Consider the following 56,386-nt stretch of genomic DNA (forward strand, 5'->3'; position numbering starts at 1 on the left):
GGGCGGTTGTCACGGCCGCGGAGACCGGAGAACCTGACCGCGTCCGCCCGGACAGCTGAACGAGGGCATCGTCGCGGCTGTCGAAGATCGGGAACGCTGCCTCCAGGCGCATGGTGTGCAGGACCGTACGGATGAACCGCGACGGCGCGGCCAGACACAGCGTGACCCCCCGATCGCGGGCATCACAGTGGGCGCGGACGAGGAGCCCGAGACCTGTGGAGTCGATGACGTGCGCCCGGGTGAGGTCGATCACCACGTGTCCGCCCATGTCGGCCGCGTGGCGCAGGGCCGCGCGCAGGGTGTCACCGGTGTCGAGGTCGATGTCGCCGGTGACGACGACGACTGTCACGTCGTCGAGATGGTCGATGCCGAGGATGCCGCCTGGACCGTGGTTGTCGCACTGTGCGCTACCGCCGCCAGAGGTAGGCAGCAGGCTGCAGTGCGGGCAACGGTGCGGACCGGTGGCGAAGGGGGAGCCGCTCCAGCCCTGTTCGGACACCAGGGTCCAGACGACCTCGGCGTCGGGGAGCACACAGGCGCTGGCCCGGACGGAATCGCCGCAGGTGTCGCAGATCAGTGTCATCAGGTGGTCGTCCGGGACGACTGTCATTCTGGTGTCCTTCCGGGGGGTGGACCGATGCTCCGGAAGCCTGCGCTTCAGGATTCCGGCATAGCCCACGCTGTCTGTCGTCGATCGCGGGGAGGGGGACCGCGCCGACGTCGATCTGCCTAACGGGCTTGTCGGTGTGGGCCTCGCACGGACGTTCGGCCATGACCGGTCAGCGCCGGCTGCGCCGAATCAGGCTGCTGCTCCTGTGCCGGTGGGACGGGCGGGCCCGACGGGGGACTGGCGACGATCCGCAGCACCCGGTCGAGGCGGGCACTGTGCAGGATGCGTTCGATACGGGGATTCGGGTCACGGACGGTGAGGACACCGTCGGTACGCGCCAGCCGCCGGTGCACATCGAGCAGCAGGCCGATCGCGGCGGCGTCAATGTGCTGGCACTTCGACAGGTCGACGATGATCTGCCGGGGGCGCAGGGTCAGCAGTTTGTCGAATACGGCTCCGGCCGCCGGCAGGCAGTCCAGGTCGAGTTCGGTGACGCCTACCTCGACCAGCGGTAACGTGCACGGCGTCGGTGCCGGTGGCGCTGTCACAGGCGTGCCCCTCCCAGTCACGGACCCGGTCGCCTACGACCGTGCCGTGCCCACTTGGCGGTCACCGCGCGGATGTATGACAGTTGCGTGACAAATCCGTGGGCCGGTCGTCAGGGTTGGTCGCCAGGCCCGTGGTCTGGGGATGATGCCGGGTATGACGGCCGTACTGGTGATCGAGGACGACGACCGGATCCGCCTGGCGCTGCTGCTCGCCCTTGAGGACGAGGGCTACGAGGCCGTCGGTGCGGCCACCGCCGAGGAGGGGCTGCGCGACCAACGCCGCGCTCCGGCCGACTACGTGCTTGTCGACCTGATGCTGCCCGGCCTGGACGGCTTCGAGTGCATCCGGCAGATCCGCCGGGACGACGACGTGCCGATCGTCGTGGTCAGCGCCCGCGACGACACCCACGACATCGTGGCCGCACTGGAGGCCGGCGCCGACGACTACGTCGTCAAGCCGGTGGCGATCAAGGAACTGACCGCCCGGCTGCGCGCCCTGCGCCGCCGGGCCCGTAGCACGGTCGCGGTGCCGGAGCCGGTGCCCGTGCTGGCCTTCGGTGCACTGGAGATCAGCCCCGACGCGGGGGAGGTACGCTGCGCGGGCCGACCCGTACCGGTCACCCGCACCGAGTTCCGGCTGCTCTGCGAGCTGGCCGAGCACGCCGGCCGGGTGTTGTCCCGCCAGCAGTTGCTCAGCCGCGTCTGGGGGTATGACAACGGTGATGAGCGGGTGGTCGATGTGCATGTCGGCCGGCTGCGGCAGAAGATCGAGTCGGATCCGGCGAACCCGAAGCACCTGGTGACCCTGCGGGGTCTGGGTTACAAGTTGCAGCGATGAGACGGCTCGGTCTGCGTACCCGGGTCACTGCCGCGTTCGCCGTCGGCGCGCTGCTGCTCTCGGCGTCGATGGCGCTCGTCTCCTACGGGTTGACCCGCCGGTCCCTGATCGACGAGCGGGAACGCACGGCACTGCGGGCCGCCTACTTCGACGCCGCTGTCGTCCGCGCCGGCCTGGACACCGACACCCCCGACGTGGTGGAGGTGCTCCGGTCGCTGGATACCGGCGGCAGCCGGCGGCCCGTGCTGCACCTGGACGGCGAGTGGTACGCCCGCACCGCCGACCCGGGCACCACCACCGCCATCCCGGACGACCTGCGGCGGGTCGTCGCGGCTGGCAGGCCGGCGGTGCAGCGGGTCCGCGTCAACGGCCAGACCGCCCTGGTGGTCGGGGTGCCCCTGTCCGCGACGGCAACGTACTTCGAGGTCAACTCGTTGATCGAGTTGGAGCAGACGTTCCAGGTGCTGGCTCTCGCGCTGACCACCGTTGCGATCATGGTGGCCGGGTCCGGCGCCGCCCTCGGGTGGTACGCCACCCGGCACGGCCTGCGGCCGTTGACGGCGGTCGCCGACGCCGCCGAGAAGATCGCCGCCGGGGACTTCACCGCCCGCCTCGACCCGGCCGTGGACCCCGACCTGACCCGGTTGTCGTCCTCGTTCAACCAGATGGTCGACCGGCTCGCCCAGCGCATCGAACGCGACCGCCGCTTCGCCGCCGACGTGAGCCACGAACTGCGCTCCCCGTTGCAGACCCTGGCCGCGGCGGCGAGCGTCCTGGCCCGCCGCCGCGAACACCAGGACGAGCGAACCGCCCTCGCGGCCGGGCTCGTCGCCGACGAGATCGATCGTTTCCAGCGGCTCGTCAACGACCTGATCGACCTGGCCCGCAGCGACCAGCCCGCCGATCGCACCCTGGTGGACGTGACGGCGCTGGCCCGCGACGCCTGCGACGCTCTCGACCTGCCGGGCTCGATCGTCCACCTCGCGCCGGCCACGCCCGCGACCTGGCGGATCGACAGGCGACGCGTCGCGCAGGTCCTGGCGAATCTGCTCGACAACGCCGTGACCTACGGCGGCGGCCCGACGTCCATCCGGCTCGGTAGCGACGGCAGCGCTGGTGTGATCGAGGTCGACGACGACGGCCCGGGTGTGCCCGTCGAGGACCGCGAGGTGATCTTTGAACGCTTCGTTCGCGGTCGAGCCGCCCACACCCGCGGTGCCGGTGACGGCACCGGGCTCGGCCTTGCCCTGGTCGGCCAGCACACTGCCGCGCACGGCGGTCACATCACCGTCTCCGACCGCCCCGGCGGCGGCGCCCGCTTCCGCGTCACCCTGATGGACTGTCTGACATGAACCCTCGGTATCTCGTCGCAGTGGCGTTCGTCGCGGCGCTGACTGGTTGTGGGATTCCCACCGACGACGCACCCCGTGCCGTGCAGCCCCCGCCGGGCCCGTTCCAGCGGTCGGCACCAGCCGATGCGATCGCGCCGGCCGGCCCCGCCACCGAGACGCTCTGCCTGGTCCGCGACAATCGGATCATCCCGGTGGCCCGACGCGTCGACCGCCCAGCCAGGATCGAAGGCCAGCTACGGGACCTGCTCGGCGGACCCACGGCGGCGGAACGCGACAACGACCTCACCAGCGCGCTGCCGGGAGCGGTGAACGCCGCAGGTGTGACAGTGACTGGCGCGCAGGCCCAGGTCGCTGTCGACGAACCCGGCGACGACGCCGGCCGCAGCGACGAGGTCCTCGCCTTCGGGCAGATCGTGTGCACCCTCACCAGCCGCGACGACATCACCTCCGTGATGTTCCTGCGCGACGGCAGGCCATTGGCCGTACCCCGCGCCGACGGCTCGCTGTCCGACCGACCCCTGGTACGCGCCGACTACCTCCCACTGATCGCCTCTGGTTGATCCCAACTCAACCCAGCGGCCTCAGCTGGTGGAGGTCGGGGGGCCCTCCGCCACACCGGCCGCCCGCTCGGGTTGCGCCTTTCCGCCGAGGGCCTGCACGCCCGTTGCCGACCGCCCAGGCTGATAGGTTGATCTCAGGTGTGCCGGGAAGCCTGGTCGGCGTTGCGATGGCGGCTGACCAGAACAGGAGAATCGCCGAATGAGCACCCTGGCCTGGGTCGCGGTGGCCGTGTTCGCCGCCGCCTACGTCCTGATCGCCACCGAGAAGATCAACCGGGTGGCGGTGGCCCTGGGTGGTGCATCGATCATGCTGGCGATCGGGGCGACCGACGCCGAGCACGCGTTCTTCTCCGAAGAGGCGGGCATCGACTGGAACGTCATCTTCCTGCTGCTGGGGATGATGCTGATCGTCGGCGTGCTGAAACGCACCGGCCTGTTCGAGTACCTGGCGATCTGGAGCGCCAAGAAGGCCCGGGGCCGCCCGTTCCCGATCATGGTCATCCTGGTCGTGGTGACCGCCGTGGTGTCGGCGGCGCTGGACAACGTCACCACGGTGCTGCTGGTGGCGCCGGTGACGCTACTGGTCTGCGAGCGGCTCGACGTGCCGCCGATTCCGTTTTTGATCGCCGAGGTCATGGCGTCCAACATCGGTGGTGCGGCCACCCTGGTCGGCGACCCACCGAACATCATCATCGCCAGCCGGTCGGGGCTGAGTTTCACCGACTTCCTGAACGTCATGGCCCCGTTGGTGCTGATCGTGCTCGTCGTGTTCATCGGCCTTTGCCGGATCATGTTCCGCAAGGCATTCCGCTACGACGCCGAGCGTGCCGCGCGGGTGATGGCGCTGCGGGAGGCGGACGTGATCCGCGACCGCCGCCTCGTCGTGATCAGCCTGGTGGTCCTCGGCGCGGTGCTGCTCGCGTTCAGCCTGCACACCGTGCTGCACCTGGAGCCATCGGTGGTGGCCATACTCGGCGGCCTGCTGCTGCTGGCATTGTCGCGGCTGAACGCCGAAGACGTGGCCAAGGACGTCGAGTGGCCGACGTTGGTGTTCTTCGCCGGCCTGTTCATCATGGTCGGGGCCCTGGTCGCGACCGGGGTGATCGACAGCATCGCCCGGTCGGCGACCGAGGCCGTCGAGGGCAAGCTGTGGCCGGCCACCATGCTCCTGCTGTGGGCGTCGGCCGGGTTGTCGGCGATCGTGGACAACATCCCCTACGTGGCGACGATGAGCCCGATCGTGAGCGAGTTGGTGAACGCCGAAGGTGGGCTCGGCAAGGCTCAGGTGCTGTGGTGGGCGCTCGCCATCGGGGCCGACTTCGGCGGCAACGCCACCGCCGTCGGCGCCTCGGCGAACGTGGTGGTCCTCGGTATCGCCGAGCGGGCCGGGCACAAGATCACGTTCTGGGGGTTCACGAAGTACGGTCTCATCGTCACCGTGATCTCGGTGGCGATGGCCGTGCCGTACCTGTGGCTGCGGTTCTTCTGACGCTCAGGTGCCGAGCATCCGGTCGAGCAGTCCGTCCAGGGTGATCGCACCGGTCATTACCCGGTCGCTGTCGACGACAGCGACAAGTGGCACGTTCGACCGAGCCATCACCGAGGCGACCTCGAGCAGGGTGGCGTCGGCGCTGACCGCCGGCAGGTCCGGACGGTTGCGGGGCAGCAGGTCCGCGACGGTGCGGCTACCGATGCCGTCCAGGATCACGTCGGCAGCGGCCTCGTCGAGCACCCGGGCCAGCGCCGGATCGTCCTGGCAGTAGGACGGCAGCGCCATCCGCAGCACCTGCGTGCCGGCCAGCACCGTCGATGGATGGCCCATGGTGTCCACCACGATCAGACCGGGTAGGTCCTGCGCCGCCAGGATCCGTGCGGCCTCCCGGGCCGGCATGTCCTCGGTAACGGTTTCCATCGAGATTGCCACATCGCTCGCGCGCATGCACCGACGATACGCCCGGGACACCGCGTTGACCGCGCGGATGCCGCCGGGCGCCCCCACCCGCGGTGGACCTATCTCTGGTAGACGTCGGGAACGTCGTCGCGGTCACTGTCGACCTGCTCGGCCTCGTAGATCTGCCGGTACACGCGATTGCGAACCCGCAAGATGATCATGGCGAGCGCGGCCGCGATCAGGGAGCCTGCCAGCACCGCGATCTTGACCCGGCCGTCCGCGTCGCTGCCGATACCGAAGGCGAGTTCGCCGATCAGCAGCGAGACGGTGAAACCGATGCCGGCCAACACGGCCAGCCCGGCCACGTCGATCCATGCCAACCCTGCGTCCAGCCGGGCCCGGGTGAACCGGGCGACGAGCCAGGTCGCGAGCAGGATACCGATCGGCTTGCCCACGACCAGACCGAGCATGATGCCTACTGCGACAGGGTCGGTGAGCGCCTCCGCCAAGCCGTCGAGCCCGCCGACTGCCACTCCGGCGGACATCAGCGCGAACACCGGCACCGCGACGCCGGCGGAGATCGGCCGGAAGCGGTGCTCGAAGTGCTCGGCCAGGCCCGGCCCCGGGCCGGCGCCAGTGGAGCGCAGCACCGGGACGGCGAAGGCGAGCAGCACCCCGGCGACGGTGGCGTGCACGCCGGAGGCGTGCACGAGCGCCCAGGTGGCGAACGCCAGCGGCAGGAGCAGCCACCACGAGCGCACCCGACGCTGCACCAGCACCGCGAACAAGCCCAGCGGCACCGCCGCGGCCAGCAGCGGCAGCACCGACAGGTGCGCGGTGTAGAAGACCGCGATGATGACGATCGCCAGCAGGTCGTCCACCACTGCCAGGGTCAGCAGGAAGGTCCGCAGCGCAGTCGGCAGATGCCGGCCGATCACCGCCAGTACGGCGAGGGCGAACGCTATGTCGGTGGCGGTCGGAATCGCCCATCCCCTTCTCGCGCCATCCCAGTTCACCACCAGGTACAGCAGGGCCGGCACGAGTACGCCGCCGACCGCGGCGGCTACCGGGACCGCGGCCCGGCGGGGATCACGCAGATCACCGGCGACGAACTCGCGCTTGAGTTCGAGACCAGCGACGAAGAAGAAGATCGCCAGCAACCCGTCGGCCGCCCACGTCGCCAGCGAAAGGTCGAGGTGCAGCGCGTGCGGCCCGACGGTGAGCGCCGTCATCGCCTGGTAGCTGTGCGCCCATGGCGAGTTGGCCCAGATCAGCGCCAGGACCGCACCGATCAGCAGCAGCGCGCCACCGATCGTCTCCTTGCGCAGCACAGCGGCGATGCGCCGTGCCTCAGCCCAGGAACCACGACCGAGGACACGAGGGGGCGACTGGGGGTTCGACGTCACAAGCGGGCCAACTTTCGGAAGACAGGTCGGATCCATCTGCCGACCAGACTTCCCGGCGCACCGGAACCCATCGTACCGGGCGCCGGGCGCCGTACCGCCTCGACCACCTGCTGCCGGCGGTGTCCCTCGACCTGTGTCGCGCGCCACTCGCTGACCGATGCGGCCAGCGGGCCGCAGGCGACCGCCATCACCATCACGCGCCCACCGGCTCCTCGGCGGGAGCGGAAACGGGAAGAACGATAAGCGAACCGCATCCAGCGGAATGGATGCAGGACCCCTAGCCCGGGTCGCCGAGGTATGCCCGTTCCTGGAGCCCGTACAACTCGGCGTAGACACCGCCGGTGGCCATCAGTTCGGCGTGGCTGCCCGTCTCGGCGATGCGGCCGTCGCGCAGCACCACGATCCGGTCCGCCATCCGTACGGTGGTGAACCGGTGTGACACCAGCACGACGACGGCGCCGCGCAGTGTGGCGGAGCGCACCTGCTCGAGATAGCGCAGGAACAGATTGTGCTCGGACAGCGGATCCAGCGCCGCGGACGGCTCGTCGAGGATCACGCAGAGCGTTGTCCCGTCGTTCTTCAGCAGCGAGCGGCTGAGTGCCACCTTCTGCCACTGGCCGGCGGACAGTTCGCTGCCGCCGAAGCCGAGTGGGGTTTCCAGGCCGTGGGGCAGCCCGGCCACGACGGGTGCCGCGTCGGCGCGCTCCGCGGCCTCGGCGACAGCCGCCCTGTCCCGGATCCGGCGAATGTTCCCCACACCGATGGACTCTCGGACGAGCAGATAGAACCGGGAGAAGTCCTGGAAGACCCCGGAGGTGCGGTTCTGCCAGCCGGTCCGGTCGATCCGACTCATCGGTATGCCGTCCACGCTGATCTGCCCCGCGGTCGGATCGTAGATGCCGGCGAGGAGCTTCACCAGCGTCGACTTACCGGCGCCGTTCTCACCCACCAGCGCCACGGTCTGGCCCGCCGGCAGGTCCAGGTCGATGTCGTGTAGGACGTCGGCTGGCGCACCCGGGTATCGGAAACTGACGCCGGTCAGCGTGATTCCGGAGGTGAGCGTGGCTGGCGCGGCGACTCCGGGCCGCGCGTACCGCTGCGCATAGTCGCGCAGCCACCAGTAGTGGCGGACGACCTGGCTCGCCTCGGCCACCGTGCTGAAGCCGTCGAGTGCGGCCCGGAGCTGCATCAGTAGTTGGGTCGCGAGGGCGACCACGAGAACCACGTCACCCGCGCTGGCCCGGCCCTCACGCGCCAGGTTTCCGACGACCAGGAGTGTGATCAGCAGACCCGCGGCATATCCGAGCCACGCGAGCGACTGCACGGCCACCCCACGAAGTTGTTCGGACGCCTCCCGGTCCGTCGCCGCGTCCCAGAACGCTCCGGCCCGCCGGCCCAACTCGCCGGCGCTCCCGGCGATGATCAGTTCCTTGACCGGCTCGGGAGTGACACACATCTGGTGAAGTCGCTGTTCGTGTCGGACGAGTTGTGCAGTGGCGTCCCGGACCTCGCGCAGCCGCCGGTCGGCCCGGCGGGCGGCCAGGATGAGCGGCACGCCCAGCAGGCCGAGCAGGCACAGCCCCGGACTCACCGAGGCGAGCAGGGCGAGGCTGAGCAGGAGGCTGGCTGTGGTGGCTGTGGCGCCGAGCACCGACCAGGGCAGCGCCGCCAGCGACCCGGTGCTCATCCGTAACCGGTTCAGCCGGTCGAGATGCGCGCTCTGCTCGACGTGGGCCACCGTGGGGATGCCGGACACCGTCCGTTGGATCTCCTCGCTGAGCGCCAGCTGCACGCGACCGTTGAGGTACAGCAGGACGTTGCCCTGCACGCGGCCCAGCGCACCGCCGATGCCCTGCGCCGCGGCACCCAGCAGCACGGCACCGGCGATCCCGAGGGCCAGCCGGGCGGTGGCTGCGTCGACGAGCAGGCGCTGGCTGAGCGCGGTCGCGGCGACGACGCCACCCTGGCTGAGGATGAGGAACGGCATCAGGATCGAGTTGCGGCGGTCGACGCGCAGAGCCAACCGGACGATGCGCCGCAGGAGACGCAGCCAGTTTCTCATCGCGACTCCGCTCGGTAGTGGAATGCTCCGGCCTGCAAGGCGAAGAACCGGGCGTAGTCACCGCCGGCGGCGAGCAGCTCACTGTGACTTCCGCTCTCCGCCACCCGCCCGTCGCGCAAGAGCACGATGCGGTCCGCGGGACGTACGGTGGACAGACGGTGGGAGATCAACACGGTCGTCACGTCGGGCACCCGGCTGACGACCTGCTCGTGGAACTCCGCTTCGGCCCGCGCGTCGAGGTGTGCCGTCGGCTCGTCGAGCACGATCAGTCGGCGGCCGGCGTGCACGGCGTAGAGGGCACGGGCGAGAGCGATGCGTTGCCACTGGCCACCGGAGACGTCGGTGCCGTCGTCGCCCTCGCGCCACATCGAGGTGTCCAGCCCGTCGGGCAGGGCGTCCACCAGCGCACCCGCGCCGGCCAGGTCGAGTGCCTTCCGTACGGCGTCGTCGTTCACGGGCAGTTCAGGCGCGCCGAGCGCCACGTTGTCGCGCAGGCTGGCGGGGTAGCGAACGAAGTCCTGGAAGAGCACCGTCGTCCGGCGGCGCCACTCCGGGAGGGAAGGCTCTCGTCCGTCGACGGTGATCCGGCCGCTGTCGGGGCGGTACAACCCGCAGAGCAGCTTCACGAAGGTGGTCTTGCCGACGCCGTTCGCACCGACCACGGCGAGTTTCTCACCGGGATGAAGCGTCAACGACAGCCCGTCCAGCGTTGGTCGCTGTCGGCCGGGGTAGGTGAACACGACGTCCTCGAGGCAGACCGTCGGTGGCCCGCCCGTCGCCGTTGGCCCTTCGACGCCTGGGGCGGTGCCCGCGTACCGGGCGGTCAGTTCCTCAGTTGCCTGCATGCCGCGCAGGCCGTACTCGATGTCGTAAGCCTCGAAGCCCATGCCGGAGATGGCGAAGATCCCCCAGGCCGCCAGCACGTAGGTGATCAGCTCGTCGGGTCGCAGCCTGCCGTCGGCGGTCGCCATCGCGGGCACGGCGAGTGCTGCGGCGGCCATCGCGGTGATCAGGACGAAGGTCAACCACTGCCGGCGCAGCACGCTCCACAGGCCACGCCATACCTTCCCGTACGCGATCATGCCCATCGCCCGGAAGCGCATGCCGAGCCAGTCCGTCAAGCCGTACATTCGGACGTCGTGTGACGCCGCGGTGACCGCCAGTTCGGAGAGGTAGAGCAGCTTGCGTTGACTGACCGGGTCGGCGTCGAGCACGTCGATCAGCCCGATCCACTGCCGGCGCAGCATCGTCCGTACACCCAGCGAGACCACGAGCAACGACACCGCCAGGACTGGTGAGAACCGGGCGAGCAGGAGGGTCGCGGCGGCCGCGCCGACCATCCGGAACCACAGGGTCAGCTGGCCGACCGCCGCGGCGCCGGCCGAGCGGCGGCGGCTCATGCTGACGCCTCCGTCGATCACCCGCTCGGCGCGGTCCTGGAACTCGGCGCTCTCCAACTCGCCGAGACCGGGCGCCGAGGCCGCGAGGGAACGGACGGTCGCGCGTAGGCTGCCATCGATCCGCCGGGCGACAAGCGTGCCGAGCGCCGTGCGGAGCAACCAGCCGGTCTGGTCGAGAAAGAGCAGGCCGGCGACGATGCAGGCCCTGGCCGGGCTCGGCCGCGCCACGAGGTATCCGACCGCCAGAGCGTGCAGGGCCGGCAGAACCGCCCCGAGTGCCTGAAGCGCGAACAGGGCTCCCGCCGGCCGGGCGCCGCCGCGTACCAGTAGCCGGAGCAACCGGTTCCGTGCCGCGATCCGGTCCCATGCGGCTCTCATGAACTCTCCGATCCGTTCAGGGACGGTCCGTCCGGCGGTGACCTGCCACTCTGCGGTCGGGGAGATCTGACCCGGTCTCGTGTGGGCCTACCTGCGACCGGGCCCAGCGCGGCCAACGCGGGACGACGATGGCGACAGCTTCATCAATCTCCGCGGACCAGCCATCATCGTTCACCCGAAGGGTCTCTCGCCATCCCGAAAACCGCGACGGCCGCGGTAGGGCGGACAGCGTGCCGGCAGGCTGCCGCTCGTTCGCGCTGGCGCTCGCGGTGCACCCGGTCGCCGGGTGCCGCCGCCGCACGGCACCCGGTGTCGCCGGTGTGGCCCTTCCGTCGCGGTCGTGGCGATCCGCCCGGTCGGATCGCGCGCGGTGGGCAGGGCAGCAGAGGTGCAACCTTCGTCGGGCACCGGTCACTGGTTTGCGCGACATGTTTGCGCGACATGTGCCGGCGTCTCTGGCTGACCAGAATCGAGAGCTGACCATCCCCGACCGAACGAGGTGTCTCATGCGCAGGATCACGACCATCGGCCTGACCGCCGGCCTGACCGCCGGCATGGTGGCGGCGGTCGCCGTCGCCGGCCCCGCCCAGGCCGCGTACAGGTACCCGTACACCACGATCTGCAGCCCGACCACGACCGTGTACGCCGACTCGGCCCTGACCCAGCCGGTGCGTACGGTGCCGGTCGGTACCTGGGCCGACGTGTTGGCCTTCGCCGCCGGCAGCGACCAGGTCCAACTGTGGGACGACCCGACTGGCGCGTCCTACTGGGTCGCTTCCTCGTGTCTGCGCGTCGTCAAGCACTGAGGCACCCTGTTCCATCGGCGCGGTTCTGAGGAGGCGGTCTTGCCGAGCGAGCATCTGATCGAGTCGGACGGTGGTGGGGCGCTGCCTCGCCCGGCCCGTTCCGCTCGGCAGGGCTGCCCTTCGAACGGTTGGCGCTGTGCACCGAGCCGGCGGACGGCAATGACCGGGCCGATCCCACGGCCGCCCTGAGCGTCGCCAGCACACTGACCGGTGCGGAGGGGGCCATCGGGTGTCTGCGCGCCGTGCGCCCCCGTCATCCGACAGCCGACGCAGGATGGTCGACATCGTCGTCGTCTTTCGCACGGCACTGGTACCGAGGCCCCTCCGCAGCGGTCCCAAGGAGGATCATCGAGAGCACTTTCCGTATCCTTCCCGTATTCTTCCCAACGCTGGGACACGTCACATTCGACAGCGCTGGGCACTGGGAAGGACGTGGTGGAATTCCGGGTGCTGGGTCCGGTCGAGGTGTGGAGTGGTGGGAGCCAGCTGCACTTCGCTCGACGTCAGCAGCGGGTGCTCCTGGGGATCCTCGCGCTGGAGGCAAACCAGCTGGTTACCGGCGATCGGCTGATCGACCTGCTGTGGGGAGAACGTCCGCCCGCGCGAGCACGGGCAGTCGTCCAGACCCGGTTGTCCGAGGTCCGTGCGATCCTCGACCTCGCTGAGCGTCCCGATCCGCCCGCGTCATTGGAGACGGTCAGCGGTGGTTATGTCCTGCGGACTGCACCCGAGCAGGTCGACGCACGGCGCTTCCGGGACATGTTCAGCGGCTGGCGGGACTGCGGCTCCGAGGTGGAGTCACGGATGTTGCTTCGGTCGGCGTTGGCGCTCTGGCGCGGGCCGGTACTTGGTGGCTGGTTACCGCCGGACACCCAGGCCATCCTGAGTCAGGGCCTCGAAGCGATGCGCCTGACCGCTACAGAAGACCTGTTCGACATCGAGCTACGGCTCGGTAACCATCGGCAGGTCGTCGACGAGGTTGTCGAGCTGGTCAGCCAGCACCCGACCCGGGAGCGGTTGATTGGTCAGATGATGCGTGCCCTCGCCGCGGCCGGGCGAGGTCCCGAGGCACTGCAGTCCTTCGACCGCTGGCGGCGATGGCTGCGGGATGAACTGGGCACCGACCCCTCCAGCGAGATCCAGGCCATCCACCTGGCGGTTCTGCGGGGCGCTGACAACCAGGTCGCGGAGGGCGACAGCCGTGCGGCGGTCGCCACCGCGCAGCCGCCACCTCACGCTGGCGGTGATCCGCCGAGTTCGTCGGCCGGGTTCCAACTCAGCACGCCGCGGAACCTTCCCGCGGACATCGCCGACTTCTCCGGGCGAGAGTCGGAGGTGGCCGCTGTCGAGCAGGTCGTGCTGGGTCCCGGCGACGGAGCGCGCATCGCCGTGATCTCCGGGCCCGCCGGGGTCGGCAAGACCGCGCTCTCCATCCACGTCGCCCACCGACTTGTCGGCTCCTTTCCGGACGGACAGCTCTACGTCAACCTCCACGGGATGGACAGCAGCAGGCCACTGGATTCATTCGAGGTCCTCGGCCGGTTCCTTCGCACACTCGGCGTCGACGGGCTGCACCTACCCGCCGACCTCGACGAGCGGGTGGACCTCTACCGGGGGCTGCTCGCCGACCGGCGGATACTGCTCCTGCTCGACAACGCCGCCGACGACGACCAGCTGCTGCCCCTCATTCCCGGCGGCGCTTCGTGCGGGGTGATCGTCACCAGCCGGGCCCGGCTGGGCCCCACCCTCGGTGCCCGCGGCCTGGCTCTCGAGGTGATGGAAGCCCAGGACGCTGTAGCGCTGCTGTCCCGGCTCGCCGGCCCACGTGCCGTGCTCGACGAGATGTCCACCGCCTCCCTGATCCGCCGCTGCGCGTACCTGCCGTTGGCGATCCGGATCGTTGGTGCCAAACTCGCAGCGAAGCCCCACTGGACCGTCGACAAGCTTGTCCGGATGCTCGACGACGAACGCATCCGACTGGATCAGCTCTCCCACGGGCACCTCGACGTCCGCGCGAGCATCGCCCTGAGCTACCAGGGGCTGAGCCCGGCGGCGCGGACGCTGCTGTGCCGACTGGGTGACATCGACCTTCCCGAGGTCAGTGTCTGGCTCGCCACCGCGCTGCTCGCCACCACTGCCGAGCGGACCGACGAGTTGCTTGAGCAGCTGATAGATGCCCAACTGATGGACTTCGCCGGTCGCTCGGCGTCTGGTCAACCGCGTTACCGGCTGCACGACCTGGTACGTCTCTTCGCCAGGGAGCGGGCCTCGCTGGAGGCCCGCCCCGAGGAGTTGTCGGCGGCGCGCGCCCGCGCCTACGGCGCCACCCTGGACGTCATCGAGCGACTCATCCACGCGCTGTACGGCGGGCTCAGCCTCACGGTGCGGGGTGCTACCCAACGGTGGAAGGTCGACGAGACCCTCGTCGGAACGTCAACGACCGAGCTGCTCGAGTGGTTCGACGTCGAGCGGTCGACGATCGTGTCGGTTGTCGATCGAGTGGCGCGAGAGGGATTGAGCGAGACCGCCTGGGATCTCGCCTGCGCCGCCTCGCCGCTCTTCCCGCTCCGCGGCCAGTACGACGACTGGCAACGCGTACTGGACATGGCCGGGGAGAGCGCGCAAAAGGGAAATGACGCTCGAGGCCAGGCAGCTGTTTCCTATCGAATGGGGATGCTGGCTCTCGACCGCCAGGAGTTCGACAGGGCCGATGAATACCTCCACCGAGCGAGAGGGCTCTTCGAGGCTGTGGAGGACACCCACGGCGCTGCGTCGGTGGACGCCTACCTCGCCATGGTGATGCGTTTTCAGAGCCGTCCCGACGCGGCCCTGGACCGCTACTCGTTGGCGCTGGCGGGTCTGCGCGAGGCCGATGACCCGGGCGGCGTCGCCTTCGTTCTGCGCGGCATGAGCCAAGCCTGCATGGATCTCGGCGACGAGGAGCAGGCCACGGCGTACCTGACCGAGTCCCTTGAGATCTACGAGACGCTCGGCTGCCCGCCGATGGGCCGTGGGCAGGCCCTGTTCTGGCAGGGCATGCTCCTGCTGAGGTCAGGCCGGCACGAGCAGGGAGCCCCGCTGTTCGACCAGGTTCTGACGATCACCACGCTGCTCAAGGATCGGAACGGGCAGGCTCAGGCACTACGCGGACTGGGCATCTGTCACCACCGGACGGGCGACATGGCGCAGGCGCGAGCTGCGCTCGATGAGGCGCTTCGGCTGGTGCAGCAGCCAAGGCCGTCGATCGTGGAAGCGTTCATCCGGCGGACCATTGCCGAACTCTTCGGCGACTCGGGGTGACCGCGCCGAAGGCTGCTGCCCCACAGTGAATGGGAAAGGGGCTAGCATCCCTGTTCGTGGGAATACCAGCCTAGGAGGTTGACCGTTGAGAAAGCGCATCACCATCGTGGTAGCTACTCTGGCCGTGGCACTCGCTGCCGGCGTTCCCCAGTTGGCCGCACCGTCGTCGGCGGGCTCGCAGCCCGCGCCGGTCGTCGCCAAGGCCTGTGACTGGTGCGCGCCGGGGCACTGAGCGGCAGCACCAAGAACCCCTTCCGGATCGCCTGACAGGGAGTTCGGGGCGGGTGGGCGAGAAACTCCCATCCGGCCAGCGGCCGCGTCCCGCTCGCGTGGCGCGGCCGCTCCTGCTCGGTCGGCCTCAGCCGCCGAGGTGCTTGATGAGAAACTCACCGGCATCCGCGAAGGCCTTGGCCTGGTTGTCACGGCGGAGCAGGCCGTGGCCTTCGTCCGGGAAGACCTCGTAGCGCACCTCCACGCCACGCGACCGCAGTCGGTCGACGATCTGGTCGCTCTCGTGCCGTGGAACGCGAGGATCGTTGGCACCCTGGATGACCATCAGGGGTGCCTCGATCCGGTCGGCGTGGGTCACCGGTGAGCGTGCCAGCAACCGATCCGCGTCGGTCTCCGGGTCACCGATCACCGCGGCCACCAACGAACGCCACGTCGGAGGCGACGCCTTCGCCAGCGTGACCAGGTTGCTCGGTCCATAGAGGTCGACCCCGGCAGCCCAGTTGAGCTCCGGCAGGCGGCTGAGACACGACAACACCGCGAAGCCGCCGTAGGACGCACCCATGACGCCGATGCGGTCGGGGTCGACCCATTCCTGGGTACGCAGGTAGGCGACGGCGTCGGCGAGGTCGGTCAGATCGCCCCCGCCCCAGTCACGGTTGACCAGGTCCGAGTAGGTGCGACCGTAGCCGAGGGAGCCCCGGACGTTGGGCGCGAAGACACCGAGGCCGTGGGCCAGGAGATACTGGTAGAAGCCGTCGTGCATGTAGACCGGCAACTCCTGCCAGGCAGGCCCGCCGTGAATCGAGATCAGGACTCCGGCCTTCCCGGGGCGTTCGGGGCGGTAGAGGTATCCCGGGATCTGGCGGCCGTCCTGCGCCGGATAGCGGACCAACGTCGGCTGGCGGAAGGTGGCGGGGTCGGCGGCGACCGGCCGAGCGTCGCTCAGCCACCTGAACTCTTCGTCCTTGAGATCAATCAGGAGGATGTTCCACGGACGGGTTGCCGTGGAGAGCCGCAGCACGACGAAACGCCCGTCTTCGGACACGGTCAGCCCGGTAGCCGCGCCGGCGGGCAGCTCCGGCATCCGGATGTCGGCCCCGGTGATGAGATCGCGTCCGCGCAGTTGGGAGAAACCGTCGACATTGACGTTCCACACCAGCACCCGGCCGTCGCCGGAGAGAGCGACCTCCTCCACGTCCCACTCAGGAGTGTCCAGCCAGGTGAGGGCTCCGGTCGTCGCGTCCATCACCGCGAGCCCGGTGAACTCCCTGTCGACATTCGACATGACCAGGAAGCCGTCGCCGTCCTTCAACCACGGGCCCAACCAGTAGGTCGCGACCCCGCTGTGCGGTGTCAACGAGCGCGGCTCGGAGCCATCGAGGGAGACGACATGTACGAGGTGGTCACCATTTGTGGTCCGCCATTCGGCGACGGTGAGTCGGGATCCGTCGGGAGACCAGTACCCGGGGTAGGCCCTCCCGCCGCCGGTGTAGATCCGGCGCACCTCGTCGGTCGACACGTCGAGCACCAGCACGTCCTGGTCGGCGGGGTTCCGGTCGTTGCCGCAGTAGGCGACGAACCGGCCGTCGGGCGAGAACGGCTCGCCGAGGGCGGCCGAATACTGCACCTCCGGCGTGTCGGTCAGCTGCACCGGGGTTCCGCCGGCGGAGTCGATCCGGTGCAACTGCGTGTTCTCGTCCCCGTTGTCGTCGGCGAGGAACAACAGCCACTCACCGCCGGGATGCCAGGCCACCCGCCGGACCGTCGAGTCGGTGCCGGCGGTCAGGCGACGCGTGGCGCCTGTCGACAGTGCCTGTGTGACGAGGTTGAACTGACCGTTGGCGTCATCGACGTAGGCGATCGAGTCCCCATCGGGAGCGATGACCAGCGTCGGCAGAAACCTCAGGTCTGACTGGAAGTCGCGGTATCCGGGCATGTAGGGATCTTATGCACTGCATGCCCTGCGGTCGCCATGCCGATTTTTGCGGGACCAGCCGTCGCGCGAGGCGCCGGCCCACAGGTCTGACCATCGATGCGGATCACGCCGTGGCGCGCCCTGCCGGGGGTGGTGGTCCGTTTCGCCGTGCTGGTCCGGCCGACGCCGCTGGTCCGGCGAGCCGGCGAGGCGGGTCAGAGGAGCCGGCCGTCGTGGGCGAGCAGGGCGATCTGGGTACGGTTGTCGAGGTCCAGCTTGGTCAGGATGTGCGAGACGTGGGCCTTCACCGTCGTCACGCTCATCAGCAGGTCGCTGGCGATCTCGGCATTGGCGCGCCCCTGTGCGATGGCCAGCACGACGTCGCGTTCCCGGGGTGTGAGCAGGGCCAACCGTTCGTGCGCCTGCTCGTAGGACTCGGCCCCGGAGGCGACCCGCTGCATGAGGCGGCGCGTCACGCCCGGAGACAGCATCGGGTTCCCGGCGGCTACCGCGCGGACCGCCTGACTGATCTGCTCGGGCGGGGTGTCCTTGAGCAGGAAGCCGCTCGCTCCGGCGCGGAGGGCTCGCAGCACGTGCTCGTCCGTGTCGAACGTGGTGAGCACGATGATCTCGGGTGGCCGGTGGCGGCGCCGCAGGCGCTCGGTGGCGGTGATGCCGTTGACGCCGGGCATCCTGATGTCCATCAGCACCACGTCGGGCTGGTGCCGGTCCACCGCCGTGATCGCCGTGGCGCCGTCGGCGGCCTCGCCCACGACGGCGATCCCGTCGGCGCCGTCGAGCATCAGCGTGAGCATTCCCCGTACGAGAGGATCGTCGTCGACGATGACGACCCGGATCGGCGCGGTCACCTCGGCCACGGCAGCCACGCGGTGAGGTGGAACCGACCCGTGGCGTCGACCTGGTGGGCGACCCGACCGCCGGCGAGCGCGGCCCGTTCGGCGAGGCCGATCAGGCCGGTGCCGGTGCCGGCGGTGGCGCCGCCGTCGGGTGTGGTCGGGTTGCTCACCGCGATGCTCAGGCCGGAGCCGGGCCCGCCGCCGAGCACCAGCCGGACCGGCTGGCCGGCGGCGTGCTTGCGGGCGTTGGTAAGTGCCTCCTGCACGATCCGGTACCCGGTGCGGCCGACCGTCGGGGGGACCTCGACCGGCTGGCCGAACGGGTCGTCGACCTCGATCTGTTGCCCGGCCGCCCGCGCCTCGTCGACCAGGCGCGGCAGGTCGGCGAGGGTCTGTCCGGGTGGTGCGTCGGTCGGTGACTCGGCGTCGTCGTTGCGCAGCAGGGTGATGACCTCGCGCAACTCGTCGAGGGCGTGATGTGCGCTGGCCCGGATCACCCCGGCGGCGGCGCTGAGCCGCTCGGGCGGCGCGTCCGGTCGGTACTCCATCGCGCCGGCCGCCGCCGCCAGCAGCGACAACCGGTGGGCCAGCACGTCGTGCATCTCCCGCGCGATCCGGTTGCGCTCCGCCGCCCGCGCCTCGCCGACGCGTCGTTCCTGCTCCTGCTCGGCCCGCCGCGCTCGGTCCCGCAGCGCCGCCAGCAGGGCGTTGCGGGCCCGCGCCCAGGTGCCCCAACCGAGCAGGGCCGCGTACGCGATCGTCATCAGCAGCAGCCGCCACCCGTACGGCAGGCTGGGCACCGGTCGCCAGATCGCCTGCGCCGCCTCGCCCGCCACGCCGACCGCGGCCACCGCCGCCGCCCGCCGAAACGGCAGGTTGCGGGCGACGATCAGCACCGCGAAGCTGGCCACCGGCGTGGCCACCGGGGAGAGCGCGACGAGCAGGCCGGCCAGCACGCCGCCGATCTGCGGGCGGCGCAGGACGACCGGAACGAGGGCCAGGGCGACCACCGCCAGCGCGACGTCGACGCCGACCAGGTCGACGGAGCTGGACCGGCTGGCGGACCACAGCATTGTCGCGACGAGGGCGCCGATCGCCACGGTCGTCACTGCCACCGGGACGTGACGCCACGTCCGCGGCGGCTCGACCTCGCACGTCGCCGCATCCATATCGCGCAGGCTACTGGGCTCGCGGCGGGCCGGACCACCTTCTTTGGGAGTACGCCCCGCCGCCGGGAGACGTAGCCGCGACGGCGTCCGGGCCGACGCGTCGGGCCCGACCCGGTCCACACACTCGGACCATGACCAACAAACTTCTCCTGGGCCGAGCCGCGGTGGCGGCCGGCGCGATCGTGGTGGCGGTGGCCGAGTTCGCGCTCCTGCACTCGGCGGCCGGCGTCGATGTGGCGGTCAGCTCAGCGAACTCGACCCGGCAGATCACGGTGGCGGCGGTCATCGTGGCCGCGGCGGTGGCGGCGCTGGGCGGCTGGGCGCTGCTCGCGGCGCTGGAACGCGGCACCGACCGCTCCCGCGTCTGGTGGACCTCGATCGCGGTAGCGGTCCTGGCGTTGTCGCTCGTGGTCGGGCCACCCAGTGGTGTGGGCGGGGGAGCGAAGGCGACCCTCGCGCTGCTGCACCTGAGCGTCGGCGTCATCCTCATCCTCGGCCTGCCCCGATCGCGTCCGGCGGGGGCGAACCGATGACCGCACTGACCGTACGCAAACAGGACGGGGCCTTCGTCCTCGACACCGTGGCGCGTGCTGCGCTGCGTACCGGCTGGACCTGGCGGTGCGGTGAGATCCACACCGGCACCGGCCGCTGGACCGTCGAACCGACCGGCCGCCGACGGATCGGGTTCACCGCCCGGGGCGAGTACGGCGTGCCGGTCCGGCTCGACCCGGGCCGGTCGCACGTGCCGGGGCCCGGCGGGGTGGCCCGCTGGATGCCCGGCCGTAGCGGTGGTGAGCTGGTACGCGACGGGCACCGCCTCGCGGTGCGCCTTCCCCGCCGACTCGGCGGGCCGATCCGCGTCGAGGTCACCGGTGACTGGGCGGAGTTGGAGTTGGTGGTGCTCACCGCCTGTTTCGCGCTCATGAGTCGGCGGCGGCGACGCACCCTGATCATGATGGCGGCCGTCAGCGGGGGGAGTGGGTGACCACCTCGCCGCCGGCGCGGGCGCGGGCCTGTCTCACATGAAGTTGCGGGTGTGCAGGGCGGAGAGTTCGGCCGCCTCGTCGTCGGGGAAACCCAGGCGGGTCAGGTGCCGGCGGCGGGTTTCGTCCATGTCGGCCTGCAGCTTCAGCACGGCCCGGTGCCCGCGGGTCAGCGCCTCCGGGGACCAGTCGCCGGCGGCCAGCAGCAGCAGAGCATCGAAGACGTCCTGGTTCAGTCCGGCGGTGTCGAGGAGTACGTCGTGGCGCCGTTCGATGGCATCGCGCAGCCGGCCCAGCATCGTGCGGTCCGTCGCCGACTGGTGTTCCAGGTGCGCCACGCCGAACGCGACGTGCCGCGCCTCGTCCACCCGGGCCAGCCTGGTCACCGAGCGGGTAAGTGGGTCGGGGGCGTGACGGTCGAGAAAGGCGAGCAGGCTCAGGAAGCTGCCCTCACCAAGGACGGAGAGCAGGAACGAGGCCAGTGTGAAGTCGGGCTCGGCCAGCAGCGACGCCAGGGAGGCCCGGCCGCCGGCCGACGAGGTGCCCATCTGGCCGCCGCTGTGCAGCGCCCGGCGGGTGAAGACCTCCACGTGGCGGGCCTCGTCCGCAGCCTGCACGGCGAGCAGGCCGACCACCTCGCGGAAGTGCGGATGGATCCGGGTCAGCAGGCGGGCCGGGATGACCAGGGCGGCCTGCTCGTTCTCGACCAGGTAGGTCATCACCTGGACGACGGCCGCCTCGACGTCCGCGGGCAGTGTGAACGCGGTGTCCCAGGGGACCGCCGTCGCCGGGTCCCATTGCGCGGCGGCGGCGTGCGCGTAGAGGCGCGGGGCCAGGTCGGCCCAGACGATGTCGCGGTCGGCCAGGTCGTACACCGGCTCGGGACCGCCGGCTTCGAGCCGCGCGCCGCGTGCGGCAAGCCCCCAATGGGCCGGGGGCCGGCGGACCACAGCGCCCGGCTCACCGGCCCGCTCGGCCCGCGCCCAGCGGTCCGCGTCCTGCCGCCCCTTCGTGACCTCGACGGCACCGGCGGCGGCCGGGGTGGTGCCGTGCCCGGCCGAACGGCACCAGGCACGCAGGTGCAGTGCCAGGAACGGGTCACGGCCGGTGACTGTCACCCGACTTCCCGGGGGGAGACCGGCCAGGGCCTTCTGCAGCAGCAGGCGCCCACCGGTGTCGAACGGTAGGCCGGCCAGGTCGAGTCTCACGGCCGGTATTCCGCTGCGGTCACCCGTCCCTCGGCGTCGTAGAAACCGGACTCGGTCACGGCGGACTCCAGCAGCGCGTACCCGCTGGTGCGGCCGTCTTCCCAGGAGGTGAGGCCCTCCATGTCGAGCAGCGGCCGAACGGCCGGGTCGTCGTACGACATCGCCCGCAGCAGCGTCGCGAACCGCTCCGCGTCACCGGTCACCGTCATGTTGCAGTGGTCGAACAGGTCGGTGGTGGTGAGCAGCCGGGTGCTGCCGGGCGGCAGCACGCCCTCTTTGGTGAACAGCAGGTGGTTGGCGTCGAGCACGCAGGCGGCGTCGACCTCGCCGGCCATCAGGGCGCGGGCGGCGTCGCGTTCGCCACCCACGTGGTCGCCGTGCAGGCCGACGCCGATGTCGAAGCGGCGGACCGTGAAGTCGGTGCCGGCCGACAGGCCCTGACGGCGCAGGTGTTCCAACGGCAGCAGGGTGGCCTGCGGCGAGTCGACGGCACCGGTGGCGACAGTGCGGCCGCGCAGGTCGGCGACCGAGGTGATGCCGGCGTCGGCCCGGACGACCACGGCGCTGGCCAGGTCGCGGTCGGTGTCGCGCATGACGAGCGCCGTCACCGACCGGCCCTGGGACCGGGCCAGCCGGCTGGCCCTGACCCAGGCGAGCGGAGAGTTCCATGCGGCGTCGATCCGACCGGCGATCAGGTCCTCGACCTGGCGCTCGTAGTTCGAGTAGAGCACGTAGTCGAACGACAGGCCGGCGGACACGAACCAGGCGCGGAACCCGTTCCAGATCGAGACGACCTTGGGGTCGTACGCGACGGCGCCCATCAGGACGGTCGTCATGACGCGGCCTCGGCGAACAGGGGCAGGCCGAGGGAGGCGCGGCCGACGAAGTCGTACAGGGCGTCGGTGGTGGGCGCCATCACCCGGGCCGCCAGCGCGTCTCGGAAGTGGCGTTCGATGCCGAGCTCCTTGCGGAAGGCCGAACCGCCGGCGAGCCGCATCACCTCGCCCGCGACCGACACCGCCGTCTCGCCGGCGACCGCCTTGACCTGCAGCGCGCGCAGCGGGGCGGCGGGGCCGCCGGACGCGAGCTCGGCGAGGGTGGCGGTCAGGAACGCCCGGGTCACGTCGACCTGGGTGCGCACCTGGGCGAGGGACGCCCTCGGCACCGGTTGCTCGGCAAGCGTCTGCCCGAGGTGTTCGAGTCGGGCGTGGGTGAGGTGGTCGGTGGCCAGCCCTGTCAGGGTTTCCATGATCCCCAGCGAGAACGCGGCGCTCAGCACTGTGAACACCGGCAGCACTTCACTCAGGGCCAGGTCGAGCCCGGCGCCGTCCGCGCCGAGCCCGGCGTCGACCGGGATGAGGGCGTCCGTCGCGGTGATCGGGCGGGAGGCGTTGCCGCGCAGGCCGACGCCGTCGAACGGGCCGGCCACCACGAGGCCGGCGGTCCGTGCCGGCACCAGCCACAGCGTCATGCCGTCGCCGGTCAACGGCAGGCTGGACCAGACGTAGCTGTCGGCCTCGCCGGCCGAGGTGACCCAGCTCTTGCGGGCGTTGAGGGTGACCTTGTCGCCGGTGGCGGTGGCTGTGGAAAGGGGCGCCCAGAAGTGGCTCCGCGAGCCGTGCTCCGAGAACGCCAGCGTGGTGAGGTGCCGTCCGGCGGCGATCTCCCGGCGGACGTCCGGCGGCCCGTGCCGTTCGATGGTGGCGGTCGCGGCGTAGTGCATCAGGACGACCATCGCTGTCGATCCGCACACCCCGGCGATGGTCTCCACCACCTCGGCCGCCGCGTCCAGGCCGAGGCCGGCGCCGCCGACCTCCGGCGCGCTGGTCAACCCGAGCAGGCCCGCCTCGCCGAGCGCGGTGATGCCGGCGCGAGGATAGGCCCCATCCCTGTCCACAGTGGCCGCCTGCGGCCGAATGACGTTATCCAGAACGGTCTGCAGTGCGTCATGGAATCCCGTCATGCGTCCCCCCGGTGTGCCGCAAGTCGGACGCGACCGAGCATAACTCAAGCGGACTCGATCGAACCATGTCGTTTGGTCGATTGGCGGAGGTGGACGGGAATCGAACCCGCCGGACGGGCACTACCCGTCCCACCCGCTTTGAAGGCGGGGAGGCCCACCAGGTACCTGAACACCTCCGCCGGGCAGCGTACTAGCTCGCGGCACCCGCGTGGTGACCCGCGGTGTGCAGGAGATCCCCCAGGCCGCATCGGCAGTCGGTCACGCTGCTGCAGCCCGCCCGCACCACCTCGAGCAGTTGCGAGCGGATCTCCTGCAGGTGGTGGATTCGTTGATCAATTTCGGCCAGCTTGCCTTCGAACTGCTCGGTCAGGCCGCGCGGCAGCGTACGGCGCGGTACGTCGATCAGCATCGGGATCTCGTCAAGCTTGAAGCCGAGTCGCTGGGCCAGTTTGATCTTGCGGACCCGGTCGACAGCGTCGCGTGGATAGAGCCGGTGGCCGCCATGACTGCGCGCCGGCGGGGTCAGCAGCCCGCGCCGCTCGTAGTAGCGCAGCGTCTGGATGTTGACGCCGGCCAGCCTCGCCAGTTCCCCGGTCCGAAGTGACTCTTGCATCTGTCCGTCCCCCGTTCGGTCGTCGACCGGGCCTGCACGGTCGTACGCGCCGCTATGGAGGCGAAGTGTAACGGCGTCGTCGCACAATGGGGTGTGTCGATGGATCGCGGGTTGCAAGCGGTACCTGGGTACGGGGTTACGGTCGACACGGCTTGGCGAACTGCCAGAAGAGATTGGAGGGATGCCATGACCGTCGACCGCACGATGGACGGCGAGTTACTGGTCAGCCCGGACGACATCGCGGATCGACGCGCTCTGCCCGAACCGGACCGGCAGGTGATGTTCCGCCTGGCCGGGTTGTGGGGCGTCTCAGACGTCGACGGCATGCAGATGCCGCTCAACAGTGCCGAGTCCATCAAATCCGGTCAGGTCTGCATCATGCTGGACCCGGACAGCGGCCCGGAGGCCAACCTCGGCGTCATGGACTACGAGCGCCACTACCTGCGCGTGCGCTACGGCGTGCAGATGGTGTTCCCGGAGCTCTACAACCTGATCACCGAGGGGCGGCACGACCCCGGCCTGCTCTCGCCGGTACGCGCCGTCGCCACTGACGACTGCGAGGTGCTGCCGGACTACTCCGGCTGGCGCGCGCTCGGCAAGCTCGACTTCCTGCCCGGCTCCTTATGGGCCGGCGCCAGCGGCGGTTGAGACGGCCGCATCGCCTCCAGTCTGGGGGACCAGCTCACCGGCCTTCGTGAGGGCCGTCCTGTCAACAGCCTCTACGAGAGCACCTTCCTGATCAATTGGCCGGCCCATCTGGGTGGCGGCCACAGTCACATCACGCTGCGCGGATCCATGGTTCTCATCCCCATGATGGGCACTAAATGATCTTGCGTGTCCTGCGATGGATGCCGGGCCGTTCGGGCCCGGCATTCTTCTCACCGCGCGCCGAACGAAGGACGCCCGCATGTACCTGAGCACCGCGCGGCCATGGTTCAGCTTCCTGGTGCACCCCCGCGACATCCGCGATCTCGACACGATCCGGGCGGCATCCCTACTGCGGCGCTACAGCGACACCGAGCAGGAGTACGTGGCCAAGGCCTGCACCCTGCCGCCGCTCGTCCTTGGCGACGTGCGGGTCCGGGGGGAGCAGGTGCTCGGCGAGGTGGTCTGTGCGGTGCGGATGCCCGAGCAGATGATGCTCGCCGAGGGCATGACAGCGGTAGTGGAATCGGCACTGCTCGCCGTGCAGCGGGGCACCGCCCTGATCGGGCTGGGTGCGCTCACCGCTCCGGCGATGGGCGGCGGCACCCGGCTGCTGCGCCACCTCCCGGCACAGGTCAAGGTGACAAACGGCAACGGCTACACGGCGGCGGTCACGCGGGACAACGTCCGCGAAGCGATCGACTATCTGGGGCTCGGCGGCCGGCCGCGGGTGGCGGTGGTGGGCAGCACCGGTTCGGTCGGCGGCGCGGCCTCCCGGCTGCTCGCCGAGGAGGACATCGACCTGGTCCTGCTGGGCCGCACCGAGCAGCGGGTCCGGCACCTGCTGGGTGACCTGGAGGGTCGGGCCACCCTCACCGCCGACCTGGACGTGGTGAAGACCGCGGACGTCGTGGTGACACTGACGCACGACCGCACCGCCGAACTCACCCCGGAACGACTCACGCCGGACACCGTGGTGATCGACGTGGCGGCACCGTACAACATCGCGCCGAGCCGCCGTCCCGAGTTCGCGCAGGCGGGCATCGCGGTCGTCAAGGGCGGCCTCGCCCACATTCCCGGCTTCCGTTGCGTCCACGACTTCGACCTGCCCGCGGCGGAGGACACGTTCGCCTGCCTGGCGGAGACCTACCTGATGGCGCGCGAAGGACTGTTCGAAAACTCGGTGGGCCGGCCCACCGCCGACTACGCCCGCCGGATGTCCGAGCTGGCCACCCGCTACGGCGTTCGCTCGCGGTCCATCGCCGGTGACATCGATCGCGCCATCGGCGCGGCTTCCAAGGAGATCTGATCGACATGCTTGACATCGCAGTGCTCGACTGCTGCGGGCCCGACGACAGCGCCGCCAGTCGCCAGTTCGTCGAGTTCCTCCGGCGCAAGGTCGGCGACCGCGCGCAGGTGCACTTCTACGACCCCGACCAGCCGTTCGGCCCCGAGCAGGTGCCGCTGCCACTGGCGGGCCGGCTGCGGGAGCAGGGCGCCAACACCGTGCCGATCCTGGCCATCGACGGCGACATGGTGGCTCAGGGTTCGCTGCCGGACTGGCTGGAATCGCTGGACATCATCAACAGCCGGCTTGCCGTACTGGAACGGGGAAACTGATGACGACGCTGCCCGTCGAGAAGATCCGGCAGGATTTCCCCACCCTCGCCGACGACGAGATCTACCTGGACAGCGTGGCCTCGTCGCTGACCCCGATACCTGTCGTCGAGGCGATGAACGACTACTACTTCCGGTATCGCGCGAACGTGCACCGTGGCAACTACGACGCCTCGCTGCGGGCCTCCGAGCAGTACGAAGCCGCGCTGCGTACGGTGGCAGCCTTCATCAACGCCTCGTACGAGGAGATCATCTTCACCACCAACACCACCATGTCGCTGAACATGGTCGCGTTGGCGCTGCAGTTGAACCCCGGCGACGAGATAGTGCTCTCCACCCTGGAGCACACCTCGAACATGGGACCGTGGTACCGGCTCGCCCAGCTCAACGGCGTCCGCCTGCGCTGGTACAACCCCGGGGCCGAGGGCGTCTTCGACCTCGACGAGTTCGCCACGCTGCTCAACGAACGCACCCGGGTGGTGGCCCTGACCTGGGTCTCCAACGTCCTGGGCACTGTCGTCCCGGTGCACGAGGTGTCCCGGCTGTGCCGCGAGCGGGGCATCCTCTACGTCGTCGACGCCGCCCAGGCCGTACCCCACCTGGCAGTGGACGTCCGCGCCGTGGACTGCGACTTCCTCGCGTTCTCCGGGCACAAGATGCTCGGGCCCACCGGGGTGGGCGTGCTGTACATGAAGAAGGAGCACGCCGAGCGGCTGATGCCACCGATCCTCGGCGGCGGCACCGTGGACACCTCCGCCGAGTGCACCTGCGAGACGCTCGAAAGCTGCGTGATCGACGACTCCCGGTTCAGCCCGCTACCGGACAAGTGGCAGGCGGGCACACCGCCGATCGCCGAGGCCATCGGGCTGGCCGCTGCCATGGACTACCTGGGGAAGATCGGCTTCCCCGCCGTCGAGGCGCACGACCGGGCGCTTGTCGGGCGGGCGCTGGCGGGCCTGACCTCTATCAAGGGCGTCAAGGTCTTCGGCTCGCACCGCGTCGAGGACACGTCAAGCATCCTCTCCTTCAACATCCAGGGGGTGCCGCCGGAGGAGGTCGGGCGGCTGTTGAACGGCCGCTACAAGGTCGCCGTCCGGGCCGGGAGCCACTGTGCCCTCTCGTACTTCCGCGGTGTCTCGCTGAGCGAGGGCACCAAGGGCAACGTGCGCGCCGGCTTCTACCTCTACAACACCCTGGACGAGGTGGACCGCTTCGTCGCGGCCGTCGACGAACTGGCCACGGTGCTGCGATGATCCGTGCGGAGAAGCTGGCCCGCGCCTACGGCGACACGCAGGCCGTGGCCGGGGTCGACCTCAGTGTGGACGGCGGGGAGATCTTCGCCTTCCTCGGGCCGAACGGGGCCGGCAAGACCACCACCGTCCGGATGCTCGTCACCCTGTTGCGGCCCACCGGCGGCAGCGCCTCGGTGGCCGGCTTCGACGTGGTCAAGCAGGCCGACCAGGTACGCCGGCGGATCGGTGTCACGCTGCAGGAGCTGTCGCTCGACCCGACCATGACCGCTGCCGACCTGCTCCGCCTGCACCTGGCCCTGCACGGCCTGACCAGGGACCGGGCCGCCGCGGCACGGGGCGCGGAACTGCTCGACGAGTTCGGCCTCGGCACTGTCGTCAAGAAGCCGGTGCTCGCCTATTCGATCGGCATGCGCCGCCGCCTCGACCTGGCCCTCGCGCTCGTGCACCGACCCCAGGTGCTGTTCCTCGACGAACCCACCACGGGTCTGGACCCGGCGAGCCGGCAGGCGATCTGGCAGCGGGTACGGCAGTTGCGGGCCGAAGGCGCGGCGGTCTTCCTCACCACCCAGTACATCGAGGAGGCCGACCAACTCGCTGACCGGGTGAGCATCATCGACAGTGGCGAGATCGTGGTGGAGGGGTCGCCCGAGCGGCTCAAGGCCACCGCCGGCAACAGCCGGCTGGAACTGGTCACCGAGGGCCCGCTGCCGGCGACCCTGGGCCAGTCGCTGGAGTCGCTCGCCCTGCTGCGGTCCACCGGCGACGGCACTGCCACAGTGGAGCTCGACAAGGACGAGGCCGACATCGCGGCGATCATCCGGGTCTTCGAACAGGCCGGCGTCACCGTACGCGGCATGCAGGTGCACCGGCCCAGCCTGGAGGACGTCTTCCTGGCGCACACCGGCCGGCAGTTGGAGGGCACGCACCAGCCGGCCGCCATGAAGGCGGTGACGCGTGGCTGACCTGGACGCGCTGCCCGCCCTGGCCCGCCGCTCGGCGCGGCAGACGCTCAGCCGGCCGCAGTTCCTGGCCCCGGTGCTGCTGCTGCCGACGATCTTCCTGGTGGCCTACTCCGGCGGCGCGGCCAGCCTGCGGCACCTGCCCGGTTTCCCGGCCGGCTACGGCATGTTCGACTACCAGATCGGCGGCGACATGCTGTTGTCCGCGGTGATGGCGGGCGTGATCGGGGGCATCGCGCAGATCGTCGACATCCAGGTCAGGTTCATCGACCGGCTGCTGCTCAGCCCGGTGCCACGCGGTCAGTTGCTGCTCGGCCGGCTGGCCGGCATCGGCCTGCTCGGCCTGCTCGGTGGCGTGGTGTTCAGCGTGATCGCGTTCGTCTTCGGCGCCCGGCCGGCGCGCGTCACCGACCTGCTGATCCTGTTCCTGTTGCAGGCGCTGACCGCCGTGGCGTGGGGCTCGATCACCACCGGGGTGGCGTTGCGGACCGGGAAACCGAGCACAGTGCAGACGCTGCTGCCGCTCAGCATCGTGCTCGTGATGTTCTCGTCGGCGTTCGTGCCGCGCCGCCTGCTCGACGACCCGCTCGACACGATCGCCCGGTTCAACCCGCTCACCTACGTGAGTGACGCCCTGCACGAACCGTGGATCGGCGGCGTGACAACCGCCACCACGGTGAAGGCGCTCGTCGCGCTGGCCGTCCTCGGCCTGATCGGTGCGGGGCTCTGTGCCGGTTCCCTGCGGCACCGGGTCGAGGGGTGACGGCCATGTCGGTGCTCGCCCTCACCCGCCGCGGCATGGCGGACCTGCGTACCTCGCCGGCCGGCGTCATTCCCGACCTGATCGCGCCGACCTTCCTGTTCCTGGCCGCGCTCGGCATCTTCGGCCGGCTCGCCGATCTCAACAACTTCAGCACCAACGACTTCACCTCGTTCGTCGTGCCGTTCGGCATGGTGCAGGCGGCCGGGTTGGTCGGCTCCGGTGCCGGAGTGAACTTCGGCCAGGACATCCGCACCGGGCTGTTCGACAGGTTGCTGCTCATGCCGGTACGCCGCGCGGCCCTGCTGATCTCGGCCGGCATCGCCGCCACTGTGCGCGCGGCCATCGCTGTGGTGTTCCTGCTGCTGCTCGGCCTCGCGCTCGGCGCCCGGCCGACCGGCCCGGGCAACCTGCTGCTGTCGGTCGGGCTGGCTGTCGCGTTCGGCGCGGTGGCCGCCGGGTGGGGCCTCTTCGTGGCGTTGCGGACCGGGACGTCCGCGGCGGCTCCCATCATGCAGGCGCCGATCATCCTCCTGCTGGTGCTGGGGCCGGCGTACGCGCCGCGCGAGCTTCTGGCTGGCTGGTTGCAGCCGATCGCGGCGGTCAACCCGGTCAGCCGCCTGTTGGAGGCGGCACGCGCGCCGTTCCTGCACGGCGCCACCTGGTCGAGCACCTGGCCCGGGCTGGTGTCGGTGGCCGCCATGTTGCTCGTCCTGTACGCGGCGGCGGCGTGGCTGTTGAGCCGTCACAACCGATGAAACGGGGGATTCGGTGTCCGCTCTTCTCGACAGCACCCGAACGGAGGAAAGCGGCGCAGGACTGAGGCGGACGGTGACGTGGCGGTCGGCGGCCCTGCTCGCGGTCGGCACCGCACTGCTGGTCACCGTCTCGCTCGGCCCGATGGCCGTGCAACTGGGAAACATGTCGGTGCTGGTCTGGGCCGGTACAGCGGTCATCGGCGCACTCCAGTGCGTGCTGATCACCAGGCTGGCGCACTGCTACCACGACCGGGCGGGCGGCACCGCGACGTACGCACACCTGGCGCTGGGCCGCGTCTCGCCGCTGCTGGGCGGGCTGTCCAGTTGGGCGTACTGGTTCGCCTGGACGCCGGGGATCGCTGTCAACCTGGTGCTGGCGGCCGGTTATCTGGGCGACGCCTTCCAGCTGGAAAGGTTCGAGGTGCCCCTGGCGTTCGGCTTCATCGCGGCGATCTACGTGGCCAACTACTTCTCGCTGTCGGTCACCACCCGGGTGTACGCGGTCGTCGGCGTGGTGGCCACGCTGCCGCTACTGGTGATCGTGGTGGGCGCGCTGCTGCAGCCCGAACTGCTCAGCGCCGACGGCCTGGTGCCGCTCTCGGTGCCCGGCGGCGAGGCGTTCTCCGGCGCCACGCTGTTGCTGATCGTGAAGTGGGCGTTCGTCGCGGCGTGGTCGTCCTACGGCGCGGAGATCGCCTCGACCATCGTGGCCGAGATGCGCGACGCCGCCTCGCGTACCGGCCGGGCGATGGCAACCGCCGCGATCACCGGCGTTGTCGCGTTCACCGGTGTGCCGATTCTGCTGTTGGCGCTGGGTGGCACGGAAAGCCTGACCGCGGACCCGGCGGTGGTCCTGCTGCAACCCGCCCGCAGCCTCTTCGGCGAGCCCGGCGCCCGGGTGGTGGCGGTGATGCTGGTGGCCGCGCTGCTGCTGGGCGCGCAGGCGTTCGTCGTCGGCTCGTCGCGGACCATCTACCAGATGTCCCGGGACGGCTATCTGCCGCCGGTGTTCGGCAAGGTCAACCGGTATGGCGTCCCGATCGGCTCGATGACCTGGGATTTCTTGGTGATCAGTGGGTTGCTGCTGGTCTTCCGGGGTGACGTGGTCGACGTCGTGGCCTCGGCGAACGTCGGCTACGTGCTGGTGTTCGTGCTGCTGCCGGTCTCGTTTCTGATCCTGAGCCGCCGCGACCGCCGGTTGCTGCGCGGGTCCAGATCCGCCTGGCCGATGACGGCGTTGGCCGGCGGCCTGACCGTGGTGAACGTGATCCTGCTCCTGCTGGGCGCGCCGCAGTGGGGTTTCCGCGTGATCGCGACCGCGGTGGTGGCACTGGCCCTGATCGTGCCGCTGATCTATTTCACCCGATGGCGGGATCGGCGTCCCACAGGAAGCGGAAGAACTCGTCAGCTTCTGGACCGGTGATGAGCAGCGTTGCCCGGTCGGCGTCGGCGGTGATGGCGAACGTGGCGAACGAGCAGCACCGGCGCTCACCCTCGATCAGTTCACGGAACTGTTCGAGACGCGTGCCACCGATCGCGTACGTCAATTCCAGTCGACCCGGTCCCGTTTCGTGGGAGACGAGATCACCGGCGAATGACCGCAACATTCGGAACCGTTCCGCTTTGCCCTCGGCCTCGAGCGAGCACGACGCGCCGCTGCTGGTGATGGGGACGAAGTGGAGGTTTTCGGCTGCCATGCGACGAACGGTACCACGATTGAAATCGACGAACAGAGGACGTTGACATGGTGATGCCGCCCGGCCCCCGTATTCCCGCGATGGTGCAGACGCTGCGTATGCAGTCGGATCCCCTGGGCTTTCTCGGTAGTGCGATGAAGCAATTCGGTGAGATTTTCTCGATAAAGGTGATGGCCGTCGGCGACGTCGTGGTGATCACCACGCCGGAGATGATGGAACAGGTTTTCACCGGTCCGGAGGATGTCGTTCAGGGCGGTGCCGGCCAGGAGATGATCGAACCGGCCGTCGGCCCACACTCGATCTTCCTGTCCGACGAGGAGGAGCACACCCGCAAGCGGCGGATCATGCTGCCGCCGTTCCACCGCCAGGCCGTGCGGCGGTACGCGCAGGAGATCGACCGGGTCGCCGAGCGGCACATCGCGAGCTGGCCGAAGAACGAGCCGCTCGACATGCGCTCGCGCGCCCAGGACATTGCCATGGAAGTGATCATTCGGATCATCTTCGGGATCAGGGACGACGTGCGTGTCGCCGCCATCCGCGACCGGCTCGTCGCGCTCCGCAAGCCCATGCACGCGGTGATCATGATGCCGGCGCTGCGGCGCGAGCTCGGCCCACTCAGCCCGTGGTCGGTCTACCGGCGTCGACGCGCCGCGGTCGACGAGATCATCTACTCCGAGATCGCGGCCTTCCGCGCGGAGCCCGACCCCGAGCGCGACGACTTCCTGGCCACCATGGTGCGGGCCCGGCACTCCGACGGTGCGGCGCTCACCGACGACGAGATCCGCGACCAGTTGATGAGCATGCTGTTCGCCGGGCAGGAGACCACCGCGCTGGGCATGGCCTGGGCGATCGACCTGATGGCCCACCACCCCGACGCCATGGCCAGGGCACGCGACGATCGCGACTACCTGTCCGCGGTGATCGACGAGACGCTGCGCCTGCGGCCGCCGCTGTTCCACGTGGCCCGGCGGATCAGCCGCCCGATGACAGTCGGCGGATACGAACTGAGCGCAGGCACCACAGTCATGGTGGCCATCCTGCTGGTGCACCGCCAGCCGGGCCTCTACCCGGCACCCGACGAGTTCCGGCCGGAGCGATTCCTCGGCGAGCGTCCGCCGCGCTTCGGGTACGTTCCGTTCGCCGCGGGCGCGCGTCGTTGCCTCGGGATGCACCTGGCGACGATGGAGCTGACCATCGTCCTGGAACGGCTGCTGCGCACCATGGAGGTCACCGCGGTGCGCGCGAAGCCCGACGACCCGCGGCTGTTCCACATCACCCTCGTGCCGCGTCACGGTGCCCAGGTACGGGTACGCCCCCGCATGCCGGCCGATCAGACCGTCTGAAAGACCAGGCTCACGTTGTGCCCGCCGTAGCCGAAGGCGTTCGACATGGCCGACGCCGACGCCGGCAACTCCCGCGCCGCGCCGCGTACCAGGTCGAGGTCGACCGCCTCGTCCGGATGTGCGAGGTTGACGATCGGCGGGGCGCTGCGCTGCCGCAGGGCGAGCACCGTGAAGACGGCCTCGACGGCTCCGGCCGCCCCGAGCAGGTGACCGGTCTGGCTCTTGGTGGCCGAGACCGCCACCCGGTCGGCGCCCGGGCCGAGGGCCGCCCGGACCGCCCGTGCCTCGGCGAGGTCACCGCCGGACGTGCCGGTGGCGTGCGCGTTCAGGTGAGCCAGGTCGGCCGGGCCCAGACCGGCGTCGCGCAACGCCGCCAGCATCGCGCGGGCGGCACCCCTACCGACCGGGTCGCCCTCGGTGATGTCGTACCCGTCGGAGGTGGTCGCCGCACCCGCCAGGACGGCGAGCGGCGTCGTCGCGTCCGCGGCGCGCTGCAACACGAGCATTCCGGCGCCCTCGGCCAGGACGAAACCGTCCCGGTCGGTGTCGTACGGTCGGCAGGCGCGCCGCGGTTCGTCGTTGCGCAGTGACAGCACGCCCAGCTGGGCGAACCCGGCCAACGTGACCGGGTGGACGGCGGCCTCGGTGCCGCCGCAGATCACCACGTCGGCGCGCCCGGCCCGGAGCAGGTCACGTCCGAGCGCCAGCGCCTCGGCGCCGGAGGCCCCGGCGCTCATCGGTGCCATGGCGCCACCGCTCGCCCCCAACTCCAGGGACACCCGGGCGGCGGCGCTGTTCGGCATGAGCATCGGGATGGTGTGCGGCGACACCCGCCGGGCACCCCGCTCCTTCTGCACGTGGTGCTGCTCGACGGTGGCCCGCAGCCCGCCCATCCCGGTGCCGATGACCACGACCAGCCGTTCCGGGTCGACGTCGGGCGACCCGGCCGACCGCCAGGCCTCGCGGGCGGCCACCACCGCAAGCTCGACGACCCGGCTCAGCCGGCGCCGGGCCACCGGATCGAAATGCTCCGCCAGGTCCACGTCGGCCGGTGCGGCGAGCCGGCTGGGTAACTCCCGGGCCCAGTCGTCCGCAAGCGCCACGACACCTGAGTGCCCGGCGCCGAGTCGCTGCCAGCAGGTGGCGGCGTCGGGGCCGAGCGGGGTGACCGCGCCCACGCCGGTCACCACGACTGTCGGGTCGGTCATGTGCTCTCCCTGCCCGGGCGGACCCGATGTTCGGTGGCGGTGACGCGCTCGGTCAAGCCGCGGTGTTCCAGCAGCTCCAGCAGCGGCACGAGGACCCGGCGAGTGGTGCCGAGGGCGACGCGGGCGGCGCTTGCGGTGAACGGCTGCGGCAGACTCGCCAGGCGGCGTACGGCCTCCCGGTCGGCCCCGGGCAGCAGGAAGATCCCCTCACAGACGCGCAGTAGTTGCCCCGCGCCGGCCGCCACGTCGAGCTGCCCCCGGTCGACGCCGAGCGCACTGATCCGGTCGGCGTCCGGTGCGTGGAACGGATCCCGGCCGAGGTCCTCGTGAATGTGCCGAACCGCGTCGCGCAACGGTTCCGGCAGGGTGGGCGCCACCCGGCTGCCGTACAGCTTGCCGGCGTGCTGCCGGAGCGGCGGCGCGACCAGCGCCCGTACCAGCTCGCGGGCGGGCAGGCCGATCGCCTGGCGGGCCGTCTCCAGCGGCATCCCGGGGTCGGCCGGATGCTCGTCGGCGTGGCGTTCCACGGCGGCCCGCAGCCGCTGCCCCGCCTGCGCCCACCACTGCGGGTCGGCCACCCAGTCGGCCACTGTGGGCTCCGGCAGCGCGGTGACCCCCATGGCGCGAAGCGTGGTACGGCGCACCAGGTGCCGGCGCCCCACCTCCTCGGCCGCGTCCGGCACACCACGGTAGTGGACCAGTTCGGCGGCTCGGTCCGCAGCGCCCCGCCGTCGCCCGAGCTGCGGCGGGAGCACGTCCAGCACGAGGAACCGGGCCACCAGCAGCTTCTGGCCGGGGTCGCGTAGCAGCGCGACGTCGCCGATCCGCAGCGGCAGTGGAAGGGCCAGTTGCAGGCGTACGTGGTCGTCGTCGAACGGGCGGACCCGCACCGGCACGGCCGCCGTGCCGACGTGCAGGATCAGTTCCCGTGGAAACTCGTTGGCGGCGAACCCGCCGCTGACCCGGCCGTCGATCACCCGGGCCGCCGGCCACCGGTCCGGGGTGACCAGGGCGTGACCGCGACGGACGGCGTCCCGGCCGATCCGCCGCAGATTCACCGCGACGCGGGCCACCCCGCCGATCTCGTCGCACCCCCGCTTCATCACCTCGATCCCACGGATCTGCACCCGGCCACCGGTCGGCACGAGCCGCATGTCGTCGCCGACGCGCAGCGTGCCGGCGGGCAGTGTCCCGGTCACCACGGTGCCGGCCCCGGCGATCGTGAACACCCTGTCGATCCAGAGCCGTACGTCGGCGGCCCGGTCCGGCGCCGGTAGCCGCGCGGTGAGCCGGTCCAGCGCGGCGCGCAGTTCGGGCAGGCCGGTGCCGTGGACGCTGTCCACGGCAACCGCCTCGACCTCCCCGACGCGGGAAGCGGCCAGGCGTTCCCGGGCCTGTGCCATCGCCGGGCCGGGGTCGGCCAGATCGGCCCGGGTCACCGCGAGCACCCCGTGCCGGACGCCGAGCAGGTCGAGCGCGGCCAGGTGCTCACTGGACTGGGTGCGCCAGCCTTCGTCGGCGGCGACCACGAACAGGACGGCGGGGACCGGACCGACGCCGGCGAGCATGTTGGTGGCGAACCGCTCGTGCCCCGGTACGTCGACGAACGCCAGGTGCGCGCCGGACGGCAGGGTGGTCCACGCGTACCCGAGGTCGATTGTCATGCCGCGCCGACGTTCCTCGGCCAGGCGGTCGGGCTCGGTGCCGGTCAGCGCGCGAACGAGCGTCGACTTGCCGTGGTCGACGTGCCCTGCCGTGGCAACCACGAACATCACTGCCGGCCTCCCTGCGGGCACGTCCGTCGATCTGACGGTAAGCCTGTAGGTCGGTACCGAATGCAAGGGTGATCCGCGATTTGCGCGAACGTCTCGATGTCCGCCGCGAGCGGTTCCCCGCCGGCCGGCCACCGAACTAGGCTTCATCGATTCCTGTCCACCTGTGCAGAGATCAACGGGGGATCGTCGATGGACCTGATCATTGAATCGATACGGCTGACCGGCGAGCCGGTTCGAGTCGACGGCGAGCACACAGTGGGGGTCAGGTGACCGGCGACCCGCGCCGGCGTATCCCTCGTACCGACACTCTGCTCGCCGACTCCCGGTTGTCCGAGGCGTCCCGATTGTTCGGCGCCGACATGGTGAAGCGGGCGGTTCGGGACGCGCAGCAGCTGGCCAGGGCCGGCCGGATCGAACCGGTCGACGTCCTGCCGGCGGCGCTCGCCGCGCTGCCGCAGGCACCCACCCGGCTGCGCCGGGTGATCAACGCGACAGGCGTGGTGCTGCATACCAACCTCGGCCGAGCGCCGCTGTCCGAGGCGGCCGTCGAGGCGATCACCGAGGCCGCCGGATACGTCGACATCGAGTACGACGTGACCACAGGCGCCCGGGCCCGCCGTGGCCGCAGCACCATGGAGGCCCTGCGGGCGGCCGTCCCCGGGGCTGGCGACGTGCACGTCGTCAACAACGGCGCGGCCGCCCTCGTGCTGGTCGCCACGGCGCTCGCGGCCGGCCGGGAGATCATCGTGGCTCGGTCGGAGATGGTGGAGATCGGCGACGGCTTCCGGCTGCACGAGCTGCTGGCCGCCACCGGTGCGGTGGTGCGCGAAGTCGGCGCCACCAACCGCGTGCACCTGCGCGACTACGCCGATGCGGTCACGCCGGACACCGGGTTCATCCTCAAGGTCCACCCGTCCAACTTCCGGATCGAGGGCTTCACCTCAAGCGTGGGCGTCGCCGCCCTGGCCGGCCTGCCCACCCCGGTGGTCGCCGACATCGGGTCCGGGCTGCTGCGTCCGGAACCCCTGATCCCCGGCGAGCCGGACGCGGCCACCTGGCTGCGCGAGGGTGCCACTGTCGTCACCGCCAGCGGTGACAAGCTGCTCGGCGGGCCGCAGGCCGGGCTTCTGCTCGGCGCCCATGACGTGATCGAGCGGCTGCGCCACCACCCGATCGCGCGGGCCCTGCGGGTCGACAAGCTGACGCTTGCCGCGTTGGAGGCCACTCTGCGCCGGCCGACCAACCCCACCGTCGCCGCGCTGCACGCCGACGGGTGGGAACTGCGCGAACGCGCCACCAAGCTGGCCGCCCGGCTCGCTCGACAGGGCATCGCCGCGACCGTCGTCCCCAGCGACGGAGTCGTCGGCGGTGGATCGGCGCCGGGTCTGCGACTGCCGGGCTGGGCCGTCCGGCTGCCGGCGGGGCTCGCCGGGGTGCTGCGCCAGTCACACCCCTGCGTGGTGGGCCGGGTCCGCGACGGATACCTCCTGCTCGACCTGCGCTGTGTCGGGTCCGCCGACGACGAGGCCCTCGCCGACGCGGTGGAGCGCGCATGTTCCTGACCCCGTGCGACCGAGTGACCCCCAGAGCCTCCCGATGAGGATCTCGCCGCTTGCGTTCAGACTGCTCTACCGCATCCGTAAGGCGTACTGGCGGATCGCGAAGCCGACCACCCACGGCGTGAAAGCGCTGATCATTCACCCGGCCGACTCCGACCGAGTGCTCCTCGTCCGGCACAGCTACGGCGACCGGTCCCTGTGGAGCCTGCCTGGGGGCGGATACCAGCCAACCCGGGAGACCCCGGAGCAAGCGGCTCGGCGTGAGTGCATCGAGGAACTGGGCCTTGAGGTGGAACCTGTCGCGCTCGTCCTGGAGGAGCACCTGACCACCAGCGGGGGCAAACAGGGCCACCTGAAGATCGTCCGCCTACACGCGATCTCGGGCGAGGTCTCTCCGAATGGGGAGATCGCCGAGGCCCGGTGGGCGGCCGTCGACCTCAGGGACCTACCTGGTGACCCGCCGATCTCCGCGTGGGTGCACTCGGCCCTGAAAGCGCACGCGCGGGCCCGGTAGCGCGGCGGGCGTGCAGCGGCTCGTCCGCCGGCTCCCCACCAGCGGTGCACGTGGTGGCGATGATCGCCATCGCCACCGGGTTCACCGTTTGTCGCGCCGACGCCCCGCGCGGCAACGGGCCGTGCTCGGCAAGCCGATGGTCGGTGCCCGGCCGCACGGGTGCGATGGCCCCGGGTGTCTCGTCGTCAGCCGGTGGGCCGGTCACCATCTCTGCTCGGTGTCAGGACGTGTCGGGCCCGGTCCCCGGTCCAGGCCGCTTCGAGGATCGCGGTCAGGCTCGCGGTGTCGGTCGGCCCTGGATGGTTCTGGATCAAGCGGGTGACGCCACTTGCCATCTCCGCGAAGCGCGGGAGGTCGGCGCGTGCCACGCCGATGTCCGCCAGGGTGGGAGGGATGCCGATGTCGGCAAGGAGTTCGTCGAGCCAGCTGAGGAACGTATCAGCGGCCTCGGTCTCCGAGGCGTCTGTCACGTCGAGCCCGCACACCCCGGCGAGGATGGCCAACCGGTCACCGATGGCATCCCTTGCCGCGTCCAGCGCGTAGGGCAGGAGCAGCCCGACGCCCAGGCCGTGCGGCGTGTGCGTGGCCGCGCCGATGGGGTACTGGAGAGCGTGCGGTGCGGCGTTGCCCGCGTGGGAGAACGCGAGCCCGGCAAGCATGGACCCGTAGGACATGTCCGCGCGCGCTTCCGTGTCGCCGCCGTCCCGGACCGCACGACGCAGGCTGCGGGCGATCCGCTCCGCGGCCAGCAGCGCGTAGTGGTCGGTGACCGGGTTGCGGCCGAGGAAGACCTGCTCCACCGGGTCGCGCGGTCCGTGGGCCCGAGGTCGCGCGGTGTAGCTCTCCACCGCGTGGCAGAACGCGTCGATGCCGGAGTGGGCGGTGACTGTCGCCGGGCAGGTGTAGGTGAGTTCGGGGTCGACGATGGCGAAGTCGGGCACGATGTGGACGCTGGAGACCCCCACCTTCAGTGCCCGGTCCGGGTCGGTCAACACCGAGACGGGGGTCAGTTCGGAGCCGGTGCCTGACGTCGTCGGGACCGCGACGAGCGGAATCGTCGGCCCCGGCACCTTCGACTCGCCGTAGAAGTCGCGCGGCGTCCCACCGTGGCGCCGGATGACGCCGACGATTTTGGCGAGGTCGATCACCGTGCCACCGCCGATGGCGAGGATCACGTCGGCGTCCACCTTGGCGGCGACCGCGACGGCCAGGGCGACATCGGTGAGTGGCACGTCGGGAGTCGCGTCGGCGAACACCTCGACGGCCGCGACCTTCTCCCGCACGGCGGCCACGATCTCGGCCACGCCCGGCTGCCCCAGAAGCACCCGGTCGGTCACGATGAGCACTCGCGAGCCACTTTCGGCCACCACTCGTGGGATGTTCTGCGCGACCCCTTCACCCACTATCAGCTGGCGTGGTCCACGGACGGTCTCAAGCATGTCAGTGCCTCTCCGGAAGGTCGGCGGCGATGTGCTGGGCGGGCGTCCAGGTCACCTGCGCGACCGGGGCGCCGTCGGCAGGGTTGGCCGCCCGGGTGGCGCGGGCGGGCTGCGCCGGGCGCCCGGCGCAGCCGGTCGGTCACGGCAGGTCGATCGCCGCGTAGGTGAGGTCGAGGTACTCGAGGATGCCCTCGTGCGACCCCTCCTTGCCGATCCCGGACTGCTTCACGCCGCCGAACGGCGCTGACGGATCCGATATCAGGCCACGGTTGATGCCGAGCATTCCCGTGTCCAACCCTTCGGCGAACCGGAGCGCCCGCTGGAGGTCACTGGTGAAGACGTATCCGACCAGGCCGTACTCGGTGTCGTTCGCCTTCGTCAGCACCTCGTCGTCGGAGGTGAACGAGATGATCGGGGCCACCGGGCCGAAGATCTCCGTCGCCAGCATCCGCGCATCGTCGGGCACGTCGACGAGGACCGTGGGCGGGTAGAAGTGGCCGGGCCCATCCGGACGTTCACCGCCCACCAGGACCCGGGCGCCGCGTTCGACCGCGTCGGCGACGAGTTCGTCGATCTTGGCGACCGAGGGCTCGTCGATCAGCGCCCCGACGTCCACCCCGTCGTCGAGACCATGGCCCACCGACAGCGCGCCCATCCGTTCGGCGAAGCGGGCGGTGAACTCCTCGCGCACCGACTCCTCGACGTAGATCCGGTTGGCCGCGATGCAGGATTCCCCGATGTTGCGCATCTTGGCCACCATGGCACCGTCGATCGCGACGTCCAGGTCAGCGTCGGCACACACGATCAAGGCGGCGTTGCCACCCAGCTCCATGGAGGTGCGCAGCACGTTGTCCGCAGCCTGCCGGAGCAGCACGCGCCCGACCTCGGTCGAGCCGGTGAACGAGAGCTTGCGGGTCCGACCGTCGGCCAGCAGCGCGGAGACCACGTCGCCGGAACGCTTGGTGGTCACCACGTTGACGACGCCCGGCGGAACGCCGACCTGCTCCATGATGCGGGCCAGGAACAGCATGGTGAGTGGCGTCTGACCGGCCGGCTTGGTGATCGTTGTGCAGCCCGCAGCCAGCGCGGGAGCTATCTTGCGGGCCCCCATGGCCAACGGGAAGTTCCAGGGCGTCACGAAGACGCATGGTCCGACCGGCTTCGGCACGGTGAGGATGCGATAGCCACCTAGCGGAGCGGTGCTGTAGCGGCCCTCGACGCGCACCGCCTCCTCGGCGAACCAGCGGAAGAACTCGGCGCCGTAGGCCACCTCGGCCCGAGCCTCGGCGAGCGGCTTGCCCATCTCGAGCGTTATCAGCCGGGCGACCTCCTCGGATCGCTCGGTCAGTGCCCGGTACGTCGCGGTCAACAACTCCGACCGCTTCCGCGGCGGGGTCGCCGCCCACCCCGCCATCGCCTTGCTCGCCGCGTCCAGAGCGGCGAGCCCGTCGACGACGTCGGCGTCCGCCACCTCGGCGATGGTCTTGCCGGTGGCCGGGTCCTCGACGGCAAAGGTGGCTCCGCTCGCGGCGTCGCGCCAGGCGTCGCCGATCCGGAGCCGCCGGTGCTCGGGGGCCAGGACGTCCGTCGGGTCACTCATAGCGTCACCTCCTGTGATCTTGTTGGTGCTGTCCGGCGGGCCACGGCCCTCGGCAGGCAGTGCTGACCGGTGACGGTCCGCCGAGGCTCGGTTGCCACCCGCCGGCGCATGGTGCCGTCGCCGCCCGGCTCGGTTACCGCCCCGCCTCGGACAGCGACAGCCCCGTGCTCGCATCGAACAGGTGCGCACGGTCCAGGTCGACAGTGACGTGCAGCCGCTCGCCCGGCGTACCGGTGACAGTGGGTCGTGCCTTGACCTTGAGCATCTCGGTCCCCACGCGGACGTCGACCACCGTCCGGTCACCGAGGGGCTCGAGCCCGTAGAGCTCGCCCGACAACGACGCGTCCCCACGTTGCTCGACCGACAGGTCCTCCGAGCGCAGACCCAGCAGCAGCGCACGACCGTCCTCAGCCGTGGTCCAGTGCGGCCGGGGCAGCGTCCAGCCTGCCGCACCGACCAGACGATCTCCCTCGGCACGGCAGGCGAGCAGGCTGATCGGTGGGCTCCCGACGAATCCGGCGACCCACTGGTTGGCGGGACGCTCGTACACCTCGGTCGGCGTGCCGACCTGTTGCACCTTCCCCTCCTTGAGGACCGCGACCTGGTCGGCCATGGACAGGGCCTCGACCTGGTCGTTCGTCACGTAGATGAAGGTCGCTCCGAGGCTGCGGTGGATGCGGGTGAGCTCGGTGCGCATCTCGACGCGGAGCTTGAGGTCGAGGTTGGTGAGCGGCTCGTCCATGAGAAACGCGCGCGGACGACGGACCAGCGCCCGGGCCAGGGCGACCCGCTGCATCTCACCGCCCGACAACTGCGCGGGACGACGCTGCAGCAGCCGTTCGATGTGCAGCAGGCTCGACATCTGCTCGATGGCAGTGGCGATCTCGCTCGAAGAACGACGGCGGGCCCGCAGCGGCGAGGCGATGTTCTCGTACACCGTGTGCCGCGGGTAGAGGGCGTAGCTCTGGAAGACCATGGCCAGGTCGCGATCGGCCGGGGCGTCGCGGGTCGCGTCCCGGCCGTCCAGGTGCACCGACCCGGCGTCGAGCTTGTCCAGGCCGGCGATTGCTCGCAGGGTCGTCGTCTTGCCTGCCCCGGAGGGCCCGAGCACGACGAAGAACGAGCCGTCCGGCACGTCAAGCGTCACCCCGTCCAGCGCCTGGACCTTGCCGAAGGATTTGCGTAGCCCGTCTGCTGCAACGGTTCCCATCAGGCCACCAGTTCTTCCGTGCGCACGTCGTAGACCGCCGGGGTTCCGCCGGTGTGCCGCAGGCCGACCTTTGCTTCAGCGGCGAAACGAACAGTCGGTGGCATCCGGACCCGGACGTCACGTTGGCCGCCGTGGTCGACCACGTAGATGATCTCGTCGCCCAACCACTCCACCGAGACCACCCGGGCCGGGATGGAGCCGTCCGCCTCGGGTGCTGTGACTTCCAGCGCCTCCGGCCGGACGCCGGCGACCAGGGCGCTGTCGCGTGGCAGGCCGGACGGCGGCGGAAGAACCAGTCCGCCCTGGCCGCGCAGCTCCCCGTCGGCCACCTCCACCTCGATCAGGTTCATCGGTGGAGAGCCGATGAACGCGGCGCAGAAGAGGCTCGCCGGGCGGTCGTAGACCTCCAGCGGTGTGCCGATCTGCTCCACCCGGCCCTTGTTGAGGATGGCGATCCGGTGACCGAGCGACATCGCCTCGACCTGGTCGTGGGTGACGTAGACCATCGTCGCGCCCAGTTCCCCCTGCAGGTGCTTGATCTCCGTGCGCATGTCCGCCCGCAGCTCCGCGTCCAGGTTGGTGAGCGGTTCGTCCATGAGGAAGGCGCGCGGTCGGCGCACCAGGGCGCGAGCGAGCGCGACACGCTGCTGCTCCCCGCCGGACAGTTGGCGCGGTCGCCGGTCCAGGAGCGGACCGAGCCGCATCAGCCGGGCGGCCTCGTCGACCCGCGCGTGCACCTCAGGTTTGGGCAGCCCCTCGGCGCGCAGTGGGAACGCCAGGTTGTCGCGGATTCTCAGATGCGGGTAGAGGGCGTAGAACTGGAACACCATGGCGATGTCGCGCTCGGCGGGCGGCAGGTCGTTGACGAGCGTGTCGCCGATGCGGATGTCGCCGGTCGTCTGCCTCTCCAGTCCGGCGATGGCGCGCAGTGTGGTCGTCTTGCCGCAGCCCGAGGGGCCGAGCATCACGAACAGTTCACCGTCGCCGATGGACAGGTCGACGTGCTCGACCGCTACCGTCCCGTCCGGGTAGCGCTTGTGTAGCGCCGTCACCTCGATGCCCGCCATCAGCGTCGCACCGCCCCGAGCGTCACACCGGCGATGAGGTGCTTGCGCACCAGGTACGCGAAGACGAGCACCGGTAGGGCGAATACCACAGAGGAGGCGGCAACCAGACCCCAGTCCGTGGTGGTGCCGCCGATCAGGCCGGCGATGGCCGGTGGGGCCGTGCGCACGCTGTCGCTGGAGGTGAGGAAGGTGGCGAACACGAACTCGTTCCAGGAGAAGATGAGGGCGAAGACCGCCGTCGCGGCGATGCCGGGCAGGAGCAGGGGAAGGGTGTACTTCCGGAACGCCTGCAGACGGGTGTAGCCGTCGAGCATGGCGGCATCCTCGTACTCCGCGGGCACCTCGTCGACGAATCCCTTCATCATCCAGATCGTGAACGGGACGTTGAAGGCGGCGTAGATGAAGATCAGGCCGAGCTTGTTGTCGATGAGTCCGAACTCGCGGTACATGAGGAAGATCGGGATCACGACCACCACGGGCGGCATGAAGCGGGTGGACAGGATGAAGAACAGCTGGTCCTTCTTGGCTCTCACCGCGAAGCGTGAGTAGGCCCAGGCCGCCGGGACGCCCAGCACGGTGGCCAGCAGCGTGGAGACTCCGGCGACCACCACCGAGTTGAAGAACGAGACGGACAGGGCGGTGCGACCGCCGTCGGGGGCGACGAACACGTCCTTGAAGTGATCCATGGTGACGTCGAAGGTGAAGAACTTCGCCGGGATGGCGTAGACGTCCCGGTTCTCCTTGATCGACGTCTCGAGCATCCACAGCACGGGAAAGAGCATCACCACGGCCAGCACGGTCAGCAGCACGACCTCCAGCAGGGAGCGGCCCCGGCCGCCAAGGCGGCGCGCGGGGGGAGTGTGATCCCGGCCCGGACCTGTGGAGACGGCCTCGTCGACGGAGACGGCCATCAGTCCTCCTTGAGCTTGTTCAGGTAGCGCAGGTAGAGCTGCGTGAGGACGATGACGACGAGGACCATGAGGATCCCGTACGCCGAGGCGGTCCCCGTGTTGAAGCCCAGGAACGCGACCTTGTAGATGTGGAACGACAACGTCTCGGTGGAGACGCCGGGGCCTCCGTTGGTGAGGATGTAGACGAGGTCGAACAGCCGGAAGGCCTCGATGGCCCGGAACATCACGGCGATGAGAAGGAGTGGCCACACAAGCGGAAGAGTGATGGTGCGGAACCGGAACCACTCGGACGCCCTGTCGATCGAGGCGGCCTCGTACAGGTACTTGGGCACCGCGCTGAGGCCCGCGAGCGCGATGAGCATGATGAACGGCGTCCACTGCCAGGTGTCGACAACGATCAGGGAGATCATGGCCGTCCGCTGCCGGGTGAGCCATTCCACCTGCCCCAGGCCGACCGAGCCGAGCATGCTGTTGACCACGCCGAACTGCGCGTCGAGCATGAACCGCCAGAACAGCCCGACCACGACCGGCGACAGCATCATCGGCACCAGGAACAGCGTGGTCAGCACTCCTCGCCCGTGCGTGCGCCGGGAGATCAGGTAGGCGATGCCGAAGCCGAGCACTGTCTGCAGGCCGACCGCGCCGACCACGTAGATCAACGTCGTCAGCGCCCTGGTGTGGACCTGCGCCGAGGTCAGGATGGCCGTGTAGTTGCCGAACCCGATGAAATTGGCCGGGCCGCCGCGGGTGGCCGAGTAGTCGGTGAAGGACAGGTACAACGACCACAGCAACGGGAACACCGACATGGCGAGCAACAGCAGCATCGCGGGGGAGATGAACGTGACGGCGAGCCAGCGGTCGCTCAGCCGCCGGGACCGCCCCGGTGCAGGTGGCGTCGCGGACGCCACCTGCCCGGGGTTGTCGGTTTTCACAGGGGTGGGGCCACTCACAGTCCGCCGCCGCCCTTGCGGTTGCTGGAGTCGAGCACGCTCTGCTGCTCCTTGGCGATGTCGTCGAGCGCGTCCTTCGGCTTCTTCGCGCCGTTGAGGGCCGCGTTGACGTTCGTGTTCTCGATGTCGACGAGACGCGCGTACTCGGGCACGTTCCACATGTCCCGCATCCGCGGCACCGAGTCGGCGTACACCTTGTTGAACGGCCCGGCGTTGAGGAACTCGGGTGACTGGATGGCGTCCGTACGCGATGGCACGCCACCGGCCGCGGCCCACTTCTTCTGGACGTCAGCCTGCTCGAACCACTTCATGAAGTTCAGGGCCTCGGCCTGGTTCGCCTTGGCGGAGTAGGCCGACACGTGCATCCCCATGCCGCCGAGCGGGACCAGGTTCGTCTTCTGGGTCGGCAGGGTGGCGAAGCCCAGCTTGTCGAGAATCTGCTCCCGACTGGTGCCGAGCGTCGACTGCTTCGGGTCGAGCAGGCCGCCGCTCGCGGCGATCCAGTTGAACGCGATGCAGGCCTTGCCCTGGGCGACGGCGGCGTTCACCTCGTCGATGAACCAGTTGCCGGAGCCCTTGGCGGTCAGTGGCTTCATCTTGTTGACCAGGACGTCCATCGCCTCCTGGCCGGCGGCGTCGTTGAGGACACCGTCGATCTTGCGCGCCTTCGCGTCCCAGAGGTTGCCGCCGTAGACGCCGTTCACCGTGTTGTACGTGACGGCCGCGGCGTCCGAGCCGTTGGCCTGGTGGAAAGCCAGCCCGCTGACGCCTGGGTTGTCCGCCTGGCACTTCTCGGCGGCTGCGATCATCTGGTCCCAGGTCTGCGGTGGCTTGTCGCCGATCAGGTCCTTGCGGTAGATCATCGTCCAGGTGTCGCCGAGCAGCGGCAGGCCGTACAGGCTGGCGTTCTCGTCGCGCTTGCCGGTCTCCGCCTGGGGGAACTGACCGTAGGCCGCCAGGAGGTACGGGTCGTAGGCCGTGACGTCGATGTTCGCCTTGACGTAGTCGGTGAGGTCGAGGATGTTGCCGTTCGTCACCGCCTCGCCGATGTGTTGCGAGTCCAGGATCGCGATGTCGAAGTCGGTCTTGTGCGCGGCGAACTGGGTGAACATCGCGTCGTGCCAGTTCGCGTTCGGTACGGTGTTGACCTTGATGGTCGCGTTCGGCCGTACCTTCTTGTACTCGGTGTTCGCGAAGTCCTCAAGTGCCTTCGCGGGGGGCCAGTCGAACCAGATGAAGCTGAGGGTCAGCGGGTCCGTGGTGAGCTCCGGGATGGTCGCCGGTGCCTTCGGGGCGCTCGTCTTCGCGTCGTCGTCCTTGCCGTCGCCGCAGGCCGTCACGGTCGTGGCCACCAGCAGCATGGCCGCCGTCGCCAGCCGCACCTTCCGCCCGGGAGTGGACGTTCGTCCTATTCGCTTCGGATACCGCATATTCCTGCCTGCTTTCTGGATGGGGACTTCTAGAGCCTCGCTATGTGCTTCGCCGAGCAGTTGCTGGGTTGTCCAGGCGTGTTGCCGGACCGTCGCCGGGGGGCCGACCCGTGGACCGGCGTCCGGAGTGCGCCGCGACGTACCGGGTCGCCGTGCCGTCGAGACGCCCTCCAGGTGATCGACGCGGAGTTGGTGGGCGGCTCCGCGGCGGTGGCGGATGAAGATCATCCGCCACTTTTCCTATACGATCGAGTTGGGGCGTCAGCATGCCGCAGCGTTGTGACTGATGTCAACAGGTTCGCGAAGGCGCAAGAGAGGACCTCAGGTCACAATGGACGACGAAGCGATGATCGTGCGGGGCCGTAGGGCCATGACTGGCGGATTGGCGCCGGGGAGATCTCGCGGCCGGCTCGCCGACGAGGTGTACGACACGCTGCTCGGACAGCTGATGTCGCTGCGGATCGAGCCTGGCTCCCGCGTCACGATCGACGTCCTGGCGCGAGAGCTGGGGGTCTCCCAGACGCCGATCCGAGACGCTCTGAACCGGATGGAGGCCGAGGGGCTGGTCGTGCGGGTGCCCCATGCCGGCTACCGCATTCCGCCCCAGATCACCAGGCACCGCTTCGAGGACATGCTCGAGGTCCGCCTGCTCCTGGAGCCGGCGGCGGCGCGCAGGTCCGCCGAACGCGCGTCCGTCGAGCAGGTGGCCGGGCTGCGCCGAATGCTTGAGGAGATGGCGGAGTTGCAGGGGGGCGACGGGCTGACGGCGTACGGCGCCTTCGGGCTCCGCGACGCCGCGTTCCACGATCTCGTCGCCCTGAGCGCGGAGAACCAGGTCATCCGTGAGGCGCTCGCTCGCCTGCACAGCCACGTACACCTCTTCCGGCTGCACCACGACACCCAGGTCACCCACCTGGCGATGGCCGAACACGAGGAGGTGGTGGCGGCGATCGCCGCGCGTGACCCCGACGCCGCCGCCTACGCGATGCGTCGGCACATCCTGCGGTCCGGCGAGCGTTTTCGCCGGTTGTTCGACGAGTTCGAGAGCGCGGACGCGGTGGCGGTAGAGGCTTGACGGGCGGGTTGGGCCGAGGAATGCTAACTCGACCGGATCGGATCCGATTGGATCCACCTCACCCGCCACCAGATGCGAGGAGAAGCAGGTGCCTAGAGCGCTGCTCCTGACCGGCGACGCCGCCGAGGAACTCGACACCATGTATCCCTACTACCGCGTGCAGGAGGGCGGCTGGGACGTCGACGTCTCGTCACGGACGACGCGTGACGTGCAACTGGTCATCCACGAGTTCGACCCCAACTCCGACGCCTACGTGGAGAAGAACGGCCGGAAGTTGCCGGTCGACGTGCCCTGGGCCGAGGTCGACGTCGAGCGCTACGACGCCCTCATCATCCCCGGTGGACGCGCCCCCGAGTGGATCCGGGTCGACGCCGACGTCCGGCGCATCACCGAGCACTTCTTCGCGCGTAACCTCCCCATCGCGCTTGTCTGCCACGGCGCCCAGGTACCGGCGGTGTACGGGTTGCTGAAGGGTCGAAAGACGGCGTGCTTCCCGCCCATCACCGGTGACATGGAGAACGCGGGCGCGACGGTCATCGACGCCCCCGACGTGGTCGACGGCAACCTCGTCTCCTGCCGGGGGTGGCCCGACATGCCGCAGTTCGGCAGGGCGATGATGGAGCTCTTCTCGAAGTCCGTCGACTCCGCCTCGGCATGAGCACTACCGAGCTGCCCCGGTGACCCCACTTCGGACCGTCACTGTCGACGGCTCACCCGTTCACGTCCTGGCGAGCGGCACCGGGCCAGCGGTGCTGATGCTGCACGGCTCCGGACCCGGCACCACCGGGTCCGGCGCCTGGGCACCGACGGCGCAGGCGCTTGGCGCGTCCTGGCACCTGGTGGCTCCGGACCAGGCCGGGTTCGGCCGCACACCGGTCCCGCCGGGTGCCAGGGGTGGGCTTCGACTGTGGACGGAGCAGGCCGCGGGCCTGATGGATGCGCTCGGTATCGGGCGCTACGCAGTGCTGGGTCACTCCATGGGCGGTGCCGTGGCGCTGGCGTTGGCGGCCGCGCGCCCCGAGCAGGTCACCCAGGTCGTGGCGGTCTCGACGATGGGCGCGCCCGGGGCGCCGCTCTCCGCCGACCTCGACGCGTTGTGGGCCGCCCCCGCCGGCCCGCTCGGGGCACGGGACATGCTGAGTCGCCTCGTGCTCGACCAGGCGCTCGTCACCGATGCGGCCGTCGAGGCCCGGGCCGCCGCGATGCGTGCGGGGGCGGAGGCGTTCGCGTCGTTGTTCCCGCCACCCAGGGCACGATGGGTGGACGACCTCACCCTCTCGACGCAGACGTTGGCCGCGATCCGCGCGCCCGTGCTGCTCGTGCACGGCGCCGAGGACCGCGTCACTCCGCTCGAGACGGCAGCCCTGCCCCTGCTCGACCACCTGGCCGACGTCCGGCTGCACGTGTTCGGTCGATGCGGGCACGTGCCGGCGATCGAGCACCCGGACGAGTTCCGGCAACTGCTGTCATGTTTCCTCGGCCGGGACCGGGGTCGCTAGTTGCCGCGCCCGTCCGACTGAGTGGCCCGCCCCACGCTCGCCCGAGCCTTCCGTCCGAGTCGCCCGAGGCGGTGGGCGGTCAGTACACCGTCAGCCCGTGCGCCTCGAACTGGTCACGGACCCGACGCAGCAGCGCCTCATCCGGCGGCGTCGTGTCCGCCAGCGGGAACGGCAGGCCGAGGGCGGCGTACTTCTGCGCGCCGAGCCGGTGAAAGGGCAGCACCTCGACGCGTTCGACGGTGGGCAGGTCGGCCGCGATGGACGCGACGGCGTCGACGTTGCCCGGATCGTCGGTGAGGCCGGGTACGAGGACGAAACGGACCCAGATCGGCGTGCCACGGTCGGCCAGGCGGTGCGCGAACCGCACTGTCGGCGTCAGCCGCCCGGTGCGGGTGACGGCCCGGTACGTGGCCGGGTCGCCGGACTTGATGTCGAGAAGTACCAGGTCGGTGGCGTCGAGCAGCGTGTCGTCGGCGCGGTCGCCGAGCAGGCCGCTGGTGTCCAGGGCGGTGTGCAGCCCCATCTCCTTGCAGCGGCGCAGCACCTCCCGGGTGAAGGCGGGCTGTTGCAGCGGCTCGCCGCCGCTGACTGTGACGCCGCCGTGCGCGACCTTCAGGAAGCGTTCGTAGCGGCGGATCTCGGTGACGAGGTCGTCGACGGAGGTGGGCCGGCCGTAACGGCGGTACTGGGTGTCGGGGCTGTGGCAGTAGAGGCAGCGCAGCGGGCAGCCGGCCAGGAACGCGACGAACCGGGTGCCCGGCCCGTCCACTCCGATGGAGATGTCGAAGGAGTGGAGCGAGCCGGTCACCGGCGCCGTGCCGACGTCTGTCATCACAGCGATCCGTGAAAGGTTCGGGAGATGACGTCGCGCTGCTGCTCGGCGGTGAGTTTGACGAAGTTCACCGCGTACCCGGAGACCCGGACGGTCAGCTGCGGGTAGTTCTCCGGGTGGGCCATGGCGTCCTCGAGAGTCGCCCTGTTCAGCACGTTGACGTTCATGTGGAAGCCGCCGCTGTCGGTGTAGCCGTCGAGCACTCCGGCGAGGTTGGTGATCCGTTCGTCGCGGGCGTGGCCGAGGCCGTCCGGGGTGACGGTGATCGTCAGCGAGATCCCGTCGCGTGCGCTGCGGTACGGCAGCTTGGCGACCGACAGCGCGGCGGCGACCATGCCGTGCGTGTCGCGGCCGTTCATCGGGTTCGCGCCCGGCGCGAACGGCTCACCCGCGCGCCGCCCGTCCGGCGTGTTGCCGGTGTGTTTGCCGTAGACCACGTTCGACGTGATGGTGAGCACCGAGAGCGAAGGCTCGGCGCCCCGGTAGGTGGGCTGCCGCCGGATCTTGGCCATGAATCGTTCGACCAGGTCGACGGCGATCGCGTCGGCGCGGTCGTCGTTGTTGCCGAAGGCCGGGAAGTCGCCGTCCACGGTGTAGTCGACGGCCAGGCCGTTCTCGTCGCGCAGTACCTTGACGTGCGCGTGCTTGATGGCGCTCAGACTGTCCACGGCGACCGACAGGCCGGCGACGCCGGTGGCGAGGAATCGGTGCACGGGGTAGTCGTGCAGGGCCATCTCGATGCGCTCGTAGGCGTACTTGTCGTGCATGTAGTGGATGACGTTGAGCGCTTCGACGTACGTCTCGGCCAGCCAGTCGAGCGTCTGGTCGTACGCGGTCATGACCGTGTCGTAGTCGAGCACGTCGTCGGCGATCGGTTCGGCGACGAAGATCTGCTCGCCGGTCATCTCGTCGCGGCCGCCGTTGATCGCGTACAACAGGGCCTTGGCGAGGTTGGCGCGGGCGCCGAAGAACTGCATGTCCTTGCCCACCCGCATCGCCGACACGCAGCAGGCGATGGCGGTGTCGTCGCTGTACGCGGGCCGGATCAGGTCGTCGTTCTCGTACTGGATGGCGCTCGTGTCGATCGAGACCTGGGCGCAGAACCGCTTGAACCCCTCGGGCAGCGCCGGCGACCACAGCACTGTCAGGTTCGGCTCCGGCGCCGGACCCAGGTTGTAGAGGGTCTGCAGGTAGCGGAAGCTCGTGCGGGTGACAAGCGGGCGGCCGTCGCAGCCGATCCCCCCGAGCGCCTCGGTGACCCAGGTCGGGTCGCCGGAGAACAACTGGTCGTACTCCGGTGTGCGCAGGAACCGGATGATCCGCAGCTTGATGACGAAGTCGTCGACGAGTTCCTGCGCGTCCCGCTCGGTGAGCCGGCCCTCGGCGATGTCGCGTTGCAGGTAGACGTCGACGAAGGTGGCGGTCCGGCCCAGCGACATGGCCGCGCCGTTCTGCTCCTTGGTGGCCGCCAGGTAGGCGAAGTACAGCCACTGGATCGCCTCGCGGCCGGTGCTCGCCGGACCGGAGATGTCGCAGCCGTACCGGCTGGCCATGACTCGTAGCTCGCCCAGTGCCCGGATCTGCTCGGCAAGTTCCTCACGGTCGCGGATCACGTCCTCCGACGACAGTTGGGCGTCGAGCGACGCCTTGACGGCCCGGCGCTCGGCGATCAGCCGGTCGACCCCGTACAGCGCGACGCGCCGGTAGTCGCCGATGATCCGACCACGGCCGTACGCGTCCGGCAGCCCGGTGATGATGTGTGAGCGGCGGGCGGCCTTCACGTCGGCCGGGTAGGCGTCGAAGACACCGTCGTTGTGTGTCTTGCGGTACCGGCTGAAGATCGTGTGCACGGTCGGGTCGAGGGTGAAGCCGTACGCCTGGAGACCGGCCTCCACCATCCGCAGCCCGCCGTTCGGCATGATCGCGCGGCGCAGCGGAGCGCTTGTCTGTAGGCCCACGATGAGTTCATGACCCTGGTCGAGGTAGCCGGGCTCGTGTGAGTTGATCGTGGACGGGGTGTGGTTGTCCACGTCGTAGACCCCGCGACGACTCTCCTCGACGAACATGTGCCGCAGCTGCCGCCAGATCCGCTCGGTACGGGGCGTCGGCCCGGTCAGGAACTCCGACCCGCCGGTGTACGGCTCGATGTTGTCGTGGACGAACCCGCCGACGTCGATCGTCTCGCGCCAGCCGGTGCCGCGGAACCCGCGCCAGGCTTCGTGGGATGTGGTGGCCATGGCCCCTCCTTGGTCTCCTCCCAGCCTCGCCGAGTGACAACCAGCGGTTAAGGGCCGGAGGTCCCGGACGGGTCGGGACCGTCCGGGACCTCCAGGTGCGGGTGTGCCCATCAGGGCCGTCGATCTCAGCCGCGGGCGGCCCAGTCGCCGAGGGCCCAGTCGCGGACCTCGGGCATGTCCTCCAGGTGTTCCACCACGTACGTCTCGTGGCGGTCGAGCTGGCTCTGGCACCACGCCTTGAGGTCCGCGGCGCCGCGCGGGAGGCGCTTGGCGTTGTTGATGGCGTCCATCACGAGGTGGTACCGCGATGCCTTGTTGCGCACTGTCATGTCGAACGGGGTGGTGGTCGTGCCCTGCTCGATGAAGCCGCGGACGCGGAACCGGTCGGCGTCCGGGCGGCCGTGGACGAGCTGGTGGATCGCGCCGGGGTAGCCGTGGAAGGAGAACACCACGTCGACGTCGTCGGTGAACAGCTCGGTGAACAGGGTCTCGCTCATGCCGTGCGGGTGGTCCTTGGGCCGAACCAGGGCCATCAGGTCGACCACGTTGACCACGCGGACCTTGAGGCCGGGCAGCCGGTCGCGCAGGATCTGCGCCGCCGCGACCGTCTCCATGGTGACCACGTCGCCGGCGCAGGCGAGGACGATGTCGGGGTCGCTGGTGCCGTCGTCGGTGCCGGCCCAGTCCCAGACGCCCGCGCCGCGGGCGCAGTGCTCGATCGCCTCGTCCATGGAGAGGTACTGCAGCTGCGGCTGCTTGTCGATCACGATCAGGTTGATGTACGACCGCGACCGGAAGCAGTGGTCGGCCACGGACAGCAGGGTGTTGGCGTCCGGCGGCAGGTAGACCCGGGCGACGTCGCCGCGCTGGGTGAGCACCACCTGGATCAGGCCCGGCCCCTGGTGGGAGAAGCCGTTGTGGTCGTTGCGCCACGCCGTCGAGGTGAGCAGCACGTTGAGGCTGGGCACCTTCTCGCGCCACGGCAGGTTCTTGGCCTCCTGCAACCACTTGCCGTGCTGCACTGTCTGCGAGGCGCTGACCATGGCGAACGCCTCGTAGGTGGCGAACATGCCGTGCCGGCCGGTCAGGTTGTAACCCTCCAGCCAACCGTGGCAGTTGTGCTCGCTGAGCACCTCCATGACCCGGCCGTCGCGGCTGATCGCGACGTCGTCCGGCGTCACCCGCTCCATGAAGGCGCGGTCGGAGACCTCGAAGACGCCGCCGAGCCGGTTGCTGTTGGTCTCGTCCGGGCAGAACAACCGGAACCGGTCGGCGTTGCGGGTGTAGATGTCGCGCATCATCTCGCCCAGCTTGCGCGTCGACTCGGCCCGCTGCTGCGCGGGCCGGGGCACGTCGATCGCGTAGGCCCGGAAGTCCGGCAGGTCCAGATCCCGGGTCAGCACCCCGCCGTTGGCGTGCGGGCTGGCACTCATCCGCAGGTCGCCGTCAGGAGCCTGGTCCCGCACGGCCGCCACGGGCGCGCCGGCGGAATCGAACAGCTCTTCCGGACGGTACGACTTGAGCCAGCGCTCGAGCAGCGCGAGATGTTCCGGGTTGTCCTTGACGCCGGACAGCGGCACCTGGTGGGACCGCCACGTGCCGGTGACGGTGATCCCGTCGACGGAGTCCGGCCCGGTCCAGCCCTTCGGCGAGCGCAGGACGATCAGCGGCCAGGTCGGGCGGGCGCCGTCCCAGGAGCCTTCACGGGCGGCGGTCTGGATGTCGCGGATCCTCGTCCAGGCGGTGGCGAGGGCGGCGGCGAAGCGGTGGTGCATGCCGGGCAGGTCGGAGCCCTCGACCTCGATGACGTCGTAACCGTGGCCGCGCAGCAGGGCGCGTACCTCCTCGGGGTCCTTGCGCCCCAGCACGGTGGGACCGGAGATCTTCGCGTCGTTGAGGTGCAGGATCGGCAGGACCGCGCCGTCGCGTTCGGGGTTGAGGAAGGACACGCCCTTCCAGGAGCCCTCGAGGGGCCCGGTCTCGGCCTCACCGTCGCCGACGACCGCGATGGCCAGAAGGTCCGGGTTGTCCATGACCGCGCCGAACGCGTGGACCAGGACGTAGCCCAGCTCGCCGCCCTCGTGGATGGAGCCGGGGGTGGTCACCGACACGTGCGACGGGATACCGCCCGGGCTGGAGAACTGCCGGAACAGCCGTAGCATCCCGGCCTCGTCCTGGCTGACGTCCGGGTAGACCTCGCTGTAGGTGCCTTCCAGGTAGCCGGCGGCCACCAGCGCCGGACCGCCGTGACCCGGACCGGCCAGGTAGATCGCCTGCTGACCGGTGTGCCGGATCAACCGGGAGACGTGCGCGTAGATCAGCGACAGGCCCGGGCTGGTGCCCCAGTGACCGAGCAGGCGCGGCTTGATGTGCTCAGCCGACAGGGGTTCGCGCAGCAGCGGGTTGCCCTGCAGATAGATCTGTCCGATGGTCAGGTAGTTGTTCGCCCGCCACCACGCGTCCAGACGAGCGAGTTCGGTGTCGTCGAGCTCGGCGAGCGTACGGAGTTCGGATACGACCGCGGTCACGATTGTCCTTTCACAGATCTCGTCGTTGTCAGGACCCACGTTAGGTGCAGCCGAGGTCGGCCACCCGGGGCCGCAAGCCGCAAGCCGGAGGACCTTCGACCCGCGGAGCCGGGACCTCAGGGCGCTGCCGGTGTGATCAGGAATACCGGGTACTGCGGCGCTATCGCCGCGAACTGATCGAGTGAGGAATGCCGATCGATCGGGAAGTGCGCCCGGGCACCCGGTGCCTTGGCGAGATATCCGCGCAGGATGGGCGCACGTTCCGCCACGTCGACCTCGACCAGCCGGACCGCCTCCCGCCGGCCGTGCCGCAGGGTGGCCGCACCGTCGGCGGCCCGGACATTGGCCACCCAGTTGGCTCGGCGTCCGAGCATCGAGACCAGGTAGCGCCGCCCGTCATGAGTGGCCAGCACCAACGGGAGGGCCACCGTCCGTCCGCTCCTGCGGCCCACCACCTCCAGAGTCACCCAGGCCGACGGGGCCAGGAATCCGCTGCTGTGCAGGGCCGCGGCGATCCGGTTGAGCACCCGGGCCAGGCGGCCGGGCCGACCGTCCCGGTACATCCGGGTCCGCCAGGATCGTGGGTTGATCATTGCTGGCCCTCCTTCAGGACCTCGGACAGTGGGCGGCGTGGTGTGACAGCGGCCTGCGGTCCGTATCCGATCCGGATGATCATCTGTGCCCAACGGCCGGCGGCGGTGTCGGTGAGCAGTTCGCGGATTGCCGGAACCTCGACCGGTTGGCTGATGGGTGTGGTGGCCAACCGCAGCCGGGTGGCCACCAGCAGGACGTGCTGCAACGCCTGGCCAGCGCGGACCCAGTCATCCGGGTCGTCACCGAGCGTCGCGAGCACGGCGATTGTCGGGTGCGCCTCGAAGAGCTCATTCGTCCGCCAGGGTTGCGGGTGGACGAGGCCGAAGTCCCGGATCGGCATCCGTTCGAGGGCGTCCCACGGCCCGATGGCGGCCGGTGGGACGCCATCGTGGCGGCCCGGCGTGGGCCTCGTCCAACGGCTCAGCTCGGCCCGGTAGCGGCCCCTCTCGCGCTGCTGGCGCTCGGCCTGTTGCCCGAGCCCGAGGATTGCGCCGCGGGTGACCGGGCCGGCGATCGTGAGTGCCGCGCCCTGGTCCGCGGCGGCCAGTCTCAGCTCCTCGATCGCGTCGGCGGACACCACCGAGTCCGCGAACGGCCAGCGGTTGGTGTGCCGCCGTGCGATCGCTTCGGCCAGCGTCGTCACGGTTTCCGGCGGCGGTTCCTCACGGTCGAGCAGCACCCGGGCCACCAGGTCGGGCGAGTCCGGTTCCGGGAAGACGACGTACGTCGTCCGCCATCCCTGCGCCCGCAGAGCCAGCCGCAGGGTGAACAGGGCCGCACCGACACTGATCAGGAGTTCGCGCCCGGACGCGTCCAGTGCGTCGAGTTGGCGGCTG

At 70.2% G+C, this 56,386-nt stretch carries 50 protein-coding genes, 1 tRNA gene and 1 pseudogene (1 of these 52 cut by a window edge); 23 read left to right on the forward strand and 29 right to left on the reverse strand.

Translation table 11 applies throughout. The annotated features are described in order from the left end of the window. Nucleotides 1-85: 85 nt before the first annotated feature. Nucleotides 86-610: pseudogene (locus AB0B86_RS09930) on the reverse strand (STAS domain-containing protein); the annotation flags it as partial. A 119-nt stretch (nt 611-729) separates the two neighbouring features. After that, nucleotides 730-1,179, reverse strand: a complete 450-nt coding sequence (locus tag AB0B86_RS09935) for an STAS domain-containing protein (protein WP_357417296.1) — start codon at nt 1,177-1,179, stop codon at nt 730-732. A 133-nt stretch (nt 1,180-1,312) separates the two neighbouring features. Here AB0B86_RS09935 and AB0B86_RS09940 point away from each other — a divergent pair, with 133 nt between their 5' ends. The 4 genes from AB0B86_RS09940 (at nt 1,313) to AB0B86_RS09955 (ending at nt 5,397) form a co-directional block, all read left to right on the forward strand. Next, nucleotides 1,313-1,996 (forward strand): response regulator transcription factor, encoded by a 684-nt coding sequence (locus tag AB0B86_RS09940; protein ID WP_357402353.1) that lies wholly within the window; start codon nt 1,313-1,315, stop codon nt 1,994-1,996. Then, the gene (locus AB0B86_RS09945) at nt 1,993-3,348 is read left to right on the forward strand and encodes a HAMP domain-containing sensor histidine kinase (protein WP_357402351.1); all 1,356 of its coding nucleotides are present in this window, start codon (nt 1,993-1,995) and stop codon (nt 3,346-3,348) included. Before AB0B86_RS09940 ends, AB0B86_RS09945 begins: the two co-directional genes overlap by 4 nt. Further along, a complete protein-coding gene (locus tag AB0B86_RS09950) occupies nt 3,345-3,908 on the forward strand; it encodes a GerMN domain-containing protein (protein WP_357402349.1) in 564 nt (187 codons plus the stop codon). Before AB0B86_RS09945 ends, AB0B86_RS09950 begins: the two co-directional genes overlap by 4 nt. Before the next feature lie 199 nt (nt 3,909-4,107). Further along, a complete protein-coding gene (locus tag AB0B86_RS09955; RefSeq protein WP_357402346.1) occupies nt 4,108-5,397 on the forward strand; it encodes an ArsB/NhaD family transporter in 1,290 nt (429 codons plus the stop codon). A 3-nt stretch (nt 5,398-5,400) separates the two neighbouring features. Here AB0B86_RS09955 and AB0B86_RS09960 read toward each other — a convergent pair whose 3' ends face one another. From AB0B86_RS09960 to AB0B86_RS09975, 4 genes are all read right to left on the reverse strand, one after another. Next, entirely contained in the window at nt 5,401-5,847 is a 447-nt protein-coding gene (locus AB0B86_RS09960; RefSeq protein ID WP_357402344.1) for a CBS domain-containing protein, read from the reverse strand. Between the two features lie 71 nt (nt 5,848-5,918). Continuing rightward, nucleotides 5,919-7,241 (reverse strand): Na+/H+ antiporter NhaA, encoded by a 1,323-nt coding sequence (gene nhaA, locus AB0B86_RS09965; RefSeq protein ID WP_357402342.1) that lies wholly within the window; start codon nt 7,239-7,241, stop codon nt 5,919-5,921. Nucleotides 7,242-7,482: 241 nt separating this feature from the next. After that, nucleotides 7,483-9,267, reverse strand: a complete 1,785-nt coding sequence (locus AB0B86_RS09970) for an ABC transporter ATP-binding protein (RefSeq protein WP_357402340.1) — start codon at nt 9,265-9,267, stop codon at nt 7,483-7,485. Beyond that, a complete protein-coding gene (locus tag AB0B86_RS09975) occupies nt 9,264-11,045 on the reverse strand; it encodes an ABC transporter ATP-binding protein (protein ID WP_357402338.1) in 1,782 nt (593 codons plus the stop codon). Before AB0B86_RS09975 ends, AB0B86_RS09970 begins: the two co-directional genes overlap by 4 nt. Nucleotides 11,046-11,551: 506 nt before the next feature. On the opposite strand from AB0B86_RS09975, the gene AB0B86_RS09980 reads away from it, so the two are divergent. The 3 genes from AB0B86_RS09980 to AB0B86_RS09990 all read left to right on the forward strand — a co-directional run bounded on the left by AB0B86_RS09980 (nt 11,552) and on the right by AB0B86_RS09990 (nt 15,383). Continuing rightward, a complete protein-coding gene (locus AB0B86_RS09980) occupies nt 11,552-11,851 on the forward strand; it encodes a hypothetical protein (RefSeq protein WP_357402336.1) in 300 nt (99 codons plus the stop codon). A 432-nt stretch (nt 11,852-12,283) separates the two neighbouring features. Beyond that, on the forward strand, nt 12,284-15,151 hold the full coding sequence (locus tag AB0B86_RS09985; RefSeq protein WP_357417298.1) for a BTAD domain-containing putative transcriptional regulator: 2,868 nt from the start codon (nt 12,284-12,286) through the stop codon (nt 15,149-15,151). An 85-nt stretch (nt 15,152-15,236) separates the two neighbouring features. Continuing rightward, complete coding sequence (locus tag AB0B86_RS09990; RefSeq protein ID WP_357402332.1) at nt 15,237-15,383, forward strand: hypothetical protein; 147 nt, start codon at nt 15,237-15,239, stop codon at nt 15,381-15,383. A gap of 126 nt (nt 15,384-15,509) precedes the next feature. Here AB0B86_RS09990 and AB0B86_RS09995 read toward each other — a convergent pair whose 3' ends face one another. The 3 genes from AB0B86_RS09995 to AB0B86_RS10005 form a co-directional block, all read right to left on the reverse strand. Then, the gene (locus tag AB0B86_RS09995; protein WP_357402330.1) at nt 15,510-17,318 is read right to left on the reverse strand and encodes a S9 family peptidase; all 1,809 of its coding nucleotides are present in this window, start codon (nt 17,316-17,318) and stop codon (nt 15,510-15,512) included. Nucleotides 17,319-17,512: 194 nt separating this feature from the next. Then, nucleotides 17,513-18,175 carry a response regulator transcription factor gene (locus tag AB0B86_RS10000; RefSeq protein WP_357402415.1) on the reverse strand — a complete coding sequence of 221 codons (663 nt, stop codon included), beginning with the start codon at nt 18,173-18,175 and terminating at the stop codon, nt 17,513-17,515. After that, on the reverse strand, nt 18,163-19,323 hold the full coding sequence (locus AB0B86_RS10005; protein WP_357402328.1) for a histidine kinase: 1,161 nt from the start codon (nt 19,321-19,323) through the stop codon (nt 18,163-18,165). The genes AB0B86_RS10000 and AB0B86_RS10005 overlap by 13 nt, the downstream gene beginning before the upstream one ends. A 131-nt stretch (nt 19,324-19,454) precedes the next feature. On the opposite strand from AB0B86_RS10005, the gene AB0B86_RS10010 reads away from it, so the two are divergent. Further along, a complete protein-coding gene (locus AB0B86_RS10010) occupies nt 19,455-19,856 on the forward strand; it encodes a DUF6069 family protein (protein WP_357402326.1) in 402 nt (133 codons plus the stop codon). Then, nucleotides 19,853-20,308 (forward strand): hypothetical protein, encoded by a 456-nt coding sequence (locus AB0B86_RS10015; protein WP_357402324.1) that lies wholly within the window; start codon nt 19,853-19,855, stop codon nt 20,306-20,308. The genes AB0B86_RS10010 and AB0B86_RS10015 overlap by 4 nt, the downstream gene beginning before the upstream one ends. Before the next feature lie 33 nt (nt 20,309-20,341). On the opposite strand, the gene AB0B86_RS10020 is transcribed toward AB0B86_RS10015, so the two are convergent. The 5 genes from AB0B86_RS10020 to AB0B86_RS10040 all read right to left on the reverse strand — a co-directional run bounded on the left by AB0B86_RS10020 (nt 20,342) and on the right by AB0B86_RS10040 (nt 24,090). Then, on the reverse strand, nt 20,342-21,514 hold the full coding sequence (locus tag AB0B86_RS10020) for a ferritin-like domain-containing protein (RefSeq protein WP_357402322.1): 1,173 nt from the start codon (nt 21,512-21,514) through the stop codon (nt 20,342-20,344). Then, nucleotides 21,511-22,350 (reverse strand): PhnD/SsuA/transferrin family substrate-binding protein, encoded by an 840-nt coding sequence (locus tag AB0B86_RS10025; RefSeq protein WP_357402320.1) that lies wholly within the window; start codon nt 22,348-22,350, stop codon nt 21,511-21,513. The genes AB0B86_RS10020 and AB0B86_RS10025 overlap by 4 nt, the downstream gene beginning before the upstream one ends. After that, nucleotides 22,347-23,477 (reverse strand): acyl-CoA dehydrogenase family protein, encoded by a 1,131-nt coding sequence (locus AB0B86_RS10030; protein ID WP_357402318.1) that lies wholly within the window; start codon nt 23,475-23,477, stop codon nt 22,347-22,349. Before AB0B86_RS10030 ends, AB0B86_RS10025 begins: the two co-directional genes overlap by 4 nt. A gap of 81 nt (nt 23,478-23,558) precedes the next feature. Next, nucleotides 23,559-23,654: transfer RNA gene (locus AB0B86_RS10035), tRNA-Sec, on the reverse strand. A gap of 13 nt (nt 23,655-23,667) precedes the next feature. Beyond that, a complete protein-coding gene (locus AB0B86_RS10040) occupies nt 23,668-24,090 on the reverse strand; it encodes a MerR family transcriptional regulator (RefSeq protein WP_357417302.1) in 423 nt (140 codons plus the stop codon). Between the two features lie 186 nt (nt 24,091-24,276). Here AB0B86_RS10040 and AB0B86_RS10045 point away from each other — a divergent pair, with 186 nt between their 5' ends. The 8 genes from AB0B86_RS10045 to AB0B86_RS10080 all read left to right on the forward strand — a co-directional run bounded on the left by AB0B86_RS10045 (nt 24,277) and on the right by AB0B86_RS10080 (nt 31,505). Beyond that, on the forward strand, nt 24,277-24,738 hold the full coding sequence (locus AB0B86_RS10045) for a hypothetical protein (protein WP_357402314.1): 462 nt from the start codon (nt 24,277-24,279) through the stop codon (nt 24,736-24,738). A gap of 259 nt (nt 24,739-24,997) precedes the next feature. After that, nucleotides 24,998-26,044: an NAD(P)-binding domain-containing protein gene (locus AB0B86_RS10050; RefSeq protein ID WP_357402312.1), complete on the forward strand. Its 1,047-nt coding sequence runs from the start codon at nt 24,998-25,000 to the stop codon at nt 26,042-26,044. 5 nt (nt 26,045-26,049) lie between these two features. Next, complete coding sequence (locus tag AB0B86_RS10055) at nt 26,050-26,355, forward strand: hypothetical protein (RefSeq protein ID WP_357402311.1); 306 nt, start codon at nt 26,050-26,052, stop codon at nt 26,353-26,355. Beyond that, nucleotides 26,355-27,605 (forward strand): cysteine desulfurase, encoded by a 1,251-nt coding sequence (locus AB0B86_RS10060; RefSeq protein ID WP_357402309.1) that lies wholly within the window; start codon nt 26,355-26,357, stop codon nt 27,603-27,605. Before AB0B86_RS10055 ends, AB0B86_RS10060 begins: the two co-directional genes overlap by 1 nt. After that, a complete protein-coding gene (locus AB0B86_RS10065) occupies nt 27,602-28,567 on the forward strand; it encodes an ATP-binding cassette domain-containing protein (protein ID WP_357402307.1) in 966 nt (321 codons plus the stop codon). The genes AB0B86_RS10060 and AB0B86_RS10065 overlap by 4 nt, the downstream gene beginning before the upstream one ends. Further along, on the forward strand, nt 28,560-29,327 hold the full coding sequence (locus AB0B86_RS10070) for an ABC transporter permease (protein WP_357402305.1): 768 nt from the start codon (nt 28,560-28,562) through the stop codon (nt 29,325-29,327). The genes AB0B86_RS10065 and AB0B86_RS10070 overlap by 8 nt, the downstream gene beginning before the upstream one ends. 5 nt (nt 29,328-29,332) lie before the next feature. Further along, the gene (locus AB0B86_RS10075; RefSeq protein WP_357402303.1) at nt 29,333-30,082 is read left to right on the forward strand and encodes an ABC transporter permease; all 750 of its coding nucleotides are present in this window, start codon (nt 29,333-29,335) and stop codon (nt 30,080-30,082) included. A gap of 73 nt (nt 30,083-30,155) precedes the next feature. After that, on the forward strand, nt 30,156-31,505 hold the full coding sequence (locus AB0B86_RS10080) for an APC family permease (RefSeq protein ID WP_357402301.1): 1,350 nt from the start codon (nt 30,156-30,158) through the stop codon (nt 31,503-31,505). Here the strand turns inward: AB0B86_RS10080 and AB0B86_RS10085 are convergent. After that, nucleotides 31,441-31,779, reverse strand: a complete 339-nt coding sequence (locus tag AB0B86_RS10085; protein WP_357402299.1) for a hypothetical protein — start codon at nt 31,777-31,779, stop codon at nt 31,441-31,443. The genes AB0B86_RS10080 and AB0B86_RS10085 overlap by 65 nt on opposite strands. A 53-nt stretch (nt 31,780-31,832) precedes the next feature. Between AB0B86_RS10085 and AB0B86_RS10090 the strand changes: the two genes are divergently transcribed. Further along, a complete protein-coding gene (locus tag AB0B86_RS10090; RefSeq protein WP_357417602.1) occupies nt 31,833-33,122 on the forward strand; it encodes a cytochrome P450 in 1,290 nt (429 codons plus the stop codon). On the opposite strand, the gene AB0B86_RS10095 is transcribed toward AB0B86_RS10090, so the two are convergent. Together AB0B86_RS10095 and selB are read right to left on the reverse strand one after the other, a co-directional pair. Then, entirely contained in the window at nt 33,110-34,330 is a 1,221-nt protein-coding gene (locus AB0B86_RS10095; RefSeq protein WP_357417307.1) for a beta-ketoacyl-[acyl-carrier-protein] synthase family protein, read from the reverse strand. The genes AB0B86_RS10090 and AB0B86_RS10095 overlap by 13 nt on opposite strands. Next, on the reverse strand, nt 34,327-36,102 hold the full coding sequence (gene selB, locus AB0B86_RS10100; RefSeq protein ID WP_357402413.1) for a selenocysteine-specific translation elongation factor: 1,776 nt from the start codon (nt 36,100-36,102) through the stop codon (nt 34,327-34,329). The genes AB0B86_RS10095 and selB overlap by 4 nt, the downstream gene beginning before the upstream one ends. A gap of 269 nt (nt 36,103-36,371) precedes the next feature. Between selB and selA the strand changes: the two genes are divergently transcribed. Next, nucleotides 36,372-37,667 (forward strand): L-seryl-tRNA(Sec) selenium transferase, encoded by a 1,296-nt coding sequence (gene selA, locus AB0B86_RS10105; protein ID WP_357417309.1) that lies wholly within the window; start codon nt 36,372-36,374, stop codon nt 37,665-37,667. Nucleotides 37,668-37,701: 34 nt separating this feature from the next. Beyond that, entirely contained in the window at nt 37,702-38,178 is a 477-nt protein-coding gene (locus AB0B86_RS10110; protein ID WP_357417312.1) for an NUDIX domain-containing protein, read from the forward strand. A 185-nt stretch (nt 38,179-38,363) separates the two neighbouring features. Here the strand turns inward: AB0B86_RS10110 and AB0B86_RS10115 are convergent, their stop codons facing one another. The 7 genes from AB0B86_RS10115 to AB0B86_RS10145 all read right to left on the reverse strand — a co-directional run bounded on the left by AB0B86_RS10115 (nt 38,364) and on the right by AB0B86_RS10145 (nt 46,716). After that, nucleotides 38,364-39,617, reverse strand: coding sequence for an iron-containing alcohol dehydrogenase (locus AB0B86_RS10115; RefSeq protein ID WP_357417314.1), 1,254 nt, complete (start codon nt 39,615-39,617; stop codon nt 38,364-38,366). Between the two features lie 139 nt (nt 39,618-39,756). Continuing rightward, nucleotides 39,757-41,217: an NAD-dependent succinate-semialdehyde dehydrogenase gene (locus tag AB0B86_RS10120; RefSeq protein ID WP_357417317.1), complete on the reverse strand. Its 1,461-nt coding sequence runs from the start codon at nt 41,215-41,217 to the stop codon at nt 39,757-39,759. Between the two features lie 133 nt (nt 41,218-41,350). Further along, complete coding sequence (locus tag AB0B86_RS10125; RefSeq protein ID WP_357417320.1) at nt 41,351-42,427, reverse strand: ABC transporter ATP-binding protein; 1,077 nt, start codon at nt 42,425-42,427, stop codon at nt 41,351-41,353. Continuing rightward, nucleotides 42,427-43,494, reverse strand: a complete 1,068-nt coding sequence (locus AB0B86_RS10130; RefSeq protein WP_357402281.1) for an ATP-binding cassette domain-containing protein — start codon at nt 43,492-43,494, stop codon at nt 42,427-42,429. The genes AB0B86_RS10125 and AB0B86_RS10130 overlap by 1 nt, the downstream gene beginning before the upstream one ends. Next, nucleotides 43,494-44,405, reverse strand: coding sequence for a carbohydrate ABC transporter permease (locus AB0B86_RS10135; RefSeq protein WP_357402279.1), 912 nt, complete (start codon nt 44,403-44,405; stop codon nt 43,494-43,496). Before AB0B86_RS10135 ends, AB0B86_RS10130 begins: the two co-directional genes overlap by 1 nt. Continuing rightward, entirely contained in the window at nt 44,405-45,337 is a 933-nt protein-coding gene (locus AB0B86_RS10140) for a sugar ABC transporter permease (RefSeq protein WP_357417323.1), read from the reverse strand. The genes AB0B86_RS10135 and AB0B86_RS10140 overlap by 1 nt, the downstream gene beginning before the upstream one ends. A 14-nt stretch (nt 45,338-45,351) precedes the next feature. After that, nucleotides 45,352-46,716, reverse strand: a complete 1,365-nt coding sequence (locus AB0B86_RS10145) for an extracellular solute-binding protein (RefSeq protein WP_357417606.1) — start codon at nt 46,714-46,716, stop codon at nt 45,352-45,354. 439 nt (nt 46,717-47,155) lie between these two features. Here AB0B86_RS10145 and AB0B86_RS10150 point away from each other — a divergent pair, with 439 nt between their 5' ends. The 3 genes from AB0B86_RS10150 to AB0B86_RS10160 all read left to right on the forward strand — a co-directional run bounded on the left by AB0B86_RS10150 (nt 47,156) and on the right by AB0B86_RS10160 (nt 49,359). Further along, on the forward strand, nt 47,156-47,860 hold the full coding sequence (locus AB0B86_RS10150) for a GntR family transcriptional regulator (RefSeq protein ID WP_357402273.1): 705 nt from the start codon (nt 47,156-47,158) through the stop codon (nt 47,858-47,860). An 88-nt stretch (nt 47,861-47,948) separates the two neighbouring features. Beyond that, a complete protein-coding gene (locus AB0B86_RS10155) occupies nt 47,949-48,518 on the forward strand; it encodes a DJ-1/PfpI family protein (protein ID WP_357402270.1) in 570 nt (189 codons plus the stop codon). 19 nt (nt 48,519-48,537) lie between these two features. After that, the gene (locus AB0B86_RS10160) at nt 48,538-49,359 is read left to right on the forward strand and encodes an alpha/beta hydrolase (RefSeq protein ID WP_357402268.1); all 822 of its coding nucleotides are present in this window, start codon (nt 48,538-48,540) and stop codon (nt 49,357-49,359) included. Nucleotides 49,360-49,438: 79 nt separating this feature from the next. Here AB0B86_RS10160 and pflA read toward each other — a convergent pair whose 3' ends face one another. The 5 genes from pflA to AB0B86_RS10185 form a co-directional block, all read right to left on the reverse strand. Then, on the reverse strand, nt 49,439-50,191 hold the full coding sequence (gene pflA / locus AB0B86_RS10165; protein ID WP_357402266.1) for a pyruvate formate-lyase-activating protein: 753 nt from the start codon (nt 50,189-50,191) through the stop codon (nt 49,439-49,441). Further along, nucleotides 50,191-52,428, reverse strand: coding sequence for a formate C-acetyltransferase (gene pflB, locus AB0B86_RS10170; protein WP_357417326.1), 2,238 nt, complete (start codon nt 52,426-52,428; stop codon nt 50,191-50,193). The genes pflA and pflB overlap by 1 nt, the downstream gene beginning before the upstream one ends. Nucleotides 52,429-52,553: 125 nt before the next feature. Beyond that, nucleotides 52,554-54,956 carry a phosphoketolase family protein gene (locus AB0B86_RS10175; RefSeq protein WP_357402262.1) on the reverse strand — a complete coding sequence of 801 codons (2,403 nt, stop codon included), beginning with the start codon at nt 54,954-54,956 and terminating at the stop codon, nt 52,554-52,556. A gap of 116 nt (nt 54,957-55,072) precedes the next feature. Beyond that, a complete protein-coding gene (locus tag AB0B86_RS10180) occupies nt 55,073-55,549 on the reverse strand; it encodes a nitroreductase/quinone reductase family protein (protein WP_357402260.1) in 477 nt (158 codons plus the stop codon). Continuing rightward, nucleotides 55,546-56,386 carry the 3' portion of a nitroreductase family protein gene (locus AB0B86_RS10185; RefSeq protein WP_357402258.1) on the reverse strand. Its footprint extends 113 nt past the window's final position, so only the last 841 of its 954 coding nucleotides appear in the window; its start codon lies off the right edge, out of view; its stop codon occupies nt 55,546-55,548. Before AB0B86_RS10185 ends, AB0B86_RS10180 begins: the two co-directional genes overlap by 4 nt.

The sequence above is a fragment of the Micromonospora sp. NPDC049047 genome (assembly GCF_040649135.1).
Taxonomy (GTDB): Bacteria; Actinomycetota; Actinomycetes; order Mycobacteriales; family Micromonosporaceae; genus Micromonospora.

Coding starts and splice junctions, on each gene's coding strand:
- AB0B86_RS09950 (WP_357402349.1), top strand. CDS start 3,345: ATGAACCCTCGGTATCTCGTCGCAGTGGCGTTCGTCGCGGCGCTGACT.
- AB0B86_RS10125 (WP_357417320.1), bottom strand. CDS start 42,427: ATGGGAACCGTTGCAGCAGACGGGCTACGCAAATCCTTCGGCAAGGTC.
- selB (WP_357402413.1), bottom strand. CDS start 36,102: ATGTTCGTGGTTGCCACGGCAGGGCACGTCGACCACGGCAAGTCGACG.
- AB0B86_RS10055 (WP_357402311.1), top strand. CDS start 26,050: ATGCTTGACATCGCAGTGCTCGACTGCTGCGGGCCCGACGACAGCGCC.
- AB0B86_RS10120 (WP_357417317.1), bottom strand. CDS start 41,217: ATGAGTGACCCGACGGACGTCCTGGCCCCCGAGCACCGGCGGCTCCGG.
- AB0B86_RS10060 (WP_357402309.1), top strand. CDS start 26,355: ATGACGACGCTGCCCGTCGAGAAGATCCGGCAGGATTTCCCCACCCTC.
- AB0B86_RS10090 (WP_357417602.1), top strand. CDS start 31,833: ATGCCGCCCGGCCCCCGTATTCCCGCGATGGTGCAGACGCTGCGTATG.
- AB0B86_RS09995 (WP_357402330.1), bottom strand. CDS start 17,318: ATGCCCGGATACCGCGACTTCCAGTCAGACCTGAGGTTTCTGCCGACG.
- AB0B86_RS09960 (WP_357402344.1), bottom strand. CDS start 5,847: ATGCGCGCGAGCGATGTGGCAATCTCGATGGAAACCGTTACCGAGGAC.
- AB0B86_RS09970 (WP_357402340.1), bottom strand. CDS start 9,267: ATGAGAAACTGGCTGCGTCTCCTGCGGCGCATCGTCCGGTTGGCTCTG.
- AB0B86_RS10025 (WP_357402320.1), bottom strand. CDS start 22,350: ATGACGACCGTCCTGATGGGCGCCGTCGCGTACGACCCCAAGGTCGTC.
- AB0B86_RS10150 (WP_357402273.1), top strand. CDS start 47,156: ATGACTGGCGGATTGGCGCCGGGGAGATCTCGCGGCCGGCTCGCCGAC.
- AB0B86_RS10040 (WP_357417302.1), bottom strand. CDS start 24,090: ATGCAAGAGTCACTTCGGACCGGGGAACTGGCGAGGCTGGCCGGCGTC.
- AB0B86_RS10005 (WP_357402328.1), bottom strand. CDS start 19,323: ATGGATGCGGCGACGTGCGAGGTCGAGCCGCCGCGGACGTGGCGTCAC.
- AB0B86_RS10130 (WP_357402281.1), bottom strand. CDS start 43,494: ATGGCGGGCATCGAGGTGACGGCGCTACACAAGCGCTACCCGGACGGG.
- AB0B86_RS09955 (WP_357402346.1), top strand. CDS start 4,108: ATGAGCACCCTGGCCTGGGTCGCGGTGGCCGTGTTCGCCGCCGCCTAC.
- nhaA (WP_357402342.1), bottom strand. CDS start 7,241: ATGGATCCGACCTGTCTTCCGAAAGTTGGCCCGCTTGTGACGTCGAAC.
- AB0B86_RS09940 (WP_357402353.1), top strand. CDS start 1,313: ATGACGGCCGTACTGGTGATCGAGGACGACGACCGGATCCGCCTGGCG.
- AB0B86_RS10110 (WP_357417312.1), top strand. CDS start 37,702: ATGAGGATCTCGCCGCTTGCGTTCAGACTGCTCTACCGCATCCGTAAG.
- AB0B86_RS10015 (WP_357402324.1), top strand. CDS start 19,853: ATGACCGCACTGACCGTACGCAAACAGGACGGGGCCTTCGTCCTCGAC.
- AB0B86_RS10180 (WP_357402260.1), bottom strand. CDS start 55,549: ATGATCAACCCACGATCCTGGCGGACCCGGATGTACCGGGACGGTCGG.
- AB0B86_RS10050 (WP_357402312.1), top strand. CDS start 24,998: ATGTACCTGAGCACCGCGCGGCCATGGTTCAGCTTCCTGGTGCACCCC.
- AB0B86_RS10095 (WP_357417307.1), bottom strand. CDS start 34,330: ATGACCGACCCGACAGTCGTGGTGACCGGCGTGGGCGCGGTCACCCCG.
- AB0B86_RS09945 (WP_357402351.1), top strand. CDS start 1,993: ATGAGACGGCTCGGTCTGCGTACCCGGGTCACTGCCGCGTTCGCCGTC.
- AB0B86_RS10145 (WP_357417606.1), bottom strand. CDS start 46,716: ATGCTGCTGGTGGCCACGACCGTGACGGCCTGCGGCGACGGCAAGGAC.
- AB0B86_RS09980 (WP_357402336.1), top strand. CDS start 11,552: ATGCGCAGGATCACGACCATCGGCCTGACCGCCGGCCTGACCGCCGGC.
- AB0B86_RS10065 (WP_357402307.1), top strand. CDS start 27,602: ATGATCCGTGCGGAGAAGCTGGCCCGCGCCTACGGCGACACGCAGGCC.
- AB0B86_RS10115 (WP_357417314.1), bottom strand. CDS start 39,617: ATGCTTGAGACCGTCCGTGGACCACGCCAGCTGATAGTGGGTGAAGGG.
- pflA (WP_357402266.1), bottom strand. CDS start 50,191: ATGACAGACGTCGGCACGGCGCCGGTGACCGGCTCGCTCCACTCCTTC.
- AB0B86_RS10075 (WP_357402303.1), top strand. CDS start 29,333: ATGTCGGTGCTCGCCCTCACCCGCCGCGGCATGGCGGACCTGCGTACC.
- AB0B86_RS10085 (WP_357402299.1), bottom strand. CDS start 31,779: ATGGCAGCCGAAAACCTCCACTTCGTCCCCATCACCAGCAGCGGCGCG.
- AB0B86_RS10030 (WP_357402318.1), bottom strand. CDS start 23,477: ATGACGGGATTCCATGACGCACTGCAGACCGTTCTGGATAACGTCATT.
- AB0B86_RS09975 (WP_357402338.1), bottom strand. CDS start 11,045: ATGAGAGCCGCATGGGACCGGATCGCGGCACGGAACCGGTTGCTCCGG.
- pflB (WP_357417326.1), bottom strand. CDS start 52,428: ATGGCCACCACATCCCACGAAGCCTGGCGCGGGTTCCGCGGCACCGGC.
- AB0B86_RS10010 (WP_357402326.1), top strand. CDS start 19,455: ATGACCAACAAACTTCTCCTGGGCCGAGCCGCGGTGGCGGCCGGCGCG.
- AB0B86_RS10045 (WP_357402314.1), top strand. CDS start 24,277: ATGACCGTCGACCGCACGATGGACGGCGAGTTACTGGTCAGCCCGGAC.
- AB0B86_RS10135 (WP_357402279.1), bottom strand. CDS start 44,405: ATGGCCGTCTCCGTCGACGAGGCCGTCTCCACAGGTCCGGGCCGGGAT.